Consider the following 57,671-nt stretch of genomic DNA (forward strand, 5'->3'; position numbering starts at 1 on the left):
GGCTGAAAAAATCAGAGAAGCGATCGAGATCTGATCAGGCCTACCAACTCTCCGCTACAATAAGAGCCAGACAATCTGTTTCCAGAAGGATTTGTTCCAGCCGCGAACGCTGCTCAAGTTTGGCAAACTTTCCTTTCAACGCGTGTAATGATCGCGCCGTATATTTCATTGTATCCTGTGTGAAGTGGCTCCCCTTTAAGGTAACCGAAAAGCTGTGTTCTTCTGCTTTCAGGGCCTGTGCATTTGCCGTCGCCCACGGCAGGTATAATTCTCTAACCTGAGAAACGATAAAAGGTTGTAACGTGGATTTGAGACGCTCCCATGGCTCCAGATCTCCCTCCGCTTTGGGGTCCAACATACGATTTATCCAGTCAAGAATGTTAGGGAATGCCGTCATTATTTTTAAAGTGGTCGGTTGCTGTGTACAGCCATACAGCTGGCAGAACAGGCCAAAATCTGCCAGCGTCGGATGCCCACCCAGAACAAATGCCCGGCCTTCTAAATGCTTTTCCAACAATAGAAGCGCCTCTTTCAGCGAGCCTTCGATCAGGTCTTTGTTCTGTTCTGATGATCCGACAAAACTTAACCGTGGCACCATCCTTTTTCGCAACTGATCCGCCAGCTTTTGCCGGTCTTCTTCCGTGGCATTCGGCGCAATATTATCAGCCAGTCCCTTTGAGACTGCAATCTGATCTTCATCCCGCCACCAGCGATAATGGAACATCGGTTTGTTGCCCCATTCATCTGCATATTCTTCAAGCATTGACGAAATAAACGCCATTTCAGGCGAGTCTGGAATAATCGGTTTGTCGGGATGTCTTTCTTCCAGTTTTTCAATAATTGGCGTACTGTCCTGCAACACTGTGCCATCGGGACATTGCACGAGCGGGATTAACGGCAGCTTTGCCAAAGCCTGAAATTCATCAAAATTATCCTGCGTTCGTGGCCGCCATTCATGATCAATGTTCTTATAGCGAAGATAGGATCTTACCTTCACTGAAAAAGGCGAATACTCGGATCCATAGATGATGTATTTATCCTGTTGCATTTGTTTTTCCTTTTTCTTTCAGGCATCCCCATTTTCCAATAGCTTATTAGAATAGTTTTCGGTCTGAAAGTGCAAATTTAATGCAGGATATCGGATTGTTTGATATAAACCGAAAACACCAATTAAAGGAGCCGCAAAGAATGCCAGTATCCGATTATTTTTCAGCGACCTACGCCCAAGCTCGCCAGGCATTTATCGATGCCTGTGAAGCGCGTGGACTTGAAGTCACAAGCCATCTGAATGACCAAGCGAAAGGTGCTGAAGGAGAGGATCTTTACATGGATGTTGCCCGGTTTGGTCGTCCGTCCGCTTCGAAAATATTGTTTTTAAGTTGCGCAACCCATGGCGGCGAAGGATTTTGTGGTTCGGGCATTCAAGTCGGCCTCCTGCAAGAAGGATTTTTTGCAGACCTTCCAGAGGACACCGCTGTTGTCCTGATACATGCCATCAATCCGTATGGGTTTTCACATGTCCGCCGCGTCAATGAACATAATATTGACCTGAACAGGAATTTTCGGGATTACTCCAAGCCCCTGCCGGATAATCAGGCCTACAAAGCCGTACATGATATGGTTCTCCCACTGGATTGGGATGGACCTGCGCGTGCAAATTCAGAAAAGGCTATTGAGGCCTATATTGCTGAAAACGATCTGTTTACTTATCAGTCTGCGGTTTCCGGCGGTCAGCATGTGAATGAACAAGGCATTTTCTATGGCGGAAAGGCGGCTGCCTGGAGCAATATTACCCTTCGTTCCGTGGTGAGCGATCACGCTAAAGGGTGTGAACATGTTGCTATCATTGATTTTCACACGGGCCTAGGACCAAATGGGTATGGTGAACTGATTTATATTGGCGACTCAAGTGGGATTGATCGGGCGAAGGCTTGGTATGATAACGAAATCACTTCCCCTGCGGATGGATCCTCAAGTTCGGCAATTGTCGAAGGAACCATCGACATAGGGTATGCGCAAAGCGCACCAGACGCTGTCCATACGTGTATTGCACTGGAATATGGCACGGTGCCTGTGCTGGATGTTTTGGATGCCCTTCGCGCGGATAACTGGCTTTATATCCACGGCGACATCAATTCTGATCTGGGTAAAAAAATCAAAAAACAGGTCCGTGACGCGTTTTATTGCGATAATGATGAGTGGAAAACCAAAATCTGGCAACGGGGTCATGAAACTGTTTCGAAGGCACTCAAAGGTCTGGCCAGCTCCTAGACTTGCATGCGGCCAACACCGCCGATCCAAATTTTCGACAAAAAAAGGGGCCGTTGGCCCCTTTTTTCATGCTTCATTTTTCAGATCATGTGCTTTCAACTTCAAGCCCTTTATGGGAAAGCTTATCCAGCTTCGGCATCAACGACAGCAGTTCCTGTGAATAAGGTGCCTGTGGGTTCTTAAAGAGAGCTTCGGTCTCTGCAATCTCCACAAGCTGTCCCGTCTTCATCACGCCAACACGATCACACATTTGGCGAATGACAGGCAAATCATGACTGATGAACAGCATCGTCAATCCCAGCTCTTCCTGAAGGTCTTTCAGCAGGTTAAGGATCTGGGCCTGAATAGACACGTCCAATGCAGATGTTGGCTCGTCACAGATTAAGAAACGCGGCCTGGTGGCCAGAGCCCGTGCAATTGAAATCCGTTGACGCTGACCACCTGAAAACTCATGCGGAAAACGTACGGCCGCCTGAGCCCCCAACCCGACATGGTCAAGCAAATCCATAACAATCTGCGCTACCTCCTGATTGGACGAGGCAAGCTTATGAAAACGGATTGGTTCGGCTACAATATCCAGAACCCGCATTCTGCCATTAAGCGAAGAAAAGGGGTCCTGAAAAATCATCTGCATCTGACGGCGATAATAATCTAGTTCTTTTTCCGACTTGATCTTTGTCAGGTCCGTTCCGCCGAACTCGATAGCGCCCGCCGCAGGCTTATATAAACCCGAAATCATGCGGGCAACGGTTGATTTACCACTACCGCTTTCGCCAACAAGTCCGAAAACCTCTCCTTGCTTGATGTCAAAAGACACACCGTCAACAGCATTGAAAGTTTGCCGGTTTTTCTTCAACATCGCCTGTTTGGTCACAAATGTCATGACCAGATCTTTCACCTCGACAAGTGATCCTGAAACAGCATCAAAGTCCCGTGTCTGACCCAACCAGTGAGTGGAAATGTCCAGCAGCTTTTTGCGATCTTCTTCTTTCTCAATGTAATCGACCATCGGGAAACGCTTAAGACGGATGTCTGGCCGCGGAACCGCACTGATCAGGCTTTTCGTGTAAGGATGATCTGGATCACCGAGGATCTTCTCGGTCGTTCCCTCTTCCACAAGGTTACCGCGATACATCACAGCAACCCTGTCTGTAATGTCTGCAATAACACCCATATCATGGGTAATGATCAGCATGCCAACCTGTTTTTCCTGACAAAGCTTGCGCATTAGTTCAAGAATTTGGGCCTGAATGGAAACGTCCAACGCAGTGGTCGGCTCGTCCGCAATAATGACTTCTGGTTCAGCGCATAGTGCCAAAGCAATCACAACGCGCTGACGCATCCCGCCCGAGAACTGATGCGGATAATGTTTGATCCGCTGTTCAGGATTGGGAATACCAACCTGACGCAACAAATCAACAGCCCGTTCTTTTGATTTTTCATTGCCCAGTTGCAAGTGAAGCTCAATGGTTTCCACCAATTGTTGCTCGACCGTCTGCAGCGGATCCAGCGACGTAAGGGGATCCTGAAAAATCATGCCAATACGGCGACCACGGATCTTACGCTTCGCTTCTTCCGACAGGTTGTTAATCTGTTCACCTTTAAGATAAACATTCCCGCCTGACATTCTGCCGGGTGCTTCCAGAAGGCCGATAACCGCGTTACCAATCGTTGACTTTCCGGCACCTGACTCACCTACGACACCAAGAACTTCGCCCGGACGGACAAGAAGACTGACGCCTTTAACAGCCTCAACAGTTCCCCGGCGACTTGGAAATTCGATGTGGAGGTCTTCAATGTTTAACAAATCCATTATACTGCCTCCTTAGCGCAATTTCGGGTTCAGGGCGTCACGAAGCCAGTCACCCAGCAAATTCACCGCCAAAACCAGAATAACCAATGCTGCCCCAGGGAAAATAGTAATCCACCATTCGCCAGAGAACAGATACTCATTCCCGATCCGGATCATCGTCCCCAAGGAAGGTGTCGTTGGCGGTACGCCTACGCCCAGAAATGAAAGTGTTGCTTCCGTAATAATCGCAACAGCCAGATGGATGGTTGCAATCACCATAACCGGCCCCATTACATTCGGTAAAATATGCCGCCGCAAGATCGTGCCAGGGCGAATACCAATGACACGGGCCGCCTGCACATATTCCTTGCCTTTTTCGACAAGGGTTGATCCACGGACCGTTCGGGCATATTGCACCCAGCCAGAAATCCCGATCGCAAAGACCAGAACATACACCGCAACATCCTCGTGCATCTCACTCGGCACAATGCCCCGTGCAACACCGTCAATCAACAGTGCAATCAGAATGGCAGGAAATGAAAGCTGGATATCAGCAATACGCATTATAAAAGCGTCCGTCCGTCCGCCGACATATCCACTTACCAAACCGGCTGTAATACCGATGATCATTGAGAAAACAACAGAGGCAAAGCCAACGAATAACGAAATCCGGGCACCATGCATGATTGTGGAAAGAATATCGCGCCCCTGATCGTCAGTACCTAGAAGAAACCGTGGATCTCCTTCATCGGACCATGACGGGGGAAGGCTGGAATCCATAATATCGATAACAGCAAGGTCAAATGGATCATGCGGCGCCAGAACGGGGGCAAAAGTTGCGCCCAGAATAATAACAAGCGTTACGATCGACGAACAGACAGCAACAGGGCTGGATTTAAAACTATGCCAGACATCGCTGTCCAGGAATCGCTCAAAGCGAGATTTTTCGACTGATTTTTCCATCACACTTACTCGTCGTCAGAACGCAGACGTGGGTCTACGGCATAATAAAGAACATCGACGATCATATTGATCAGAACGAAGAAGAAGGCAATCAACACCAGATAGGCTGCCATGATGGGAATATCCACATCTGCAATCGCCTGAATAAACAGAAGACCCATGCCAGGCCATTGAAACACGCTTTCTGTAATAATAGCGAACGCGATCAGTGAACCCAGCTGCAAACCAGTGATGGTAATAACGGGGACCAGTGTGTTTTTAAGCGCATGCTTGAAATTCACCAGACGATCCGGCAGTCCGCGTGCGCGGGCAAACTTCACAAAATCCGTCCGCAAAACTTCCAGCATTTCGGCCCGGACCAAACGCATAATCAATGTCATCTGGAAGAGGGCAAGCGTGATCGACGGCAAAATAAGTGATTTCAGTCCAGAGGCTGTCAGGAAACCGGTACTCCAGGTTGTGAATTCAATGACGTCACCGCGACCAAAGGTTGGCAGCCACCGAAAAATCACACCGAATACCAGGATCAAAAGAATACCAATAAGGAAGGGCGGTAAAGACACGCCAACCAAGGAAAGGGTCATAATAAACTTTGAAAGGATCCCGTTTCGCTTAAGCGCAGTATACACACCCATTGGAATACCAATCGCAAGGGCGAGAATAGCTGAAACGAATGCTAACTCCAGCGTTGCGGGCATACGGGCGAAAATCAGGTCACTTACAGGCACCTGATATTTGTAAGACCGACCAAAATCACCTTGAACTGCGTTCAAAATGAAATTGCCAAACTGAATAGGCACAGGGTCATTAAGACCGAGCCGTTCGCGAAGTTCGATACGCTCCTGTTCAGAAGTATCCTGACCCACCATATTATTGATTGGGTCACCGACAAACCGAAACATGGAAAAGGCGATGAGTGCCACTGTAAACATTACAATGACAGACTGCATCAATCGCTTAAAAAGGAATGAGACCATGGTTTCTAAAGATTAAATTTACAAATAAATAAAAGGGCCTGCAGAATTTTTGCAGGCCCTCAACGATGCCGTCTTAGTTGACGAGGACATAACGGAAGTCAAGTCCGTTATCAGCGCGCTGATTTACCATCACACGATCGCTTACACCCCAAGACAGAGGCTGCTGATGAAGAGGCAGGTAGCCGACTTCATCTTTAACGATCTGGAACGCTTCTTTGATCATGGCATTCCGTTTTGCCTGATCCGTTTCAGAACCAACTTTCACAGTTAGTTCGTCCACTTTTGCGTTACAGTAGTTACCAAGATTAAAGAGACCAGTTTTGGTTTCTTTATTCTGACAGGAAAGCAATGAAGACAGAACGTTTTCACTGTCCATTGTACCCGGAGTCCAACCCAGCAGGTAGAAGCTTGTATCGAAGCCACCTGTTGCCAGAACTTTACCAAAATACTTGGATTTTGGCTGAGCCAGAAGGTTCACTTTAACACCAACTTTTGCCAGCATGGAAACAGCCGCCTGACAAATTTTCTCGTCATTGACATAGCGGTTGTTTGGGCAATCCATTGTCACTTCAAAACCATCTGGGTAACCCGCTTCAGCGAGCAACGCTTTTGATTTCGCAGGATCATATGCATATGGTGTGTTCAGTTCTGGAACATGACCATTGATCTGTGGGGCAACCATCAGACCTGAAGGCGTCGCTGCACCGCGCATCACTTTTTTCTTGATCGCGTCAAGGTTCAATGCATGGGCAAATGCCTGGCGGACACGAATATCCTTGAACGGGTTTTTGCCTTTGATGTTTGAATACAGAAGCTCATCACGACCCTGATCCATACCCAGGAAGATTGTGCGTGCTTCTGGACCAGCAAGCGCTTTCACGCCTTTTGCTTCGTCAAGACGTTTCCAATCCTGTACTGGGATTGGGTAAACCAGATCCAACTCACCAGAAATCAGAGCAGCAACACGAGTAGCCGCTTCTTTAATTGGCGTGAACTCAACTTTAGTTACGTTGGAAGGAATATCCTGCCAGTAAGCTTCGTTGCGTTCAAATGTTGTTTTGATATCGGCTTTGTGGTCAACAACTTTGAAAGGACCTGTACCATTGGCATTCAGGTTTGCAAAATTGCTGGTGTTGTCTGCGGAAGCACTTGTTGCTTCCATCGCGTTATTGGCTTCGGCCCATTCTTTGTCCATGATCATGATATAAACCAGATCAGCAGTCAGAATTGGGTTTGGCGCAGGCGTTTCAATGATTACTGTATAATCATCAACGATCTCAATGTTTTTGATTTTAGACGCACGGACTTTCTGGTCAGAGCCTTCAGTCAGCGCACGTTTCCATGTGAAAACAACGTCCTGTGCAGTAAAATCGTTACCATTATGGAATTTTACGCCTTTGCGAAGGTTAAATTTCCATTTCGTTGGCTCGACTGTCTCCCATGACTCAGCCAATCCTGGCACAACGCCCAGATTGTCATCATATAGGACAAGGCCTTCATAGATGTTTGTCAGAGTGACAAGCAAAAATGTTTCGTTCAAAGATTGCGGGTCGAGCGAGCTCAGGTTCCCCTGAAATGCATATTTGAATGTTTCGGCTTTAGCAACTGGTGCAGCAAGCGCAATCGCTGCTGCAGCTGCCGCTGCCATTAATCCATGACGCAATTTCATAAAAAGTCTCCCTTTTGACTTTAGTTACATAATTTCTTACCCGGTTATGGGTATTCCTTGCCTTATTTCCCAAGATGTAAGGCAAGATTGATAGCGACAGTAAACAATACGAACCAGCCTGTCTATCCTGACAGGCAATCTTCGTTACTTCGCCAACTCGTCAATCAGCTTATGAATAAACTGTTCAGAGGCTTTTACCTGCGATAGTTCGATATATTCATTTGGCTGATGAGCGATGCCGATTGAACCCGGTCCACAAATCACAGTGGAGAATCCGGCTTCCTGAAATTGTCCGGCTTCAGCAGCATAAGAAACTGCCAAAGTATCATTTTTTCCAGTAATGGATTTACACAGCATCTCGGCTTCACCCTCTTTCTCAGGGGCCAAGGCTGGTGTGGAGGAAATGACCTCGGTGGAAATAGAACATTCCGGATCCACTGCTTTCATTGCAGGTAACAATTCGTTCTCACAATAAGTATTGAACCGGTCAATGAAATCCTGAGGATTGTCTTCCGAAACATAGCGAATATCCCAAACGAATTCACACTCACGGGAAATGATGTTCATTGCTGTTCCACCGTTCATCACACCAACATGCAATGTCGTATAACCCGGAGACGGCGCATAAGCGCTATTCTGATCCGCTTTTGCTTTATTTTCAGCCATCATGTCAGCAATAAAGCTGACAAGCCGCGCGCCTGTCATTACCGCACTCACGCCATCTTCGACAAGACTGGAATGCGCTTCTTTGCCAACGATTTTGGTTTTAAGGCCAACAATCCCTTTGTGGGCTGTCACAATATCCATCATGGTGGGCTCGCCAACAACCACAGCGCGTGGCTTCTTGTTCTGCTTCACAAATTCTTCAATCATGCGAGGCGACCCGAGACAGCCGATTTCTTCGTCATATGACAAAGCGAAGTGAATCGGCTTTTTAATTCCTTTTTCCAGCATTTCAGGCACCAAAGACAACGCTATTGCGGAAAAGCTTTTCATATCAGACGTGCCGCGCCCGTATAATTTTCCGTCCTTTTCGACAACTGTGAACGGATCTGTATCCCAAGGCTGGCCGTCGACAGGAACAACATCCGTGTGCCCGGATAAAACGATACCGCCCTCAACATCCGGCCCGACAGTCGCCAAAAGGTTGGCTTTAGTTCCATCATCATTAAAAATCTTCTGGGACTTAACGCCATATTCCGCCAGATAATCCGCGACATAATCTATGAGATCGAGGTTAGAATTGCGGGAAACCGTATCAAAGCTAATGAGCTTTTCAATCATCTCAATTGGCGTTACTTGGGTAGCCACAGGAGCTCTCCTTTAGAATGTTTGATATCAACTGAAGTTGGGAACTCTATACATGCCAGAGGGGCTGTAAAGACAAAATGACATTCTGATCTCGAAAATATGACATTAATTTGACATAATATAACGGCATTTTTTGTAGTTATTTCAGAACGAAAATTAAAATACCAAATACTATCAAAAGGATACCCGCCGCCTCTGTTTTATTTGTTTTTTCTTTAAAATAAAAATAGGAAATAATAAATGTGAACACCAACTCAATTTGACCAACGGCACGCACATAAGCTGCATTTTGCATGGCCATTGCCGTGAACCAGCCAACCGATCCGGCCATACCTGTAACCCCTACCCAAATTGCAACTTTCCAGGCTTTCATGACGGCCCGCAATTGCCCTTTTTCAAAGAAGACCAGATACACCGTCATGACAACCGTTTGAAACCCCAGAACACAGACCAGCGTCATCGCAGCGCTAATAAACGCATCCTCGCCGGACAATGCCAGGGCACCAGCCCGATAGGCCACCGCAGAGACACCGAAAAAACCACCTGACAAAAGGCCATATAAAGCGGGTTTACCCGTCCAGCCAAGCAAAACCTCCTTTGCTGTCAAATGGGCGCCCGACGCAGAGATCAGTATTATTCCAACAAAACTAATGGCGATTGCTATTACGGCTGCGGTGCTAAGTGCGTCGCCCAGCAGAACCAGTCCAAAAATAGCCGCTTGAACGGTTTCTGTTTTTGAATATGTCGTTCCAACAGCAAAATTCTTCAAGCTGAACAGGGCGACAAGCAAGGCGGTTGCAATGATCTGTGCCAAGCCGCCAATGATCACATATGCGACGAATTCTTCATTAACAGTTGGCAGCGTATATCCACTACCTTTTACAAGAAAAACAATATAAATAAGCGCAAAGGGAAAACCAAAAATAAAGCGGACATACGTTGCGCCGCCTGTACTCAATCGGTCTTTAAGATATTTCTGTAAGGCCGTCCGTATGTTTTGAAAAAACGCGGCACAAACCGTTATCAGTATCCAAGCTTCCATTTGCCCTCACTCACCATAGTTGAACAGGAAGTGAGAACTATTTTGGTGGCATCTGTCAAATGCCACCAATGCATACCCCCTATGCAGAGTTTCCAATGAGGGTGTCATGAGGCAGAATCAGTAATCGCATTCCACATCGCCAAGTTCGACATAGACGCTTTTCATTTCTGTAAAATGATCTAGCGCGGCAGCGCAGTTTTCCCGGCCAATGCCCGATTGTTTACTGCCACCAAATGGAACACCCACCGGTGTCAGATTATAGTTATTAATCCAGCAACTTCCGGCTTTCAACTTCCGCACAACCCGGTGCGCTAAAGACAGGTTTTGGGTAAAAACACCGGCAGCCAGACCAAATTCGGTTTCATTGGCCCGTGCGATTACTTCTTCTTCATCCCGGAACGATAGAACTGACATGACGGGACCAAAAATCTCTTCCCTGCAAATCCGCATATCGTCCTGGGTGGCTGAAAAAACTGCCGGCGAAATGAAGGCGCCGTCTTCGCAACCGGGAACAGTTACTTTTTCGCCGCCGGTGACCAGATACGCCCCTTCCTCGATACCCAATCGGATATATTCCATTACTTTCGCCGCATGTTCAGGATTGATCATTGCCCCCACCTGCGTTGATGGTTCGCGCGGATCACCGATCACCATGGCTTCGGTTCGAACCTTAAGCAATGCGATAAATTCTTCATAAACAGCCTCGTGAACAAACACACGGGTTCCGTTGGAACACACTTCGCCCTGACTGTAAAAGTTGGCATTCATAGCCGCTGACACGGCGTTGTAAAGCTGTGCATCATCAAAAATGATCAAGGGCGATTTGCCGCCCAGTTCCATCGTTACATGCTTTACCGTTCCGGCCGCATCTTCAAGCACTTTGCGTCCAGTGGGCACCGACCCAGTAAAGGAAACCTTGGCAATACCCGGATGGCAAGCCAAATGATGGCCCGTTTTCCCAAAGCCATGCACCACATTAAACACGCCATCGGGCAATCCTGCCTCAGAATAAATTTCGGCCAGTCGCATCGCGTTTGTCGGTGTCAGCTCGGATGGCTTGAAGATCATTGCATTGCCTGCGGCAAGCGCAGGAGCAGATTTCCAGGTCGCAATCTGTAAGGGATAATTCCACGCACCGATGCCGGCGCAAACGCCCAGTGGTTCGCGAATTGTATAAGCAAAAGCGCCTTCTCCCAGATCCAAATGCTCGCCTTTTATATCGGCGGCAAGACCGCCGAAATATTCCAGCGCATCGATGGCACTATCCACATCTGCATAAGGAGTTTCTGAAATTGGTTTTCCCGTATCCAGCACTTCCAGCATGGCAAGTTCATTGCGATTTTTGCGCATAATATCTGCGGCCCGCAGGAGCACCCGTCCCCGCTCGATACCGGGCATCCGGGACCAGGTTTCAAAGGCCGCATGGGCCGATGCAACTGCAATATCGACGTCCTGTTTACCGCCCCGATGTACCCGGGCAAGAACCTCACCCGTCGCAGGGTTGATATTTTCAAAAGTTTCTTCTGTCAGCGCTGAAACACCCTGACCGTTGATATAAAGCGGAATTTCCGCTGGGTTACCCATATCATTTCCTTTTTGGGTTGCCGTCATTTCAATTTGATTTGCCGTATATAAAACATGCTTGAACCAGTGGCACAAGTTTACCCAGAGAATTTATCCTAGTTGAGATTTGCCCAATATGCGGTCAGCGACCCAAAATTGACGCATTGCGCCATCAAAGAAGCGCATGTTTTATATTCAGACGGTGGGATACATCGCTGTGATCAGATTTGGTGTAACAGAGAACGCCATACCATCATACGAATAAACAGCGAGATTATCGTTGAGAACAGTTTCAAGACTGACTTTGCGACCCCAAAGTTCATATAGATGGCTCAAAGTCTTTTCTGCATAGGTTGCTTCGAGTTCCCGGCCATCAAACATATGCTGCAGCTTTAGCGTTCGCGCACCATCGCCATCGCAATCAACAATGGCAATATCGGGTATCGCGCCCAATCCAACACTTTTTACCAACAGATCCCGTACAGGCTTCCAATCCTCGTCAGTTGAAATCTTGGAAACCACCCAATCCGATCCTTCTGTCTTTGCCTCGAACAAATCAAGTTTCTCCATTGTCTGACGGTCCATAAACCGCCGGATGAAAGAGGTATCCCGATCAGTTTCCCGAATTTCGAACATCTTTTGGCGGACATCTGTTGCCTGCGGGTCATCAAAATGGTTACGCGCTTCTCCCAAAATAGTCTCTTCGATCCGGTCCCACAGCGTAAGACCTATATTATAAGGGTTTAGATCACCTGGAATGGGCCGAACGACTTGATTGTGACGGACCAGAAACTCCATATGAATTTCTGCTGGTAGGTCCAGACTATTCATAATCTCCCTGTGCCAGTAACAAGCCCAGCCTTCATTGATAATTTTTGTTTCCATTTGAGGCTGAAAATAAAGGGCCTCTTCATGAACAATTGTAAGCAGGTCTTTCTCCCATTCAGCAAGGCGTGAATTATTGTCCCGCACGAACAGCAAGATATTTTCCTCAGGCTCTAAGGGGTTTTTATGCAGAACAGCTTCGCTGGAGAAGGCGGCGGCCGTCGGGTCGTCTTTTTGTTCTGCAAGCGCTTTCTCGATTTGGTCCTCGGGCGTCCGCCGTTTGATGGCCTGATTGCGCCGGCATTGAAAGGAGAGCGCATGGGCGGCATCCAGAATACGCTCAACCGCCCCCTGCCCGATCGATGGATCTTCAACATATCCACGGATGCGATCTGCATGCGATTTAAACCGGGCAACAACCCGACTTGCCTCTGTATGACGAAATGTAAAATTATTTTTGAAAAAGTCATTATGCCCATAGACATGCGCCATCGTCAGAACCTGCAGGCATTCAGAATTATCCCGCATAAGTCCCGCGATGCATGGGTCGCTGTTTATGACCATTTCATAAGGGATGCCCTGAACGCCATAGTCATAGAGCGTCTTGGTTCTTTCAAATGATTTACCGAATGACCAGTGCGGGTAATGGGAGGGCATACCATGATAGGTCATCATGCCAAGCATCTGCATATGATCGCAGATTTCAAACTCCTGAGGATAGCAGTCCAATCCGAATTCCTCGACCTTTTCAGCTATTCTCTCTTCCCAATCCTGTAAATCCTTTAATGTATACTGACGTGACATCTTAAACCATCCAGCTTAGATATGGGGATTGAAGTCTGACTCGAAATCCTGCGCGCGCTCTCGATCACGAGACAGAAAGGCTTTGAATTTCGGCCAGACATCTGACTTCGCGGTAATGCCGATGGTGGTGAAATTCTCTTCTGTCAATTCATCAAAATGCTGCAGCATTGGTGTCCCCCATGCAATGCCTCCCACCGGCTTTATCTCACCATAGCCAAACAGGTTGCAGCAGGCGCACAGCTCTCTTGCCAAAGCCAGCGTTCGCGGAACATCTTCTTGAAAATTATCACCATCAGAACAATGAAAAGCGTATATATTCCACATAGATGGATCAAATCTATCATGTATGATATCAAGTGCTTTTCGATATCCGGATGAAATCATTGTTCCCCCGGATTCGCCCTTATGAAAAAAATCATCTTCACTGACTTCCTTTGCCTTTGTGTCATGCGCAATAAAGACCAGTTCGGTTTGGCGATATTTTAGGCGGACAAACTGATACAAAAGAAAAAAGAAGCTTCTGGCCAGATACTTTTTCATGACATTCATTGAACCGGATGTATCCATGAGGCAGATGACAACGGCATTGGATTCGTATCTGATATCGGGTTTATGTCGGTGAAACCGAAAATCTTTTGCGCTGAAAGGAAATCGTTTTTCCTCAGCTTCGTCGATTTCTGAGGGTTTCCCCTCCTGATCTGCATTCATCATCTTCTGATGGGCAAATCGGCGCCTTATCCTATTTTTTACTGTGCGTTTTTTGTCAAGATGAGCCCGAATTCCGACACGCTTCGTGCCACTTCGTTTGTGGGTATATTCACTTTCGATAGCACGGAGCGGTTTGCTTTCAAGATCCGGCAGTTCCAGATCCTCAAACATGATTTCAACCAATTCGTCCAGTGTGACATCGGTTTCGTAATAGTCTTCTCCTGGCTGGTCACCGGCTTCACCCTCCGCAGCGTCCCCTTCCTGTTGCACTTTACCAACCTTGTCGCCCGGCTCAGTTCCACCATTGCCTTGGGCCACACGCGGGTTATTCGGCCCATAAACAAACCGGTATTCCTTTATACCTTTGATCGGAATTTTTATAATATTGTCCCCATCACGCCCTATTATGGACTGTTCAGAGATAACATCTGCAATATTCTCCTTCAGCACATCACGTAGTTTTTCGCGATGCCTCTGCCGGTCGCCAGAAGACCGGTCAGATTGCAGGCTGTCCGTCGGAGAATATGGACGAAAAACGGCGCCCATCTTACCCTCCTTAATCTTTCCAAAGATGGTTGGATGCGTATTTCAGAACAACATTGGCCGAAAACTCGTTGTAGCCGCGCTCCAGCATATTCTCGACCAGCGCACTAAACTTCTCTTGCTGTTCTTCATCTCTGGTCCGCGCCTTGGTAATAATTCGGCTAATATCGCGAACCGATTCCATGAGTTTCTTCTCTATGGCTTCTTTCAAAGGCTCATAACTTTTGTAGTTTACCTTTTTACCCCGACGACCGACGGCCCAGAGATATGAAATAACCTCCTGACGGAACCCATCAACGGACGATCCAATGATGGCGATCTGCTCTTCTATGTTTTTAAGGAACCCTTCATCGGGCTGCATTTCCTCTTTGGAACTGTTTTCCTTCAACGTCGTCTTGTTCACATAGGCTTCTGCATGATCAAGATAGTTTTGGAAAAGAGTCTCAGCCTGTTCCTCATAGGCATACACAAACGCCTTGGTGATTTCTTTTTCGAGGATTTCAAGATAGGCCTTATTGATCGTATCCTGTAATAAATCCAGATAATGTTTTCTGACATCATCCGCAAATTCCATATCCTTGACCATACGGATCATAACTTCCCGTATGTGGATCGGCGTAATACCTTCAACTGTATCGGTTAAGGCTGTATCAATGGCTTTCATGATAAAACGCGGCGAAATTCCGCTCATGCCTTCGAACTTGGCATCTTCTTTCAACTCTTCAATGTCGATTTTCTTGGTCCGGCCTTTTTCAATGACTTCCTCGCCATTATACAAATGCATCTTTGTCACAAGGTCGCATTTTGGTGATTTTTCAAGACGACTGAGGATGGCAAACATCGCCGCAATCTTAAGAGTATGCGGGGCAATATGGGATTTAAAGCCAGACCGGCCCAACATTTTTTCGTAAATTTTCACCTCTTCATCAAGACGTAGATTGTAGGGAACCTTGACCGTCACGATCCGGTCCAATATGGCTTCGTTGGTGTGATCAGCCTTAAAGCGGCGCCATTCCGCTTCGTTGGAGTGGGCTAAAATCACACTATCAACATAGATCGTTCCGTGACGGCCGGGTGCCGGCACAAACTTTTCCTGTGTTGCGGTAATAATGGAATGAAGATATTCAGTTTCATTCTTGAAGACCTCGATAAACTCCACAATCCCGCGATTGCCCGCATTAAACGCACCGTTCAGATCCAGAACCCTAGGATCGCCCTCAGAATATTGGTCGAGTTTGGAAATATCTTCAGATCCAATTAGAACGGATGTGTCCTGATTATTAGGATCAACAGGTGGAACAACGGCGATACCCCGCCGATGCATGCGCGAGAACGTACTCGTTGTTACAGGAAAATTCTCATATTTGCCGTCAAATTCATGCTCCAGACGATATCGGCAAACCGGGCAAAGTTCACCCTCAATCTGTACTTCCAGCATTTCATTGAATTTATCCCGAAGCGGTCTAGGGATCAGATGCAACGGCTCTTCGCGGATCGGGCATCCGTCAATCACGTAAATCGGATCTGCATCCGTCAGGCGCTTTTTCAATAGTTCTGAAATTGAGCTTTTGCCTGCGCCGACGGGCCCCATCAGATACAGGACCTGACGGCTTTCCTCCCCTTTCATGGCTGCTGCATGGAAATAACGAACGATTTTCTCAAGTGGCTGCTCGACACCAAAAAATTCATCCTTGAAAAAATTATACATTTTTGGGGGATGATCTCCCCATAGTTTCAAACTGCGAGCACTGTCATCCAGTGCGGCGTCTTCAACCATCCCGGCATCAGAAATCACTTTGTACAAGTGCTTATGAGCGAGGGAATAAATTTCAGGGTTTTTACGGACGAGTTCCAAATATTCAAGAAAAGTTCCGTTCCAGTTTTTACTTTTTCGTGTCTCTTGGTCTTTTCGAATTATCTCCTTAAAATCATTTTTGGTTTTGTCCATCTATTTCACTCCAACTTGAAAATAGCCGGGCCTAGAGCATCATACTTAAAAGGGAAAAATTCATTCGGCCCTTATATTAAAGGTGGTTAATGTAATGGAAAAATCAAGAAAGGAGCGATCAGATAATTTAGCGTAAATGAAGCTTAACGTATTATTCTACAATCGTTATTTTCATAATACTGAAACAAATAAAAAAAGATTTTCCGCTTCGGAAGCGTTTTTTGCAGAAGCCGTAAAACCACAAAGAGCAGGCTGAAATTCCGCCTGCCCTCTGTATTCTACCGCCAGATTTTATGTGTTTCTTACAAGCTATCTCGCAACAGCTCAGCCGCATTTTCCAACTGTTCGTCTGTATGGGACGCGGATACCTGAAACCGCAACCGGGCTTCGCCCTCCGGTACAACAGGAAAACCAAAACCTGTTACAAAAACGCCTTTTTCCAACATTTTTCCTGCGACTTTGATGGCGGTTGCCGTCTGCCCTACGATAACCGGGACAACCGCACTTTCACCATCAAGCGGTGAAAGACCCAGTGCCTTAAGCCGTTCCCGAAACGATGCGGCCTTTTGCTGCAATAACGCGACCTTTTCAGGATGCTGATCGAGAAGCTCTAGCGATTTACAGCCCGCGGCTGCAACGCTCGCAGGTAAAGCATTTGAAAAGAGATGTGGGCGAGACTTCTGGATCAGGCTCTCAGTCACAGATTTTGGCCCTGCGACAAAACCGCCGGTTCCGGCACCCAATGCTTTCCCGAGAGTCCCGGTGAAGATATCAATTTTGTCCAGGACGCCAAAATGTTCCGCAACACCACGCCCAGTTTTTCCCAGCACTCCTAAACCATGGGAGTCGTCCAGTACGATCAAAGCATCAAACTCCTGCGCGAGCTCAACAATTTTATCCAGCTTGGCGATATCCCCTTCCATTGAGAACACCCCGTCCGTCACAATAATTCGCGACGGTGCATCTTTATGCTCAATAAGTTTTTGCTTTAGATCCGCAAGATCGCTGTGCTTGTAAACAGCTTTTACAACCCCCTTTGCTGTGGCGCGAATGCCATCAATCAGGCTTGCATGATTAAGTTCGTCTGACAGAATAACATCTCCGGGAACCGTAATCGCCGAAAACAATCCCGTATTAGCCGCCCAGCAGGACGAATAACTAAGGGACGCTTCGGTACCATGAAAATCAGCAATGGCTTTTTCCAATTGGCGGTGAATGTCCTGTGTCCCGCAAATAAATCTTACAGACGCGGTGCTGGCCCCATATTTATCAAGTGCATCCTTGGCGGCCTGAACCACCTCGGGGTTATTTGCCAACCCCAGATAATCGTTCGAGGATAGAAGAGTTACTTCCCCAAAATTTTCCAGCTCAATCTTTGAGCCAATGGCCCCTTTAATGAATTTGAGATGTTTATAGGTCCCGCTCTCTTCTTCCTTATGAAGGTTAGCTGATAACCTGTCGATTAACGCTTTGCTCATATTACGCCCCTTTAACCGTCCGTTTGAAGTCCAGAACGACTTTTCCACATGCCCCATCATCCATAAGCTGAAAACCTTTTTCATATTCATAGGCCGGCAAAACATGGGTGACGACTTTTTCAATCAAATCCGGATTTTTCAGCATAAAAGCTTCGACCTGAAACCAGGTTTCATACATTCTGCGCCCCGTTACCCCAATGAGACTGATCCCCTTCATTACAACCTTGCCTCCCAAATCCAGCTCCACCGGTCCGCCGGGTATTCCAAGTAGGGCAACCGTTGCGCCCGGTGCAGCAATATCCAACGCAGAATTCAAGGCGCGTCCATTCCCACTGACTTCCAAAACAACATCAGGACCCCGTCCTTCCGTAATATCCAATATCTTGGACGTACAATCCAGATCTCTGGGATTAACCACCAGATCAGGCTTCAAAGACGCTGCGATAGCGGCTCGGGCCTGATTAGGCTCCTGCACAGACACGGTTCGGGCGCCGTGGGCTTTTGCAATGGCGGCCGCAAACAGACCAATCGGACCGCCGCCAACAATCAGAACGTCCTTTGACGTGACTTTGGCGGTTGTCACCATATGCATTGCATTTCCGACAGGATCAAAAACAGCAGCATGTTTATTAGGGATCGCATCTGGCACTTTCCAAAGATTTGTCGCAGGAATTTCAACCTGTTCGGCAAAAGCACCCGGTCGATCGACGCCAATAATCTGGGTTTTTTCGCAAATATGGGCGTTTCCAGTACGGCAAAGCGCACATAAGCCACAAGCGATATGACATTCCGCTGAAACCCGTTCACCAAGAGAAAAACCGGTCACGTCATCGCCGATGGCACTGATAAGGCCAACGAATTCATGGCCAATGGTCATGGGCGTTCGAATGCGTCCGGAAGACCACTGATCCCATCGATAAATATGATAGTCCGTCCCGCAGATACCGGTTGCGATAACATCGACCATCACCATACCACGACCAGGTGCTGGTAAGGGTGGCTGGTCCGAAGACCAGATGCCGGGCTCCGGTTTGGCTTTTGATATCGCAAACATTTCATCTACTCTCTAGTAATTGGATAAAAATCCAGTATAATGGAATTACAGTTTGTACAATATAATGGATTTTTATCCTGTCAATAGGAATTATGGCTCAAAAAATGCTTACCCCCCCAGCCGTCGGCAAAACGATAAACCGGCTTCGCAAAGAGAAACAATTAACCCTCGACCAACTCGCCTCTCTCTGTGGTGTGTCGAAATCCATGTTATCTCAAATAGAGCGCAACGAGACTAATCCTACCCTCGCCATTGTTTGGCGTTTGGCGGAAGCATTAGACCAAACCATTGATGACTTGATCAGGGGGGAGGAAGGATCCGGCAGTCTTTCCATTGTGGCAGGATCTTCGGTTCCCGTTCTGCACGACCCTGACGGTCAGTATAGCCTGACAATCTTAAGCCCGGCCGACCTGGTAAACGATATTGAATGGTACGAACTGCGGCTGGCCCCATCGGGGACACTGGTTTCAGATCCCCATGCCCCGCGGACTATGGAGCATCTGACCGTTCTGGAAGGGGAAATTTCACTGACAACCGGCGAAGAAACTGGTCTTGTCAAGACGGGTGAAACAGCGCGCTACCGAGCGGACCGACCCCATGCGATCAAAAATGCCAGTGACAAGGAAACCCGCGCACTGCTTGTTATGATGATCGGGAAATAGAGCATTCTATTCTGGAAGGATCAGGATCGCTCTGAAATCATTGACATTCGTTCGGGTCGGCCCGGTGAAAATCAAATCGTTTAACGACTGAAAGAAACCATAGGCGTTATGCTGTTTCAGGTATTCGTCAGTCTTTAAACCCAAACGAGCCGCCCGCGCTATCGTATCCGGGCGGCAAATGGCCCCCGCGTTATCTTCCGTACCATCGATACCATCCGTGTCCGCCGCCAAAGCATAAACCGGATGTTCTGATCCAATAGCCTGACAAAAGGCCAGCAGAAACTCTGCGTTCCGACCACCACGTCCCAAGGGACCGATATCATTTGAAACCGTTACCGTTGTTTCGCCGCCGGACAAAATGACACAAGGCTTTTTAACCGGTTCATCATAATCGACAATTTGCCGGACGATCCCCGCCATAACAAGCGCAACATCCCGGGCCTCCCCTTCAATACTATCGCCCAAGATCAGAGGTTCAATACCGTGTTCCCGCGCCGCCTGTGCTGCCGCTTGCAAGGACACTTGCGGGGTCGCAATCATTTTCAGGGATTCCGGATCGAAAGCTGGGTGGGACGCTTCCGGGGGGGCCCCTTTTTCGGCTTCCAAAAATGCCCGAAGCGTTTGTGAAACAGATATCTGATATCCGTCAAGGATCCGCAGCGCCTCCGCACAGGATGTCGTATCGGGAACCGTTGGCCCAGATGCGATAACCGACGGGTCATCTTGCGGTACGTCCGAAATCATGTAGGTCATTACTTTTGCAGGCCAAGCCGCAACTGCAAGACGCCCACCTTTAATCGCGGACAGCTTTTTTCGGACCGTATTTATTTCTGATATCGTCGCCCCTGATTTGAGCAACGCCTTGTTTATCTTCTTCTTTTCGGCGAAATCAATTCCGTCGGAAGGCAGCGACAGAAGCGCTGAACCACCGCCAGAAATCAGGCAGATCAACAAATCATTTTCTGTCAGGGAATGAGCCAGAGCCAAAATCTCGCGCGCCGCGCTCTCTCCCTGCTCGTCAGGGACAGGATGCCCCGCTTCAATGACGCGAATTTTTTTCAGTGGCAAGCCATGCTCATACCGGGTCAAAGCAATACCAGAAACTTTGTCCGGCCACTGCTTTTCAACTTCCGCCGCCATGGAAGCGCCCGCTTTCCCCGCGGCGATAACCACAACTTTGCCTTTTGGTTTCTCTACAGGCGTTAGATCAATTTTTCCTGAAGGCAACGCTGCATCAACCGCTCTATCAAATAACGAGCGAAGAAAGAGGTCCGGATCAATCACTTTTGTCATATTTTGGCAATTCGTCGTTCAATTGGTAATAGTCCCCGGCAGAGCCCACAAATATATGACTCTCAGACCGCAAATGGGTTGGCTCCTGCAAACACCCTGCGGTGAAATTAATAGTATCAGAACCCTTTTCCTGCCAGAACATATTACTTCCGCATTCCGAACAAAAGCCTCGGCGTGCGAATTTTGACGACGCATACCATTTCAACGATGCATCAGAAACAAAGTGAAAACCGTCTAATTGGCATCGAGAATACCCAATGAAATTCCCATGCGCTGTACGGCATTGTTTGCAATGACAAAAAACAACATTGCGAACCGGCGTCTTTACCTCAAACGAAACGCCCCCGCACAGACATCCCCCGCGCGCTTTAATCATGACCGATCTTCCTCACCTATGACTGCTTGCTACCTTCAACGTCTACACGACAATCATTGTAGCAGGCACCAAAGGAAAGGTCAGCCTTGGACGTGGGCGCCAAAGCAGAAACAGTTTGATTATTCGGTGTGGTTTTGAACCAAGATCCCTTGGGTGAATAAATCACGCCTGGACGAACAGCATCTGTTATTTTTAGGGGCAAAAATACTTCACCCAAATCATTGAACACGCGCACAGTGCGCCCCGATGTCAAATTCCGGGCGGCGGCGTCTTCAGGATGCATTTCAACGAACGGAACGTCCGCATTCTGGTCAACACCGCCGAAAGTCGAGTTCGTCAACTTATTGGATGAAGGCGTTACAAGGCTGAGCGGATATGTCGTTTCCAGTGGGTTGTAAACCGGGACTGGTTGTCCAAACTGCTCTTCCAGTTGAGGAGATCTGAATTCAATTTTTCCAGAAGGTGTTTGCGGGAAAGTATTTTTAAAAACAATCACCTGCCCAACATCAGATTCCATCGACAACGCTTTTCCTACAGGAATTTCACTTGGCTTACATCCGCCAAGCCGAGGATCTTCAGGATCCAGCGCGTCGTCCATCAGCTGTTTATCTGACGCTTTAAAAAGATCGTCGGTAAATCCAAAACGCGCAGCAAGCCGCCTGAAAATTTCAGTGTTCGGGAGAGACTGGCCCACAGGCTTAATCGCAGCTTCTGCCCGTTGGACATAGGGTTGGCCATATGCACAAAAAATATCATCATGTTCAAAATGGGTCGCCGCAGGTAAAATAATATCCGCATATTGCATACTATCTGTCATCGCCACATCGCAACCAACGACAAAAATATCCTCGCGAGACAACCCTTTTTTCATGGCATTCTGATCCGGTGAAACAATCACGGGATTATGGTTGTAGATAAAAATCCCTTTCAGCGGAATGTCCAGATCATCCTCTGCCAGATGCCGTCCGATATCGATAATATTCAAGCTCCGTGTCCCCTCAGGAACAAGGTCGGGACGCACCAATTTAGAAGAAGTTTTAGGAAACAGATTTCCTGCACCGCCGATAACGCCACCACCAAGCAGACCAAACTTGTTACAGAAAGAGGGCAGCGCGTAAATCGCTCGGATGCTGTTCCCGCCGTTCTGGTTTCTCTCAATGCCATTGCCTACCGAAATCGCAGCAGGACTAGCATCTTTATAAAGCCTCGCCAGCAGTTTAATATCCTCTTCGGCCACCCCGCATAACGCACTTGCCTCATGCAGATCACGCTTGCGCGCCTCGGCCATAACATCTTCAAATCCCTGAACATGTTCTTCTATGAACCGGTGATCAAAGGCTCCCAGTTTTTCCAGCTCCAGCAACAGGGCAAACACAAGAATAATGTCCATACCCGGTTTGACGGGAAGATACAGATCCGCCTGCTCAGCAATCTTGATTTTCTTTGGATCGATAACAACCAGTTTCGCACCTTGCGCTTTTGCTTTCTTGATAAGCGGCGCCAAATGAAGATTGGAAAAAGTTACATTATTTCCCCAAACAATGATCAGCTTTGAATGCACGATTTGCTCAGGCTGCATAGACGCCATGGCACCAAATGTTCCCTTGAATGCAGAATTTTTTACGCCTCCGCAAAGCGGGCTTCTCATCAGCAGGCTTGCACCCAATTTGTGAAAGAAACGCAAGTCCATTGACCCACCGGCGAGCATACCGTGGGGCCCCGCATAATTTAGCGGAGTGATCGCCTGCGGGCCGTGCTCGTTAATAATACGCGAGAAACCTTCGAAAACCGCATCCAACGCCTGATCCCATGAAATTGGTTCAAACGCACCCGTACCTTTCGGTCCGGTCCGCCGCAACGGGGTCGTCAGCCGATTGCCCCCATGCACGAAATCAGGATATGAACTGGACACCTTGTTACAAATCACCCCATTAGTCAGGGGATTGGCTTTCGATCCCCGAACTTTCGCTATTTTACCGTCAGACACAGTCACCGTTAAACTACAGGTATCGGGACAGTCCAAGGGGCATACGCTCGCAACTTCAGCAGACATGGCTTCACTCCATCATAAATCTCAGGGTTTATAATGTCGCAAAACCAGTCCCTTCAAAAGAGCCATTAATTAAAGTCCAAAGGTACCAATTCTAGAAAAAGCGGTTCGCGCGATAGGGCCACAGGGGCAGGCTGTCCCGGTTCCCAAGCACGATGTCCCGAACCAACCTGCCCGTGGTCGGCCCCAGGGTCATTCCATAATGCTGATGCCCGAACGCGAAAGTCACGCGGTTACTTCTTGGGGACGGACCGATAACAGGCAAACTATCTGGGAGCGAAGGTCGGTATCCAAGCCAGACATCCTGTTCTTTGCCATCCAGCGACGGTAGCATTTTCTGGGCTAAGGGGACCAATTTCCGAATGCGCCGATAATCAGGGCCAGCCTCAAGTCCTGCAAACTCCACCTGACTTGTCATCCGAACACCCATTTCCATCGGGGCAAGAACGAACGATTTTTCGCCATAAACGATGGGCCGCTGGATCGTTGGACCGTCCGGGGTCTGGAACATCAGGTGATATCCGCGCTCTGTATCCAACGGAATATCCGCTCCAAATTGTCCAGCCAGATTTTTTGACCACGCACCCGTGCACAGAACGAGCCGATCCGCCTCAATTTTGTGGCTTTGGCCGGTTGCAACCAGTCCCTGTTCATTTTCAGTAATCTGCTGAATTTCCGAGATCACAATATTCCCGCCGATTTTGGTAAAGGCATCCGCAATCCCTTTGACCATTTTTTCAGGGTTGAGCAGAAAGCGGGCACTGCGTTGAAAAAGACCGTATTTGAAAATGCGATTTAGTCCAGGTTCCAGATCATACAGTTCGGATTGAGACAGAATTTCATAGTCAGTATCATGCGCATCCATAATAGCGCGGGCATCACGTGTGCCTTCAAATCCTTCGTCGCTGTCATAAACTTTCAACCAGCCCACTTCCTTCACCAGGTCAGAAAGTCCAGCAGCCTCGCTGATCCATTGCCAGTCTGCTGCGGCTGTCTCGCTTAACCGGCGTAAAGCGGCTGCATTATGTGCCACGCGTTCCATACGGCCTTCCGCCAAAAAACGGAACAACCAAGGCGCGATTTTATGAAGATAAGACCAGCGTAGAGTCAGCGGACCAGTTGTGTCCAGTAACATGGACGGCACAGATTTCCACAAACCTGGAAGTGAATTGGGCACGCTGCATTTATCAACGATAGCCCCGGCATTCCCATAAGACGTTCCTGCGCAGGGGCCCTTTCTATCAACCAACGTCACTTGCAGGCCTGCATTTTGCAGTAAATACGCGGTACTGACACCCACAATTCCCGCCCCAACAACGAGAACATCACATCTAGAAGAACCTGACACCTGCGCCTCCTAATAAAGCACTAAACAACATTCATAACTGCAACCGACCCATGGTCATTTTTTTCTTGGCCCACTCATTATTCAAGAGTAGCCTGTTCAATTATGCACCATAAACGAACCTTGGCGAGCTATACAAAGAATGATTTCGTAAAACGCCCTGTCGCGCTTCGGGTTTATGACCTCGTGGAAACGGGTATCGATTTTGAAGCCCATCATCACAAATGGGGACAGCTCGCCTATACAGCAAAAGGTGTTGCGCTTGTGCAGACCGAGCAAGGCAGATGGCTTGTACCACCAGGGCATGCTGTTTGGATCCCAGCAGAAAAAACACACAGTATTAACATCAATGCCGCTGCCAAGTTTTTTGTTCTTCATATAGACGCAGACAAAACAGAAAACATGCCGCCCGACTGCTGCGTTTTAGAGGTCTCCCCCTTACTCGCGTCTCTTATCTCTCACGCAGAGGGTTTCCCGGCGAAATATGAACCTGAAACTCCAGAAAGCAGGATTATGGCCGTCATTCTGGACCAAATGCAAAGCGCTAAAACAGCGCCGTTGCTTCTGCCCTTGCCCACGGATGACCGTTTAGTGAAACTTGTTTCCATTTTGATGAACGATCCAGCAGACACACGCGATTTGCAAGATCTGTCCAGGTCGATCGGAACCAGCGCCCGAAATCTGACCCGCCTCTTTAAAAAAGAGACCGGCATGACCTTTGGAAAATGGCGACAGCAACGCCGGATCATGGCCGCCATAGAACTGCTCGCGGAAGATAGAACAGTAACCGAAGTTGCACTGGACATGGGCTATGAAAGTGTCAGCGCGTTTATTTCCGTATTCAAGCAGATTATTGGCGTAACTCCTTCCCGGTATTTTAAAAATGTAACCAACGAATAGAGCCGAAAAATAAGAGAATAACAAAAGCAGGGAGATAAAAAAAATGTACGATTATATTGTCGTCGGAAGTGGATCAGGAGGATCCGTTGTCGCAAGCCGACTGTCAGAGGATCCATCAGCAAAAGTCTGTCTTTTGGAGGCCGGTGGTCCAGACAAAAGCATTTTAATTCACGCCCCCATCGGAACCGCGGTCATGCTGCCAAGAAAAATCAACAACTGGGCGTTTGAAACCGTACCGCAGCCTGGACTGAATAACCGAAAAGGATATCAGCCTCGAGGGAAAACGCTGGGGGGCTCCAGTTCTATTAATGCCATGCTCTATGTGCGGGGCCATCAATGGGATTATGATCATTGGGCCAGCCTCGGCAATGAAGGATGGTCCTATAAAGAGGTTCTTCCCTATTTTAAAAAGGCTGAGAATAATGAACGGGGTGAGGATGAGTACCACGGGATCGGCGGCCCTCTAAACGTTGCCAATTTAACCTCTCCCATGAAAATCGGGGATGTCTTCATGGATGCGGCAAAAGAGCTGCAACTCCCAATCAATCACGATTTTAACGGGAATACACAGGAAGGGGTCGGCCCCTATCAAACCACCCAGAAAAATGGAGAAAGATGGAGTGCTGCCAAAGGGTATCTGACCCCTATCCTAAACCGCCCTAATTTGGATGTTATCACCCATGCGACAGCGTCAAAAATTCTGTTTGAAGGAAAAAAAGCTGTGGGCATTCAATATCTTCAGGATGGTCAGGCTAAAGAAGTAAAAGCTGCAAAGGAAGTGATCCTGTGCGGCGGTGCTTTTGCAACGCCACAACTTCTGCTTCTATCTGGTGTCGGACCTGAAAAGGCCATTAAACCGTTCGGCATTGATATGGTTCACGAACTACCGGGGGTGGGAGAAAACCTACAGGATCATATCGACTATGTCAGTTCCTACCGATCCGATTCAGAAGATGTTCTTGGGATCAATCTGAAGGGTGTAACCAAAGTCATTAAAGCGATCTTCGAATGGCGTAAACAACGAACAGGCTTGATAACAACGCCGTTTGCCGAAATAGGGGCTTTTCTGAAAACCAGCCCGGAAAAAGAGATCCCCGACTATCAGCTACATATGGTTATCGGGATGCTGGATGATCATGCCCGCAAAACAAATCTAGGCGGTGGTTTCAGTTGTCACTGTTGTGTTTTACGTCCCAAGAGCCGGGGAACAGTCGGTCTCAATAATACCAATCCGCTTTCTGCGCCCCGTATTGACCCAAATTTTCTGGATCATGAAGACGATGTTAAAACACTGCTGGAGGGGGTTAAGGGCATGGAACGCATCCTGCACGCCCCTGCCTTTGATGCATATCGTGGGGAGCCTCTCTACCCTGTAGATCTCGACGATGATGAAGCCATTATTGAAGCAATACGAAATAAAGCGGATACGGTTTATCACCCGGTTGGTACCTGCAAGATGGGAACTGACGGCATGGCTGTCGTCGATGCGGAATTAAAAGTCCGTGGGCTTGACGGATTAAGGATTGCCGACGCGTCAATTATGCCAACCCTCATCGGCGGCAATACCAACGCACCGACCATCATGATCGGAGAAAAAGCGTCTGACATGATAAAAGCGGAGGCGGGCAAGGCAACAATAGCGGCCTGATACACGGACAACACAGAAGGCCAACAGACGGGCATTATTGCTCGTCTGTTGCCAATCGAACCTTGACCCGGGACAGGCAAGTCCTTCTAATAAGATTGAATTTTAGGCTCTTCAAGGCACGCAACGTATGTTCTTACAACTTTTTTCCGGAACTGTTTTAATCATTCTTTGTGTAATCAATCATGCCTTATGTCTTGAGCTGTTGCTGAGAAGAGTCAAAAGTCGCGGGCCGAGATGGGATCTGAAGTATCCGGTTTTTGGTCATGTTGTGATCATGATCGTCGTTGTATTGGGGTTGTTTATTGCCCATACAATCGAAGCCTGGATCTGGGCCGCCTTCTATCATCTGGTCGGCGAGACAACCTCCATGTCAGAAGCAGTTTATTTCTCCACCGTGACTTTCACAACGCTTGGTTATGGGGATGTTATTCTATCTGAAACCTGGCAATTAACGGCCTCATTGCAGGCCGTAAGCGGCATCCTTCTTTTTGGATGGAGCACGGCGTTTCTGGTGAATGTGAGAGGGTTCTTCTGGCGCAAACATGGCATGATGCAGCCACTGTCTCGCGACGATTAAAAAACCCTGCAAGAATTGCTCTTGCAGGGTTTGTATTTCGAAAGAAAAAAAATTAGCCGTCCACGCGATGAACAACCTGTTGAGGGAAAGGAATTGTAATACCCTCTTTGTCGAAACCTTCTTTAAATGCTTTTGTCAGATCAAACTTCAAAGGCCAGTAATCGCTCCCTTTACACCAGACGCGCACTGTAAAGTTTACAGATGAGTCCGCAAGCTCTGCCACAGCGATCATCGGCGCAGGATCTTTCATGCTCCGGGCGTCGGCAGCGATGATCGCATGCATGACACTCATCGCCTTATCCATATCGTCCTCATAAGCAATACCCATGATCAGATCGACGCGGCGTGTATCGTGGAAACTGAAGTTCTTGATCGCACTTCCCCAAACACTGGCGTTGGGCAGAATAATCTGAACATTGTCCGGTGTTGAAAGCTCTGTCACAAAAAGGCCGACAGCTTTTACCGTCCCACCATGGCCCGCGGCTTCAACATAATCGCCAACCCGTAACGGACGAAAGAACAGGAGCATCACGCCGCCAGCAACATTGGAAAGCGTACCCTGCAATGCCAAGCCAATCGCCAGACCTGCGGCACCCAAAACAGCGATCAAACTTGCTGTCTGAACACCAAACTGGGCCAGAACAAGCAGGATTGTCACGATTAGAATGGACATCCGAACTAAGCTGCACAGGAAATTAATGACAGTCGGGTCAACACCGCGCTTGGTCAACACGTTCAGAAGGGTTTTGGGTACCCTCTTTGACACGATGTTGCCAATGATCAGGATGACAATCGCACCCAGGACTTCCAATCCATACGTCGTGACAATTGCCAGGACGTCTTGCATGAGTTCTTCCAGGTTCAGATTTTCCATCATATTACCCCTCTCCCCTATCTTGTCGTAAATTATCTCTTCTCTTATATTCTTTCAGCGTCTCATTTGACTGTCTACGAGATTTTGAAAAAACTGATGTTCTAGTCTGCATAATTTTTGTCATAGTCCGCAGCAACTCCGTAATACGGGTCTTCCAACACAGATATTTCGACGAGATTACGCGCTTTATGAAGAAGTGCCTGACAGTCTTTGCTCAAATGGCGAAGATGCAGTTTCTTGCCCGCATTTGTGTATTTTTCAGCAAGCGAGTCAATGGACTGCAAACCTGAATGATCAACCACGCGTGAGTTTTTAAAATCGATGATAACGTCGTCTGGATCATTTTTCGGATCAAAAAGTTCCTGAAAACTGGCGACAGAACCAAAAAACAATGGCCCTTCCAGTTCATAGACTTTACTGCCCTCTTTATTGATGCTGGTTCGGACGTGTATCTTTTTTGCGCTTTCCCAAGCGTAAACCAAGGCAGACACGATAACACCGGCGACAACAGCAACAGCAAGATCACTGACCACTGTAATCGCGGACACCAAAACAAGAACGAAGGCGTCTGACAACGGGATTTTATTGATAATTCTGAAACTGGACCAGGCAAAAGTGCCGATCACAACCATGAACATAACACCGACCAGCGCGGCCAATGGAATTTGCTCAATCAATGGAGAGGCAAATAGGATAAAGCACAAGAGGAACAGCGCCGCAGAAATACCGGATAACCGTTTCCGTCCGCCTGACGTCACATTAATCATACTCTGACCGATCATCGCACAACCACCCATGCCACCGAAAAAGCCGGTTACTGTGTTGGCAACACCCTGGGCCACGCATTCCTTACTGGCACCGCCATGGGTTTCCGTAATCTCTGCAACCAAATTCAAAGTCAAAAGACTTTCAATCAGCCCAATTGCCGCCAGGATCAAAGAATATGGCAGAATGATCCAAAGTGTTTCCAATGTCAGCGGGATCATTGGAATGTGAAAATCTGGCAAGCCACCTGCAATCGAAGCCAGATCACCAACAGTACTCACATCAAGGTTCAAACCGATAACAAGAAAGGAAACCGCGCCAATGCCGATCAAAGGTGCCGGGATGGCCTTGGTCAGTTTAGGCATAAAGAATATGATCGCCATTGTAAGGGCAACGAGACCCAGCATTGTATATAGCGGTGTCCCGGATAACCACTCCAATGCACCGTCTTCGCCAACCACTTTGAATTGACCAAGCTGAGCAAGAAAAATAACAATCGCAAGGCCGTTCACAAAACCCAACATCACAGGATGCGGAACCATTCTGATAAACTTACCAAGGCGGAAGATGCCCGCAAGGATCTGAAGGATCCCCATCAGAACAACCGCACCAAACAGATATTCAACACCGTGCTGTGCGACAAGGCTTACCATAACAACTGCCAACGCGCCGGTTGCACCGGAAATCATACCCGGACGGCCACCGATCAAGGCTGTAATTAACCCTACAATAAAGGCAGCATACAAACCCACAAGTGGATGAACACCCGCAACAAAGGCGAATGCCACGGCTTCTGGAACCAAAGCCAGTGCCACAGTCAAACCTGACAAAAGTTCAGTTTTTGTGCGGCCAAAGATGGTTTCGCCGCCCCCTGCTTTTAATCCAGTCGTTTTCACGTCCACGTCGTTTACCTCGGCTGACACAATAAAAAAAGCGCACAGAAATATGTGCGCTGCAACATAAAGACCGATGTTCTATAGGAAAATGAGATTTTTAGCCAGTATTTTAATGAATATCAGACACGCGAAAATCACATAATGCCGACTGCGCCGCCCTCAAAACCAATAAAAAACCGCAAAAAACTGCCATTAGGAAGGATTAACGTGCTTTTTCTGCAAATTGGGTGAACCAAATGACCGCTTGACTTTACATCTAAAAACCATCATACGGCTGTTGCGCTTGGATAAGGCGCTTATTTCGAGGTTCTTATTTTAAGAGCCCGATCACATTATCAGGTTTAGTGAACAGTATTTCCGCGGCATCGTTCACGCCGCTGCTGGTTTGATTGTCCTTTTTCAAGACTGTCAGGGCCAGGTTGGGAAACACGGTTCCCGCCTTTTTGGCTTTAAAAATGCTTGGCTCTTGTCAGGCATCGTCTGTTAAAAGGACAGAATTGATGACAGTATTTTCGGATCTCAACTTAGTTGGGCCCCTTCTTCGTGCCGTGGAAAAACAGGGCTTCGACACACCAACCCCTATTCAAAGTTCAGCAATCCCTCACCTGCTTGACAAAAAAGACCTGATGGGCATTGCTCAGACAGGCGGCGGAAAGACAGCGGCCTTTGTATTGCCGTTACTGCAGAACCTGTCTCACGAACGCGTTCGCCCAAAGCCAAACAAACCTTCGGCCATTATTCTTGCGCCAACCCGCGAATTAGCCGGCCAGATTGCAAAAAGCATTCAGCTTTTCACACGTGGCATCAAATTATTCCATACAGTTGTCTATGGCGGAGCCCCATACGGCCCTCAATTACAACAGCTTAGCCGGGGCGTGGACATTCTTGTCGCAACACCAGGGCGCCTGATGGATCATATGAAGCGCGGGACAGTGCAACTGGACAATGTTCAGACCTTCATCCTGGATGAAGCTGACAGAATGCTGGATATGGGCTTTATTGATGACGTCACAGAAATTGCCGGGAAGCTTCCCGAAAATCATCAAACCGTCATGTTCTCGGCGACCATGAGCCCACAAATCAAACATTTGTCCAAAGAACTGCTTAATGATCCGGTTTATGTTGAAGCCCCACGCGAAACCGTCGTTGCCGGAACGATTGACCATTCTGTCTTGATGGTCAGCTATCAGCACAAAAAAGACCTGCTAATGCACCTTCTTGCCCAAGAAGGGAAAGAGCGGGTCATAGTTTTCGTTCGGACTAAAGCAACAACCGAAGCCCTGGCTGCTGATATTGAAGCTGAACTGGAAGGGGTTAAAGCCTCCGCCATCCACGGTGACATGCAGCAACGTGCCAGAGAGCGTACATTACGCGCATTTAAAAATGGGCGTTTCTCAATTTTGGTTGCAACAGATGTTGCAGCACGCGGTATCGATGTCAATGGCATTACCCATGTCATTAACTACGATTTACCGATGGAACCAGAGAATTACGTCCACCGCGTTGGCAGAACAGGTCGAGCCGGCGCGAAAGGAATTGCAATTTCATTGTGCGAACAGAGGGAAAGAAACCTCCTGCGCAATGTGGAGAAAGCTATTGAGCAACAAGTCAGAGTTGACAACGATCACCCCTTCCCGATGCCGGAACAAAAAAAGAAAAAGCATCGTCCAGGAGGATCTACCAAAAAAACGTTCGGAAAGGGGCCGAAAGCCTTCTCAAAGAACAAGGGTAAGCCAGGATTTAAGAATGCCAAACGGACCGGTGGAAAACCGAATGGAGCTCCTGGAAGAGCAGATGCTCGGCGTGCGAAACTTAAACGCGCCAGTTAAGCATTAATTTCAGAAGCGTTTATGAAATACCATTGACGCTTCTTTCCAACAAAGTCATCCTGACGTCGAGACGACAGGATGACTTTTTTTATGCCTCAATACCAAATCGAAAATTTAGATATCGCGGCGCTTTATCAATCTTACCCACAGAATGTGCGCCACCAGCTTTTGTCTATCAGGCATACAATTTTTGAACTTTCGGACAGCTCAGATGAGATCGGGGATATTCATGAAACTCTAAAATGGGGCTATCCAAGTTACGAAACAAAGCGACCTAAAACGGGGACGCCAATTCGCCTGCAATGGCTGCCAAAAAAATCACAATATGGTGTTTTTGTTCATTGCCAAACAGATCTTATCGCGCGCTTTCGACAAGACCATCCGGAACAGGAAGTTGATAAAAACCGGGGGATCCTGTTTTCTGAAAAGGCAGACTGTCCAAAGGAAACAATTCAAAATTTCCTGTATCAGGCACTGACCTATCACAAAAGCAAAGACAATCACTTGTCCCTTAAATAACCCAGATTTTGGCGGAGTATTGAACGGGCCTGCTGCACCCGTTTACGGGCATTGTCATTAGAAATATTAAGGGCTGCGGCAATATCATCATATTCCTCACCTTTGACCAGACGCATGACCAAAGGAACCTTCAGTTTTTCCGGCAACTCCTTAATCGCACCAACAAGACATCGTCCCAGTTCTGAATTTAACAATTCAGCCTCAGGTGTCAGTTCCACATTTTCAACAGTACTGGTATCGATTTCGACAATCTCTTTAATTTTATCACCCAGCCGCGACCTTCTTTTGTTGGCACGATGAATGTCGATACAGATATTATGTAAAAGCCGTGCGAACCAAGCCCTTTCGTTGGTAATCTGAGCCGCATTCTCCTTATATTTCTCAAATGCTCTCAATGTCGCGACACTAAGGGCATCCTCAGCGTCCGATGCACTGACATTCATCCAGATCAGACTAAGGCGCCTTAAATATTCACGGTGATTGTTCCAAGCCGTCCAGAAACAGGGGCCGTCTTCAATATTTGATCCTGCGTCCAACCCGGTTTCGATTTCCACAACCAAGGCAACCGCAGGCACCACAGCCCCCGGTAAGTTTATATTTTCGTCTTCAAACTTACCGAATTTTCGAACTGATGATTGAGAGTGGCTCTTGGAAGGATTGACTGAAGCAGATTGACCGAGATTACAGGACACAACAAGGATCTCCTCAACAAAATTATATCCTTAAAGTTGAATAACTTTCTTTAAAGATGCGTATAAGTTTCGTTTAGTAGACTTAAGTTGTGAAATGCACTTTTAAAGTGCTTTTTTATATTTAATTACCCTTATAAATTATTTTCAAATAAAATAAAGTAACTTACAGTTAAAAACAATAAATTTTACAAAATACCCGTGTATTTTTTCCATTGATTAAGTAAAAAATTCCAATAAGTATTTTTTATTTTGAGGCGTTTAAATAATGGTAGAGTCAAATTCATCAAACAATGATCTAAATAGAAACTTTTCTTCTATCAGGACTAATGAAGTTACAGAATCAGTTATTGCTCTAAACCAAATTGTATTAGGCAGTGCGGCACCAACGGCAATGGCCGGCATTCAGATTGCCATGGCCCACGCGAACGGGGTTGGTGCACAAAATCTGGTGGCCTGCCAGCAGCATCTTAACATTATGGGGGCAGCGGCGGTTGCCGCAGGAACAGGCACCATGCTGTGGGAAGGACTGACCCGCAACGTCGATAATATCACCATCAATGATCGCCTGAAATACTGGCAGGAACTTATGACAATTGCGACCGGCGCCGCGGCTCCTGCGGCAAAGGAAGACGCGGATAAAAACACAGGAACAGAGGAAGAAGCTTAACCGGGTTATCAAATCCTGAATAATTTTTCTTATTCCACTTAACGACTGGAAGTTAGTATTATGTCCGATGAAAACGATAAGAAGTCAAAAACAAAACCCATGCCTTTTTCCCTCGGAAACACAGAAGAATCCCCTTCTTTTGCGATGGGCCTTTTATATCAGTTTGCAGCGCACTCCTCTGGCCTTGCCTTGGAAAATGCGACAATCAACGCGAATGTGCTGAATAGTGTGAGCACCGCAAACGGGGCCGCACTTTCAGCGCTTAAAAACGCTGAAGCGGCTGTGTTAAGTTCTCAGAAAACCACAATTGGGGAATCCTATAACGCCCAAACGGCTGCCATCACACAGGCCCTGAATTCCCAGACGAATACCGCCGTCACAGGTTTGAACGCTGTCTCCAATGCAGGAGCGACAGCCCTTGCAGCGCAAACAAGCCAGGAAATCGCGGGCATTACAGCCGATGCCATCGCCGCAACGGCTGTTGCGATGGATAGCATCGTCAAGAAAATGGGGGGGTAAGGGTCCCTAAGTCAGGATGATCGGGGCACCTTTGGTAATGATCAATGTATGTTCATATTGTGCTGACGGTGCCCCATCGATTGTCAGAAGCGTCCAACCATCCTCGCCTTCCCGATACTCACCAACACCGGGGGTCAAAAAGGGCTCAATCGTGATAACCAGCCCTTCCTGAAGCGATTTTCTGGCACTGGCTTGAAACCGATTATGAACTTCCGGGGGTTCGTGAATATTGCGCCCCACACCATGCCCGACAAGACCGTCAATAATCTCGAACCCGCCATTTATTGCCGTTTGCTCGACCGCTCGGCCAATAGCATTAATTGGCTGGCCCGCTTTTGCAGCACCGATCCCCGCGTTCAGGGCCTTTTTGGTTGTGTCACACAATTTTTGCAGATGGGTATCAATTTTCCCGACAGCCATGGATCTACCAGAATCTGCCCAATATCCCTTTCTTTCTGCAGAAACGTCAATATTCACCAATTCCCCTTCTTGCAGAATTCGAGGTCCGGGAATGCCATGAGCCGCTTCATCAGCAACACTTATACAACTGTAACCGGGAAAATTATAGGCAAGCTTGGGGGCTGAACGCGCGCCATGAAGAGATAAAAGTTCTCCGACTTTTTGGTCAAGTTCCAGAGTACTGACACCAGGCCGAACCAGTGTTTCCATTTCATCCAGAATAATTCGAATTATTCTTCCGATTTCCTTCAGACCTTTAAAGTCCTGATCTGTCCGCGCAATCATTTTATTATTTGCCACATCTCTTTGTATGTCATTCAACGCATTGATATTTTTGAGAATTTTCTAAAATCATCGTAGCATCTGAATGCGATTTTTCGCATAAAAAAAAAGAAAATGCCTCATTTCTTTCACATTTTCTCAAAAATAACCGTCTTTCCGCTGTCGAATGAGAAACATTTCGCATTCAGTTTAATCTGAATAACAAAGGAAAACGGCATGGCGAAGGATACACCCGTAAACAGTCAAATTACCGATGCAGTGAGCCAAAGTAATCTGACTGTCCTAGGAACAGCTCCCGCACAATCTATGGCGACCGCATATCAGGTTCTTGCCCAATCGATTGGCGTGGCCATGCAAAATGCCGTTTCCAACCAGCAGAATATGAACACGATTGATTCTGCCATTGTTTCTCAGGGCATCAGCCTTTTGTTCAATCTGGACGGAGCGGCTGACGCCAGTTCTGTAAAGAATGTCATCGTCAGCAACTCCGATGATGAAGTTCTTTCTACCCTGCAGGCGCTTCTCAGTGAACTGAAGGCTGCCAAAACACCGCCATCGGAATAACCCGCGACAGGTTCATCCTGATTTTCAATTTTTAGTTTAAGGAGTTACGAGAATGCCCGGCGATACACCAGTAAACAGCCAAATCACGGATTCAATTACCCAAGCAAACGTTACCAACCTTGCCGAAGCCCCCGCGGTTTCCATGGCCAATACCTACCAGGTCTTTGGTCAGGTCGTTGGTGCCAGCATGCAAAACGCGGTAGCCAACCAGCAGGGCGCTGCAACCATTGACCTTGCGGTCACAACCCAGGGCACAAGCGTTCTTTATAACCTTGGTGCGTCCACTGCGGCGAAAGCAACCTCAGAGGTTCTGTCAGGTAACCCGGTTGCAGAATCAATCACGGCTCTACAGGCCGCCGCAGCTGGATTTTAAGGGTAGCAACCAAGTTTAGATTATTTATTTAAAGGAGTGCCAACATGGCGGAGAATACGTGGATGAACAGCCAAGTCACAGATGCGGTCACGCAGTCCAATGTTAAAGTTCTGGGTGATGCCCCAGCGGAATCAATGGGTATGCTTTATCAGATGCTTGCACAAAGCACGGGTATGTCCATGCAGAACATGGTCGCAAACCAGCAGCATAAGAACTCTATCGATTCTGCTGTTGTAACAGGTGCCGTAACGGTTCTGTACACTCTGGATACGGCAACAACCGGCAAGGCAACACAGGAAATCCTGAGTGGCAGCCCGGTTGCCGAATCCATGGCATCCCTGAAGGGTGTTATGGCAGCGTTCAACAAACCTAACCCGAACTCACCAGCTTTTGGTTCTTAGATCGGTCTCCAACGGAGGTGGCCGCATGGCCACCTCCCTCTGAATCTCACAAATCGGACGATAACGACGTCTCGTTACTGTAATTCGGAAATCAATCGTCAAGGATGGACTCAAGATGACAACAAAAACTAGTGATGGCTCTGTAAAATCGGTGAACAGCCAGATAACCGATGCTGTGACCCAATCCAACATGATTGCCACAGGTATGTCTGCGGCTCACTCTATGGGCACGTTGTATCAGACGATCGCACAATCGATTGGAACATCTGCCCAAAACGCGGTGTCAAACCAGCAAAACGCCAACAGCGTGAATCTAGCGGCCTTGTCGCGGAACATCCAGTTGATCCTGCAAAATGCGCAACCAAAAACAATCGTGCAGCCCATTATCGTTCAGGCTCCGCCTGTTGAAACCAAATCAGCGACAAAAAGCTGAACCACTCTTTAAGAGACGCGCTCTCCTTCAGTATCCGGCAACAGGAGTAAGGGAATGACAGAAGAAAATTATGTAAACAGCCAAGTTACAGATGCTATTTCCCAAACAAGTATGAAAGTTGTCGGCGAAGCCCCCGCTGAAGCAGTTGGAATGCTCTATCAGCAGATGGCACATAGTATCGGTCTGGCCTTACAAAATGTCATTGCACAGCAGCAACATAGTTATTCCATTCATAACGCCATTACGCTGGCTGCATCCCGTCAATTGTTGACAACAGACCCTATGGCTGCGGCAAAAGCGTCTCAGGATCTAATCTCTGGTAGCGCCGTGACGGACAATCTTGCTGCCCTGCAGGCCGTCGTGAGCGAAATGAGTAAATAAGCGCTGGGCGACGCATCTGAAACGATGCCGGTTTGGCTCTTGAATAGTAATTTGTAACCGCGGAAAACCTGGCTCATGGAACGAAAGCATCACTCCCTGACAGAAATTTACGAAATTCTTCAACAAATAGAGGATGGCTTGCCAATTGACGTGGCGGCAGAGCAATTTGGAATCTCGAAAGCCACGCTCTATCGCTGGAAAAAGAAAGCTTTGGCCTCTGATAACACGGAGTTAAAAAAGCTGGCCCGGATCACGGACGAAAATAACCGCCTGAAAAATCTTCTCGCCGATGCTGCGCTTGAAATCCATGCTCTTAAAGAAAAATTGCAACAGACGCTTTAAGGCAGCCTAAAAACATTGCCTTCTTTCAGACCCCCTCTATAAAGGGGGTATGTCGAGTAAACCTACCCAGATATTGCAATCCGTTTTTGGTTATCCAGAATTTCGTGGCCAGCAAGAAGCCGTAATCGAGCACGCCCTCGCCCGCCGGGATGCCCTGGTTTTAATGCCGACAGGGGGTGGTAAATCCCTGTGCTATCAAGTTCCAGCCTTATGTATGGACGGCGTAACGATTGTTATCTCTCCCCTTATTGCACTTATGCAAAATCAGGTGGAGGCCCTTAAACAATTGGGTGTCGCGGCGGCAGCATTGAACTCGTCTCATGCCACGCAAGAACAACGTGCTGTTCTGGATGCCCTGAAAAACGGCGAATTGAAACTCCTTTACATTGCGCCTGAAAGGCTTTTCGCCAATGGATTTCTAGACTTTCTGGCTGGTTTGAACATTGCCCTTTTTGCCATTGATGAGGCACATTGTGTTTCCCAGTGGGGTCACGATTTCAGACCGGAATATCTTAGGCTGTCCGTGTTGCATGACCGTTTTCCAAACGTCCCCAGACTTGCACTGACAGCGACCGCAGACAGCCCGACACAAAAAGACATCATCGAACGATTAAATCTGCACTACGGAACCGTTTACAAATCTGGTTTTGACCGGCCGAACATTCAGTACCACCTGATTGAAAAAAAGAACGGTTTCTCGCAATTGCTGGACTTCATTCAGAACAATCATCCAGACGATGCCGGGATCATATATTGCCTGTCACGCAAGAAAGTAGAGACGGTCGCCGCCAAACTGCAAGAAAAAGGCTTTAGGGCTCTTCCTTATCATGCGGGCCTCTCCAACGAAATACGGGCGAAAAACCAGGAACGCTTCATTAAAGAAGAAGGCGTCATCGTTGTCGCAACAATTGCCTTTGGTATGGGGATTGATAAGCCGGATGTCCGCTATGTTGCCCATCTTGATCTACCCAAAAATCTTGAAGCCTATTATCAGGAAACAGGGCGGGCAGGCAGGGATGGATTGGCTGCGACAGCTTGGCTTGCATTTGGTCATCAGGACATTATTAAAATTCAACAGCTGTTAGGCGGAAACTCAACGCCCGAACAACAGAAGATTGAGCAGCAAAAATTCTCCTCGCTTCTTTATTATTGTGAAACGCTGGACTGTCGTCGGCGGGTTCTGCTGGACTATTTCGGCGAAACGCTTGAGGAAGATTGCGGAAATTGCGACAACTGCCTATTGCCCCCGGAAATTCAGGATGGCACTGAAGCCGCCCAAATGGCGCTATCATGCATCTATCGAACCGGACAGATATTTGGAAGCGGCCATATCATTGATGTTTTAATGGGTGCAGATACTGACAAAATCAAACGGGCCAAGCATGACAGCCTGCCTGTATATGGCAAAGGAACCTTTTATACCCGTCCAGAATGGCAAACCCTAATTCGGCAATTGCTCTCTTTGGCCTATATTTCTGCGGACACAGAAGGATATGGCAGCCTCTCTCTCAATGAGAAATGCAGAGCCCTTCTAAAGGGACAGGAAGTGTTCTCGGTGCGGAAATTTAGCCGGAACCGTAAAAAACAGAAGGTGAAATCCGAAATTACGCTGTCAACCGACGCTGACACCGCCCTTTTTCATCGCCTCAAAGCCCTCAGGCTGGATCTTGCAAAAAGTCAGAATATCCCGCCCTACGTTATCTTTCATGATCGAACGCTGATTGAAATAACAACCAACAAGCCGGCAAACCTGACCGAATTTGGCGAACTTGCCGGGGTCGGCGCTGTAAAAAAAGAAAAATACGGGCCTGTTTTTCTGGAACTTCTAAACAGCGAATAAAAAAACGCTTCCCAAACAAGGGAAACGTTTTTTTTCAAAAGTCTAGCTGGAAACGATTAGCTGGCCAGTTTTGTCAAGGCTGTTTCCACAGTTTTCCGGCTGTTACTATTTTCACTTTCGATCGAAGACAATCCATCAAGAATAGAACTGATCGCTTCATTTTGCTGATCACTGATCGAGTTATTTGTAACCAGTGAATTTGCCGTCCGCCCAATATACTCGATCAACTCATCCATTGAGCTTACCGTTTCCTGCATTGTTTCCCGACCTTTTTCAACGGCACTCGTCCCACTATCCATTGACGCGATAATCACACCAATTTCTTCAGTTAAACGGTTTATCCGCTGGCGGATATCATCTGTCGCTTTTGCTGTTTGTGTTGAAAGGCTTTTCACTTCACCCGCTACGACGGCAAAGCCTTTGCCTGCTTCACCCGCACGCGCCGCTTCAATCGTCGCGTTCAGAGCCAGCAAGTTGGTTTGCGACGCAATGTCTTCGATTGACTGAACCATACCCGCAATTTGCTTGGATGCTTCTGAGAGCGCGCCAATGCTATCCGTGGCTCGACCAACTGCGGACGCGATTTCTTCCATATTCTGAGCGGTTTGATTAACGATCTGACGGCTGCGTGCAGCTGAGCCTTGCGCATCTTCAGCGCTTTTCTTGGCTTCGTTTCGGTTCTCGCGAACCTGTCCAATCGACGTACGCACCATTTCGACAGACTGTTGAATAGTACGGGTCTGCGCGGCAATACCCTCTGAATTGACAACAACATTCTTCAAATTGTTGACGGTATTCAGAAGCTCCCCCTTATTTGTATTTTCCCCTGATGTTTCATTTACTGTAAAATCGTTCACGATGATCCCCCACTCCGTGCGTGACGACCCGATGAATGCATAGCGAGGGCCGCCGTGTTATTTTGAGGGATCAACCTAAGTCGGAGTGGTTAACAATCCGTAACGATAGAGAATAACGAAATCAAAAATTCTCTTTAAGGTTTTGCCTGGTCGAGTGAATTTTTCATGCCGTTCAGAATATGGGAAAAAATCGTCAACAAGTTCTGCTTCAGATCTACTCTAAACGGGGCCAGTTCTGGGTGTTCCAATACTTTTGCAAGGACCGGAGACGGATCCGACATCTGCCCCAATCCAACGACAAGACAGTGCAGGGTAGACAAAACCTCAAGCCCCTGCCCTGGCGTCAAAAACGGTAGGGCCCGCTCAATCAGTTGGGCGGTTTGCTCTGATCTGGTTTTTAAATACATCTTGAAAGCAAAAGCTTCCTCATATGAAATGTTTTTTTCAAGCACCAAATGAAGCAGCGTTATGAGACGGAGCATCACCTGCCTGTCGTCAAGCGTCTCGAGGATCACCGACACAAAATGATCGATCGGCATGCCCGGTTGGTGTTCCGTCAATGACATGTCGACCCGATCCAGCCAGACAGTTATCTCTTCTGTCGACAATGCAAGAAATATTTCTTCTTTGGTTTTGAAGTAAAGATAGACCGTTCCCTTGGCTAATCCTGCCCGCTTGGCAATCGTCGCCATACTAACGTCGAAGAAACCCGCTTCCATAAACAAAGACCGGGCCGCGTGCAAAATCGCGTCCCGCCTTGCTTCCTTTTGGCGTTCGTTAGTCGCCCTTTTGACAGACATGTCACCCATACTCAATACCTTGAATTTTTCACGGCACTATCTCCTGAAATGCCAAGAAAATAAATAGATAATCACGATTACCCTGCGACGCTTGACAAAAGATAGCAGATATTATCATATTATGACCAGCGGTCATTTAAATTGATATTGGACAAACTATGCTAACTCTCTCAATCAATGGAACCCTTCAGAATGTGGATGTCGAGGCAGACACCCCCCTGTTATGGGTTATTCGGGACACAGTTAAACTTACTGGCACTAAATTTGGTTGTGGTGTCGCCGCCTGTGGCGCCTGCACCGTCCATATTGACGGAGAACCGGTACGCTCCTGCTCCTATCCGGTAAGTGCCGCTGTAGGATCCGAGATTACAACGATTGAAGGCATTTCTGACGGTACCGTCACAGCCGTTCAGCAAGCCTGGATTGACGAGCAGGTCCCACAATGCGGGTATTGTCAGTCAGGCATGATCATGGCGGTGACCGCTTTGCTAAACGACAACCCGGAGCCAAGTGACGAAGATATCGATGACGCAGTGACAAATGTATGCCGATGCGGCACCTATCCACGTATCCGAAAAGCTATTCATGCTGCGGCCAAACAACAGTCGGGATCATAAATCATGGCAAAATTGCTGACACGTAGGAAGTTTCTTATTGCTGGCGCTCTGGTCGGTGGCGGGATCGCAATCGGATATGGGCTGCGGGATGAAAAACCTGCAAATACCGCGCTAAAAGCAACGACAGGCCAAGGCGAATTTGCCCTGAACGCCTATGTAAAAATTGACAAAGAGGGTCAAATTACCATTGCAATACCGCAGGCTGAAATGGGCCAAGGCATCTTTACGGCCCTTGCAATGCTGGTCGCTGAAGAGTTGGAAGTATCGCTAGACCAAATCACGGCCGAACCCGCGCCAATTGATCCGGTTTACGCCAATGTCGTCGCGCTGATGGACAGCCTTCCCTTTTCAGATGCCCATCATAAGGGCGAAGCCACTATCGGTGCTTGGGGTATGAAAAATGTAGGTGAAATGCTTGGCTTGCAAGCGACTGGCGGCAGCACAAGTGTTCGAAATTCCTGGCTGCCCATGCAACAGGCTGGTGCGACTGCGCGCGAAATGCTCATCGCAGGTGCCGCCAGCAAGTGGGGCGTTTCAGCGAAAGAGTGCGAAGCAAAATCAGGAACCATTCGCCATGCCGCTTCTGGAAAATCAGCACCCTATGCAGACATTGTCGAATTTGCGGCAAAGCAGCCTCTGCCGTCGGATATCCCACTAAAAGACAAAGGCATTCGCCGGGTTATTGGCACCTCTCAAAAACGGTTGGACATTCCCGGGAAGGTAGATGGTAGCGCCCTTTTTGGCGTGGATATTGATCTTCCGGAAATGGCCTATAGCGCGGTGAAGCTTTCTCCCGTTTTTGGTGGAACCGTTGCATCATGGGACCCTGAAGCTGTAAAATCCATGCCTGGCTTCATCAAGGCTGTAAAATTTGAAACGGGCGTTGCAGTCATTGCAGACAGTTTCTGGCGCGCAAAAAAAGCGGTCGAAGCATTGCCTGTTGAATTTGACGACGGTGAACACCGGGCGCTTTCCACGCAAATGATCTTTGATGCGTATGAAAAAGGACTGAACAGTTCTGACGGGCGTTCTTACGCCGAAAGCGGCGATGTTCTTGCTGAAATCGGTTCGAATTCGAACGTTGTTTCCGCACGCTATAAAGCACCTTTTCTTGCACATGCCTGCATGGAGCCGATGAATTGCACGGCGCGGGTGGATGATAATTCTGTTGAAATATGGGCACCGAACCAATCCCCAACACTCGCCGCCTGGTTTGCAGAGAAAGTCGCTGATGTGCCCGCCGAAAATGTCAAAGTGAATTCAACATTTTTGGGGGGTGGTTTTGGACGCCGTATTGAAATTGATTATGTTGTTATGGCCGTTACGATTGCCAAAGAACTGCCCGGACGCCCGGTAAAACTCGTCTGGACCCGAGAAAACGACATCCAGCATGACATGTATCGCCCTGCCGCAATGGCTGACTTCAAAGCGACTCTGAATAATGGTGGAACCATCAATGGCTGGCATACCCGATTGGCAAGCCCTTCGGTTGCACGTTCCTTTACCGAAAGGCTTCTGCCATGGGCAGGGGCGGATATGCCTGACAACACAACAGCCGAAGGGGCCGCGGATATCGCCTATCAATTCCCGCATATGCTTGTCGAACATGTTCCGACCCAGATCCCTGTTCCCGTTGGATTCTGGCGAAGTGTTGGTCATTCCTATAATGGTTTTTTCACAGAAAGCTTTATGGATGAAATGGCCACTGCCGCCAAACAGGATCCCATCGATTTCCGTTTATCCCATCTTGGAAACCATCCAGATTATTCAAATGTCCTGAAAAAACTGAAACAGGTCAGTGGATGGCAAAAACCCCTTGGAGAAAACCGGGGGCGTGGTGTAGCCCTTCATGAATCGTTTGGTTCAATCGTCGGACAGGTTGTTGAAATAACCATGCTTGATGATCAGACAATCAAAATTGACAAGGTATATTGTGTTGTTGACTGCGGTGAAGTTGTTAATCCTGATACTGTCGTCGCTCAAATGGAAAGCGCTATTATTTTTGGCCTGACCGCCGCTTTATTCGGGGAGATTACCCTTAAAGATGGACGCGTCGAGCAGAGCAATTTTCCAGATTACGAAATGATGCAACTTGCTCAGTGTCCGGATATTGAAGTTCATCTGGCCGCCTCTGGTCGCCCATTAGGGGGGATCGGCGAGCCGGGGACACCGCCTATCGCGCCAGCCCTTACAAACGCGATTTTCAATGTTACGAAAACCAGAATACGGGAACTGCCTATCTCAAAATCAGGTTTTTCTGTCTAAATATTAAACCTTCACGTCAAACGGCTTACCGCTTGTTGACGTGAAGGGCTCTATGCAATGCTTCTGACAGCCTGATCTTGGTGAACGGCTTATATAGTATCTCTATACCATCGGGCAGTTTCTCTTTAGATGAGATTGCATTTCCGGTAAAACCTGACATCAAGACAGCCGGTAGATCAGGCCGGATTTCTTTTGCAGCTAAAATCAGCTCTAAACCGTTTAATCCGTTCGGCAGGATTACGTCAGAGAGAAGAAGATCAACCGATTGGGTTTTCAATATTTCGATGGCCGCACTGCTATCAGAACATTCCAGATGAGTATATCCGATAGAGCCAATCTGCTTTGAGACAAGGTTCAGCACATCGGGATTGTCTTCCACAATTAGGACCACCTCACCGTGCCCTTGGTGCAAAAGCTGCTCTTTAGCATCCTTTTTGTTCTGTTTACCCATTTTAACACGCGGAAGATAAAGTTGGATTGAGGTTCCTTTTCCAACTTCACTATAGACAGTAATGTGGCCGCCTGACTGTTTTACAAATCCAAAAACCATACTTAATCCAAGACCACTTCCCTTCCCGACCTCTTTGGTGGTGAAGAAAGGCTCCAGGATTTTTTCCTTGATGTCTTCAGCAATCCCTTCACCTGTGTCACTCACGACGACACAGACATACTCACCCGCCTTAAGCTCCGGTATATTATCAGTGTATTCTTCATCTAAAGATGTTGTGAAACATTCGATTAGCAATTCGCCGCCATTTGGCATCGCGTCCCGCGCATTCACAGCAAGATTTAGAAGAGCATTTTCGAGTTCGGCAGGATCGATCAGAACGTTGCAGTCATTTCTCAAATTTGTTTTCACGTTCACCAGCTCACCAAGTGCCCGCTCTAACAAACTACGCATTTCAAGAATGACGGATCCGGCTTCAACGACGACCGGGTTCAATGTTTGTTGTCGCGAATAAGCCAGAAGCTGATGGGTCAGCAAGGCGCCGCGTTCGGCTCCTTTAATCGCATCCGCCAAATTCTGTGCAAAACCGCCCTCTAAAAGCTTGGCTTCTTCAATCAGTTCAAGATTACCCAGAACAACAGACAATAAATTATTGAAATCATGAGCAACACCGCCTGTTAATTGCCCAACAATTTCAAGCTTTTGCGACTGCCGCAGCTGATCCTGAATTTTATCCGCTTCCTTCTGAGCCTCTACTTCACTAGTGATATCTCTAGAAGTTCCGCGATAACCGATAAAGGTTCCGTCTTGATCGTATCTGGGTTTTCCGCTGGCTGACCAGTATTTAATATTCCCGTTTGGATCAATCCGGCGGAACACATAGTTTCGGAAGGGCATTTGCCTGGCCAAAGTCTGTCGATGATCATTCCAATCACTATACTCTTGATCAACACCCTGTATTTCCCAGCGTTTTTTTCCAACGATATTATTCAGATCCATATTCTGACCGGAATTGGCCTCTCTGGACACATAGACATATCTGTTTTCCGCATCCGTTTCCCATACAGAATCCGACGACACAGATACGAAATCCTGAAACCGCTTTTCACTTTCTTGAAACGCGGTAATGACATTTGCCAAATTCTGCCCGACGATATTAAAGTCCTTAATTGGGGATTGTAGCAATTGCGGTTTACTTTCCTGTCGTTCAGCCCGGCGTGCATAAACAACAAGATCCCCGATTGGCTTCAAAAAAAGCTTTCTTGCCAACATAGCGATCACAATCGATAACGCCAATATGACAATGACCGCGACCCCAACCGAGATCAGGTAGAATTGATCAACACTTGCCTCGTCAGAAATCTCGTATCCGTGAAGAATATGAAATTGAGAATCTGATATTTTCTCTGTAAGTATCTGCGATCCAAAAAGATAATGGACGTCTGGACCATGCTCAGTTAAATCGACACCGCTTTGCGTTATGTGTCTTCCGATATCGCCAGGCAGTTCACCTGAATGCGTTAAGATGTTACCGCGAAACACAACCGCGGAAAAATCTGAACCGACCTGTCTCCTTATGGATTGAATAATTTCCTGATCACTATTTATAAAAAAGCCACCGACCAAATGCCCGGCAACCCGTCCCGTAAGGTTATCTAAAACTTCACGCTTGAAATATACGAGAACGATCGGATCGGAGCCACTGGCCACTTGCGACACCCAGGCCCATCTTCGTTCGTCCCCGCGCCTGTTTTCTATTTTCGAAATTATTTCTTCGATCGGAAATAATTCATTATAAAATGATACTTGGACTTTATTGTCAGATGACAGTAACGCGAGAAATCCTAAATCTGTTTCTTTTTGCCCATAAAAGACACCGCGAAGATACGGCACTATGGCATTCTGATCGGCACGATCTCGGCTTCCTTGAAAGATCGCATCCTCAGCTGTTAAATTGACAATATTCTGAACACCCGTTATTTGAGCATCGAAGACAAGGTCACTCACAACCTTCCCGAGATTTTTCTGATACTCCCGTTTCTGGTCCAAAAGAATGAGAGAACTTTGATACGTAAAACCAAGAACCCCGAGCGTCAGGGCAAGCATAATCAGGAAAAGCCCCACCGCCATTATAAAGGACAGCCGGTATTCCCGTTTTGGAATTTTTTTAGTTTGAGTATCTAAAGGCACGTTTTTTCAGTTCCATAATCTGTTCTTTTGATATGCCTTTTTCAACGAGAATAATATCTCCTGAGAAAACAAGCGGGATCGTTTCACTTTTACCAATTTGATCCAGATAGACAGCCTCCGCCATTGCGACACCATTATCATCATTCATCCGCATGACCGTGAAATCCAGATCACCTCGATTAATGGCCTCAAGCTCGCTATCTCCCCCACCCCATCCATTGGTCATAACCTGACCAAGCTTGTTCCTCTCTTTCAACCCGTCAATTACCCCAAGGGCAATGTCTGTGGAACTACTGAAGATAAAATCGATTTCCGGATTATTATCCAAAATATCCAATGTCGCTCTTTGCGCCTTCAATCGATCAAAACCTACATAATATGAATCCGCAAGGACCATCCGGCTATGTTGCTGCATTTCCAATAGAAATGTTCCGCCCCTCATGTCGTTTACATATCCGCGCGGCCCGAAAAGAATAGCATAGGTTGCCTGGAAATTGGTTCTGCGCAAATATTCCTGCGCCAGAATTTCCGTTCCTGACGCATGATCAAACCCAACATATTGAAACGGCTGTTGATCGCTGAAAGATTTAAGCGGTGTTGTAATATTCTGTAAAATAAGTTTTGTCTTGTTTTGCGATAAGACACTTCTGATCAGCTTTTTATGGCGTGATGCATTTAATGTAAAAACAAGATAATCGACTTCGTTCGTTAAGAACTTCCCCAATTGCTGGGCCTGTTCTGCTATCGCCGTGTCTGGTGATGTGAATTGTGAGATAATTTCTACATTAGAAAACAATTCATCCAATCGGGCCTTCATGGAAAGGACACTTCGGCGCCAATAATCAGATGCTTGAAGCCCAGGATAAATAACACCAATTCTCAGCGGCTTGGTGATTTTTTTGTGAGGGGCTGCATGCTGCCGAACGCGTTCAATAAACGCTGAACTTTTCTTTTTCTCAGAGGGATAAAGCGTCTGATATTCTTCGACGGTCCAATAGTCTGCAAATCGGGTATCTGCATAGGTGGCTTGAGAGAAAGAAAGACAAATCACCACGGATAAAACCATAGACAACGTGACTTTATTCAGTAAATACATTTATGTATCCTTCTTCACCACCCAGACATACTATACAAAATAATCGAAAAAATGTCCGTTTTTATAAAAATATAATTAAATGGTATAAACTTCGTTTACAGATGCAGTAATGATACTTTGAAAAATCTCGTTTTTCAGGCATATTTACTAAAAACGACCTCTCTCACCTTCTGTTTGTATAAAAACAGATTCTGCTAAGAAGAATTCCCTATGAACGGCCCACTTGACGGTATCCTTGTTGTTTCTCTCGAACAGGCTGTCGCAGCCCCCTATCTCTCTTCGCGTTTAGCCGATGCCGGCGCACGCGTTATAAAAATTGAACGCCCAGAGGGTGATTTTGCAAGACGCTACGATAACGTTGTTAACGGTGAAAGCGCGTATTTTGTCTGGTTGAACCGCGGTAAAGAATCCATCCAATTGGACATAAAAAATGAAGCCGACCTTGCGTTACTGAAACGGATGATCGTCAAAGCAGATGTTTTTATTCAAAATCTGGCACCGGGCGTTGTCAATCGCTTTGGACTAAACAGCGAGGCCTTACGCTCCTCCAACAAACGCCTGATTACGGTGGATATTTCAGGCTATGGAGACGAGGGCCCGTTTGCTGACATGAAAGCGTATGACATGCTGGTCCAATCAGAAACCGGCCTTGCGGAAGTTACAGGTTCCCCTCAGGAGCCAGGACGGGTCGGTGTTTCTGTCTGTGATATTGCTGCGGGAATGCATGGATTGGTGGGCGTGCTTCAAGCCCTGTATGAACGAACGATTACCGGCGAAGGCAAGTCGATAAAATCCACCTTGTTCGCGGGAATGGCGGATTGGATGACGGTCCCTCTTTTACATCAGGAATATGGAAAAAAAGCACCCGGCAGAGGGGGCCTTAGTCACCCTTCAATAGCCCCATACGAAGCCTTTGAAACCGGCGATGGCGGAAAAGTCGTCATCTCGATCCAAAATCAGACCGAATGGCATAATTTATGTGAAAAGGTCCTGCGAAACCCGGAATTGGCGGATGATCCCAGATTTCATAACAATATTGAACGGGTAGCGAACCGCAAACCACTGCATGCTGAAATCCATGCCATTTTCCAAACCATGGATCGGCCCGAAGCCGTCAAAAGACTGAAAGAAGCAAGAATTGCCTTTGGCTCTCTGAACACCGTTGCTGATTTGAGTACCCACCCGCAATTAGAGCGGACAACCGTGCAATCGCCATCGGGCCCCGTCAATCTGGTCTCTTCTCCCGTAAAGTTTGCAGGTGAAACAGATCAGTTTTCAGAAATCCCTGCCCTTGGCCAACATAACGATACCTTGCGCAACGAATTCGCAGACAAATGATCAATAACCGCCACGCTATTTTGCAAGAAAAGTATGGGACCTCCTACAAATGGCTGGCCGGGTTTGCCGTTGTCATCGGGTTGCTGACAACGATTTTCTCTTCAACCATGATCACAGTGGCGCTCACGGACATCATGTCAGCCTTTGACATCACGCAGGGTTCCGTACAATGGATGGCAACAGGCTTCTTATGCGCGTCCAGTGTCGCGATGTTGACCACCTCATGGTTCATGCGCACACTCGGTGCCCGCTTAACCTTCATGATTGCATCCAGCCTTTTCATCGTTGGCAGTTTTATGGGTTGGCTCTCCCCAAATTTTGAAACCCTTGTTGCCGCCCGCATCCTTCAAGGTGCTGGCGCCGGTATTATCCAGCCACTTTCCATGGCATTGGTTTTTATCCTCTTCCCACCAGATGTAAGAGGCCGTGCAATGGGTTGGTTTGGCATGGGCGTCGTCCTTGGGCCAGCGCTTGGTCCGTTAATCGGAGGGATTGTCACGGATGCTCTGGATTGGCATACAACCTTTCTTGTTGCGTTGCCTCTCTCCATTTTATCGGTCATCCTGGGTTTTATATTCCTGCCTGACCGCTCAAAAAAGGAAGATGTGGGTCAGTTTAACTTTGTCAGCTTCTTTCTGATTATGCTCGGCGTAGGCGGTCTGCTGTCGGGACTATCCAACAGTCAGTTTCACAGCTTTTCTCATGTGACTGTTTTTCCAAACCTTTGCGTTTCCCTGATCGCCTTTATTCTCTTTTTCAGGCGTGAACTCAGCAGCAGCCAACCGCTTGTCCAACTGGACTTGTTTAAAAGCCTGATTGTTGTGAGCACTGCAATGATTGGTGCTTTTACCAGCGCCGGCCTATTTTCCAGTGTCTATGCTCTGCCGTTATTTGCACGGTCTGTCCAACGCATGAACGCAACAGATGCCGGGCTTGTCCTGTTTCCAGCTGGTGTTGCTCTTGTCATTATTTTTCCAATTGTTGGACGGCTTGTCGACAAACTTCCAGCCTATAAACTGATTGTCGTTGGACAGATTGTTTTCATCATATCAATGATCATCCTGAGTTTCTCAACCCGTGACACCGGCTATCTCGCGCTTGCTGGCTGGTCGTTGGTAAGTCGAGTTGCTTTAGGAGCAATCATGCCCACCAACAGTACTTTTTCGCTCTCCAGTGTGCCGCCAAGTCATGTTACGCAGGCCTCCAGTGCTTTTAACTTCATCCGAATGCTCGGCGGTACTTTAGGGGTCAATCTGACCGCCTTGCTGATCACCAACAGAATGGCCCAGCACACCATGGAGTTAAAAGAAATGGGCCGAGATGTTCTGGCTGATGACTCTCAGATTCAGATTATGACATTGACGTTTCAAGACAGTTTTCTGTTTACTGGATTGGTTTTCTGCCTTGCGATCATTCCCACCCTGTATATCGCCTATCACACAAGAAAAGTAGGCGAATAAAAAACCCTGCCATTGCTGACAGGGTTTTATTTGAAATCTCAGTCAAAAATCAACTGAAGGATTTTCCTTCTTTAACCAGCCGCTCCAACAACGCTGCCGGCTTGAAATAATCACCGAATTTTTCTTGATAGGCGACAAGGCTGTTATAGACAGTTTCCAATCCAACCGCTTCGGCATAGCGCATAGGGCCACCGCGATAAACAGGCCATCCGTAACCATATACCCAGATCACATCAATATCGCTTGCACGGGTCGCAATTCCTTCTTCAAGGATTTTCGCCCCTTCATTGATCATTGGATAGATGCACCGTTCAAGAATTTCCTGATCCGAAATTTTCCGGCGCTCAATGCCTGCATCGGCAGACGCTTTAAGGATAATTTCTTCGACCACAGGATCTGGCGTTGGTGTCCGACTACCCTCTTTATACAGGTAATAGCCCGAACCAGTTTTTTGGCCAAACCGTCCCAACTCGCAGATTGCATCAGCGATCGGGCTGGTTTCGCCTTTACCTTGACGAATTCGCCATCCCACATCATTTCCTGCCAAATCGGACATGGCAAATGGTCCCATTGGCATACCAAAGTCAAACAGGACCCGATCCACATCCTGAGGGAGTGCCCCTTCCATGATGAGTTGGGTTGCCTGCTCGCTACGGCGGTGCAGAATACGGTTTCCGACAAACCCTTCACAGACACCAACCATGGCAGGAACTTTACCGATCCGTTTTGCCAACGCCATACATGTTGCCATAACCGATTTACTGGTTTTCGTCGTCCGCACTTCTTCAAGTAGCTTCATAACATTGGCAGGGCTGAAGAAATGTAAGCCGATCACATATTCAGGACGTTTGGTCACATCTCCAATTTCTTCAACATCCAGTGTCGATGTGTTGGTCGCCAAAATGGCACCGTCTTTACAGATGCCGTCCAGTTTTGCGAACAGTTCTTTTTTAACGTCCATATTCTCGAAGATTGCCTCGATGACGATATCGACATCTTTAACGTCTTCAAGTTCTGTCGTCGGGTTCAGCAAAGACATACATTTGTCCATTGCTTCCTGAGACATCCGCCCCTTGGAAACAGTTGCCGCATAGTTCTTTTCAATCAGTGCGACACCTTTGTCCAAGGCCTCCTGCGTTGTTTCAACAATCGTAACAGGAATACCTGCCTGCAGAAAGTTCATTGCGATTCCGCCGCCCATGGTTCCTGCGCCAATGATCCCAACTTTGTTGATATCAATCAGCGGGGTGTCCTTTGGCACGTCTGGAATTTTTGCAGCCTGACGTTCAGCAAAGAAGAAATAGCGCTGACTGATAGACTGCTCCCCCTCCATCAACTCGATGAACAACTCGCGTTCGCGTTTAAGACCTTCAGGGAAAGGAAGCTCCGCGGATGCCTGAACCGCTTTAATGCAATTCTCTGGCGCTTCAAAATTCCGCGCTTTACGGGCGATTGACTTGCGGAAGTCGTCAAAGATACCCGGATTGTCTTTTGCTGCCTGCAGCTTTTCGTCACGATCACTGATCTTGATTAGCGGACGTCCTTCTGAGACTACTTTTTCGGCAAAGGCAATGGCTGTTGATTTCAAATCACCATCCGCAATCTCGTCAACAAGACCGACTTCCAATGCTTTGTCTGCTTTAATCGGGTCCCCCGATGTAATCATTTCCAATGCCATTGGAATGCCAACCACCCTTGGGAGGCGCTGGGTACCACCGGCCCCTGGTAGAATACCCAGTTTTACCTCAGGAAGGCCAACCTGTGCTTTTGGTGAAGCCACTCTGTAATGGCAGCCAAGTGCTGTTTCCAGTCCCCCGCCAAGAGCCGTCCCGTGAATTGCAGCAACAACAGGTTTGTTGGACATCTCAATTGAACCGATGACGTGATGCAGGCTTGGCTCTTGTGGTGGCTTGCCAAATTCGGTGATGTCAGCGCCCGCAATAAAGGTGCGGCCATCACACACAATCACGATGGAACTAACACTGTCGTCCTTATTGGCAGCCTCAATCCCGCCTTGTATGCCGGCTCGCACACCGACACTTAATGCATTTACGGGTGGGTTGTTGATTGTAATAACACCAACATTTCCTTCTGCGTGATAATTTACCTTATCTGTAATCGCAGTCATTTTTTCTTATTCCTTTCTTCGTCTCTCGACTGAAACGGTTTTTATTTTCGTGTGGGATCTTCTGAAACCTGAACAAGCAGTTTACCAAAGTTTGCCCCTTTCAACAGACCGATGAAAGCTTCTGGAGCATTTTCGATACCTTTCACGATATCTTCCCGATATTTCACTTGACCAGAGCTCACCCAGCCGCCCATCTCGCGCAGGAATTCCGGTAACTTGTGATAATGATCCGAAATAATGAACCCCCGCAATGTCATCCGCTTAACTAGCATCTGGCCCATGAAAGCCGGCAGCATATCAGGGCCTTCAGGATGACCGGTCATGTTATAATTGGCGATCCGTCCACACAGTGGAATACGGGCAAAGTCATTGAGCAACGGCAGAACTGTTTCAAAAACCATACCGCCTACATTTTCATAATAAATGTCGATGCCGTCCGGGCAGGCTTCTTTTAGCTTATCTGCAAAGTCAGCGTCTTTGTAATTGAGGCAGATATCAAAGCCCAGTTCCTGTTCCACATAATCACATTTTTCTTTGGAACCTGCGATCCCGACAGCGCGGCACCCTTTGATTTTTGCAATCTGTCCAACCACACTGCCAACAGCGCCCGAAGCGGCCGCAACAACAACGGTTTCCCCTTCTTTTGGCTGACCAATGTCTAACAAGCCGAAATAGGCTGTCAAACTTGGCATTCCAAGGACACCAACTGCGGTTGAAATGGGCGCAAGCGAAGGATCCAGTTTCATGATACCGGTACCATCTGACACGCTATAGGCCTGCCATTTGGTCATGCCCATAACATAGTCGCCTTCTTTAAACCCACTATTGTTGGATTTTGTAACCACAGCAACGCCGCTGCCCAGCATGACCTCTCCCAGCTCAGCACGGGCAGAATAACTTTTTCCTGCATCCATTCTGCCGCGCATGTACGGGTCAAGTGACATATAAATGGTTTTCATCAAAAACTCGCCCTCTCCCGGTTCGGGGATAGGGGTCTCAGCCAACTCGAAATTCTCGGGAGTGGGTTCTCCAACGGGGCGGGATTTCAGTAACCATTGCTTGTTCATTTCAGACATTTTTTTTCCTATTTATTTAAATGAAAGGACCCCGGGGGTTGGGGTATCCTGATAAAGCTGTTTTACAATCTGAGATCGATTTTCCAAAACAGCTGACTGGTTAATATATTGCTTGTCTGTGATCTCGTTACGATCAACGCTAAGGGGCGTTCCAAGAACGGCGACAGCCCCTACAAATCGGCTTTTTGCTGAATTTTTACTATTATAAACACGAACCTTCTGAGCGATCTCTTCTATCAGATCGTCGTTTAGAATGAGCGGCGCACTCTCATCCGTGGGATGTCCAAGGGACTGCGCGCGTGCCATAACACCTTCCGACGGAACCACGAGTATAGACAGATATTCCTTATCATGACCAGCAAGGACAATATCACGGGCGAGTGGGTCTAACGCATCGATCAAAGACAGACGGAGTGAACCCGTTTCAACCCAAGTTCCGTTTGCAAGTTTGAAGTCTTCAGATACCCGGCCGCTAAAAACCAGCCCCTGCTCCAGATTTTCCGGATCTTCAAACTTAACCGCATCCCCAATGATATAAAAGCCTTCTTCGTCAAAATACTGATCTGTCAAATCTGGCCGTTTATAATACTCGGTGTGGACATGTGGCCCTTTGATGCGAATTTCAAATTTGTCAGAAACCGGCACCAGTTTTATTTCTACGCCAGAATACGGAACGCCAATAAGCCCGACCTTGTCAGTTTCCCAGAACACGGCCGTTCCTGTTCCCGTTGTTTCTGTCGATCCCCAGCCTGTGCCAAATGGCATTCTCATACCGATATGCCGAACGGACAGAACCTGCATGCGTTCAAACAATTCCTGCGATAGAGCCGCGCCTCCATAGCTGCAAATCCTGACCTGTTCCAAAAAGGTTTTTGCAAAGTCTTCATCTTGCTCCATGGCATCAAGAAGAAAACTAAAAGCTGTTGGAACACTACTAAACCGTGTCGGCTTGACCCGTTTCAAATTCTCAATCGTTCTTTGAAACAGGCCCGGTATCGGCTTACCATCATCCAGATACATGGTTCCAACCTGTCGCATGATGCCAAAAAAATTGACATTTCCACCATATGTATGATGCCAAGGCAACCAATCGAGAACAATTGTCGGATTGTTCACCGGGTCTTTTGGCTCTGAAATCAATTCATGCATTTTTTGGGAGGAGCAGATCATCAGATGTGTATTGGGGACCGCTTTTGGCATTCCCGTCGATCCGGATGTGAACAATATCTTGGCAAGAGTCTGCTCATTCACACGGCTAAATGCCTTCTGAACAGCCTCTTCGTTCACCGCAATAAAAAGCGCTTCAAAATCGACGGCCCCGTCAGGGACATCTTCAACGGTTACAATATCCAGACCATCCGTCCGGATCGCATCGATCGCCCCTTTAAAAACGGAGCCATGTTCTGCAAAGACCATCTTTGGTTCCGTCAGTTCGACGGCGTATCGTAACTTGGAATAATCCCCGGTCATCAGAGAAAACGACGGAGATACTGGTATAATCGGAACCCCAATCTGCAAAGCCCCCATTGATAAAAGAGCGTGTGCAAAACTATTTCCCGACAGGATCATAATGGGTGTTGTCGTGTCATATCCATTTTCAATGAGCCAACTGCTGATCTGATCAGCCTTTATTTTTGCCTCGCCATAGGTCAGACGGGGCCAATCTTCCGCTTCACTGCATTTGACCAGAAAATCACGATCCGGAAACTCTTCTGCTGCCTGCACCCAGAAAGCAGCTGCATTTTTTTTATAGTCGCCAATTGCAATATTGCTTTTTATCCTATAAGAGCCGTCCGTTGACTTAATTACGGAAATGTCTGGCAAAGGTCGATCAAGTTTCCTGAAAGGGATTGAATGAGTCATTCCGGACGTTTTCTCCATTATTTTTTTATTCAGTTTTTTTTAGCAGACTGTTAATCTGACGGATATTGACAAATTGTCACCAGAATTTCCAGCGTCAGCCGCAAAAAAATAATAATGCGAAGGAAAGCGAACGATGACGGATACAGCAGACAGTCCAATAACGACTGATCGTGCCAGTAAACGCAAGGCAGAAAAACGGGAGCGGCTACTGGCTGCGGCACGCAAATTGTTCATCCAGAGGGGCTACCATGAAACGCGTCCGCAAGACATTGCGCGTGAGGCGGATGTAGCGCATGGAACCTTCTACAGCCACTTCAACGACAAGCGGGAAATCTTCCTCGCTTTCGCGAGTGAAGCGCAGGAAGACCTCCATGTCTATGTTCAGGACCGAATTCCTGAGGTCAACAATTTTGAAGAATATTTACAATACGCGCTTACCGCCATTCAGGAATTTGCCGAACAAAATCCGGGTCTGCTCAGATCTGCGCTCGTTGACACTAAGGTTTTTGATCCAACAGATTCCACCAGTAAAGTTGTCCGCAGTAAATTTGCCGCCGGATTTATTAATGTGCTGGCAAAGGCAAAAGAAAATAACGAGCTTTACGATGATGTTGATCCAGAATTGATGGGACACGCGATGATTGGGCTGATTCAGTCCTCCGCCCCGCAATCCTATCGGATGGGAAAAAGCCGCGAAGAGTTTGTCCGCTTAATGGCCTGTCTCCTTGCTCGTGGCATGATCAAGAACCCGAAAAATCTGGACTAATCCCAAGGTTTTTTCTTTCCCCTACCCGTCTTGGAAGACGGACTTTGCGTGTGCGGGACGGCCCCTCCCGACCGTCCGGTTGAACCGGGTGCGCCAGAGCGTTTGGCCGTGGAAGATATTGGACCTTGCCTAAAAATATGAGCGGCCATTTCACGCAGTTTACGCACCCTGTTTGCCGTGGCAGGATGGGTTGAGAATAAGCTGTCCGCCCCTTTTCCATGCAAAGGATTGATAATAAACAGGCTGGCTGAGGCAGGATTCTGTTCGGCCACGCGGTTTTCCACCCGGGCCGCCCCATTTTCCAGCTTTAGGAGCGCAGACGCCAACCATTCAGGATTACCGCAAATTTCTCCTCCGGCCTTATCGGCTGAATATTCGCGGGTTCGGCTTATCGCCATCTGCACCAGCATGGCGGCAAAAGGCGCAATGATCATCAAGGCCAGTGTCCCGATAATTCCCATATTATTGTTTCGGTTCCCACCAAAAAACAGGGCGAAATTTGCCAACATGCTGATCGCACCGGCAATCGTTGCCGTAATTGTCATGATCAAAGTATCGCGGTTTTTAATATGGGCCAGTTCATGCGCCATAACACCGGCTAATTCCTCTTTAGTCATTATTTTCAGAAGGCCCGAGGTCGCCGCTACTGCCGCATTTTGGGGATTTCTGCCCGTTGCAAAAGCGTTTGGCTGCGGATTATCCATGATGTAAACCCGCGGCATTGGCAAATCAGCCCGTTTGGCAAGCTGCGCGACAAGGCCCACAAATTCTGGAGCGGTGTTACGATCAACTTCCTTTGCCCCATACATCCGCAAAACCATCTTGTCGGAATTCCAGTAAGCAAAACCGTTCATTCCGATTGCGATCATCAATGCAATTATCATACCCTGTTCGCCGCCGATCATAAAACCGACGCCCAAAAACAAGGCTGTAATCACCGCGATTAACATTCCTGTTTTGACGAAATTCATGTGCTAATCCATTCCCAAAACAAACATTTTCATTTTTTGTATATGTTACTTTGTCGGCTTGCATTCAATAAAGCGACGGGGAAACCAGTCTAAAAAATCGTGCGGCGACACATATCCGTCCGAATACAGACCTTCGGAAAGCGACGTTTCTTTAGAGGTGC

50 protein-coding genes are annotated in these 57,671 nt (G+C 47.6%); 21 read left to right on the forward strand and 29 right to left on the reverse strand.

Going from position 1 to position 57,671, the window contains the following annotated elements:
• Positions 1 to 40: 40 nt before the first annotated feature.
• Entirely contained in the window at positions 41 to 1,048 is a 1,008-nt protein-coding gene (locus ACJAYR_RS05415; protein ID WP_415235652.1) for a glutathione S-transferase family protein, read from the reverse strand.
• Between the two features lie 140 nt (positions 1,049 to 1,188).
• Between ACJAYR_RS05415 and ACJAYR_RS05420 the strand changes: the two genes are divergently transcribed.
• The gene (locus tag ACJAYR_RS05420) at positions 1,189 to 2,271 is read left to right on the forward strand and encodes a M14 family metallopeptidase (protein WP_415235653.1); all 1,083 of its coding nucleotides are present in this window, start codon (positions 1,189 to 1,191) and stop codon (positions 2,269 to 2,271) included.
• A gap of 85 nt (positions 2,272 to 2,356) precedes the next feature.
• On the opposite strand, the gene ACJAYR_RS05425 is transcribed toward ACJAYR_RS05420, so the two are convergent.
• The 12 genes from ACJAYR_RS05425 to tdh form a co-directional block, all read right to left on the reverse strand.
• Entirely contained in the window at positions 2,357 to 4,084 is a 1,728-nt protein-coding gene (locus tag ACJAYR_RS05425; protein WP_415235654.1) for an ABC transporter ATP-binding protein, read from the reverse strand.
• A gap of 12 nt (positions 4,085 to 4,096) precedes the next feature.
• Entirely contained in the window at positions 4,097 to 5,026 is a 930-nt protein-coding gene (locus ACJAYR_RS05430; RefSeq protein WP_415235655.1) for an ABC transporter permease, read from the reverse strand.
• A 5-nt stretch (positions 5,027 to 5,031) separates the two neighbouring features.
• The gene (locus tag ACJAYR_RS05435; RefSeq protein ID WP_169545915.1) at positions 5,032 to 6,003 is read right to left on the reverse strand and encodes an ABC transporter permease; all 972 of its coding nucleotides are present in this window, start codon (positions 6,001 to 6,003) and stop codon (positions 5,032 to 5,034) included.
• Between the two features lie 73 nt (positions 6,004 to 6,076).
• Complete coding sequence (locus tag ACJAYR_RS05440) at positions 6,077 to 7,672, reverse strand: ABC transporter substrate-binding protein (protein WP_415235656.1); 1,596 nt, start codon at positions 7,670 to 7,672, stop codon at positions 6,077 to 6,079.
• A 144-nt stretch (positions 7,673 to 7,816) separates the two neighbouring features.
• Positions 7,817 to 8,983 carry an acetylornithine deacetylase gene (gene argE / locus ACJAYR_RS05445; RefSeq protein WP_415235657.1) on the reverse strand — a complete coding sequence of 389 codons (1,167 nt, stop codon included), beginning with the start codon at positions 8,981 to 8,983 and terminating at the stop codon, positions 7,817 to 7,819.
• A 139-nt stretch (positions 8,984 to 9,122) separates the two neighbouring features.
• Positions 9,123 to 10,025 (reverse strand): EamA family transporter, encoded by a 903-nt coding sequence (locus tag ACJAYR_RS05450; RefSeq protein WP_415235658.1) that lies wholly within the window; start codon positions 10,023 to 10,025, stop codon positions 9,123 to 9,125.
• 117 nt (positions 10,026 to 10,142) lie between these two features.
• Complete coding sequence (gene betB, locus ACJAYR_RS05455; protein WP_415235659.1) at positions 10,143 to 11,609, reverse strand: betaine-aldehyde dehydrogenase; 1,467 nt, start codon at positions 11,607 to 11,609, stop codon at positions 10,143 to 10,145.
• A 174-nt stretch (positions 11,610 to 11,783) separates the two neighbouring features.
• A complete protein-coding gene (locus ACJAYR_RS05460; RefSeq protein WP_415235660.1) occupies positions 11,784 to 13,217 on the reverse strand; it encodes a SpoVR family protein in 1,434 nt (477 codons plus the stop codon).
• A gap of 15 nt (positions 13,218 to 13,232) precedes the next feature.
• A complete protein-coding gene (locus ACJAYR_RS05465) occupies positions 13,233 to 14,471 on the reverse strand; it encodes a YeaH/YhbH family protein (protein WP_415235661.1) in 1,239 nt (412 codons plus the stop codon).
• A 10-nt stretch (positions 14,472 to 14,481) separates the two neighbouring features.
• Positions 14,482 to 16,416, reverse strand: coding sequence for a serine protein kinase (locus ACJAYR_RS05470; protein WP_415235662.1), 1,935 nt, complete (start codon positions 16,414 to 16,416; stop codon positions 14,482 to 14,484).
• Positions 16,417 to 16,718: 302 nt separating this feature from the next.
• Positions 16,719 to 17,894 (reverse strand): glycine C-acetyltransferase, encoded by a 1,176-nt coding sequence (locus ACJAYR_RS05475; RefSeq protein ID WP_415235663.1) that lies wholly within the window; start codon positions 17,892 to 17,894, stop codon positions 16,719 to 16,721.
• Between the two features lies 1 nt (position 17,895).
• Positions 17,896 to 18,948 carry an L-threonine 3-dehydrogenase gene (gene tdh / locus ACJAYR_RS05480; RefSeq protein WP_415235664.1) on the reverse strand — a complete coding sequence of 351 codons (1,053 nt, stop codon included), beginning with the start codon at positions 18,946 to 18,948 and terminating at the stop codon, positions 17,896 to 17,898.
• A 104-nt stretch (positions 18,949 to 19,052) separates the two neighbouring features.
• Between tdh and ACJAYR_RS05485 the strand changes: the two genes are divergently transcribed.
• On the forward strand, positions 19,053 to 19,610 hold the full coding sequence (locus ACJAYR_RS05485; RefSeq protein ID WP_415235665.1) for a helix-turn-helix domain-containing protein: 558 nt from the start codon (positions 19,053 to 19,055) through the stop codon (positions 19,608 to 19,610).
• A gap of 6 nt (positions 19,611 to 19,616) precedes the next feature.
• Here the strand turns inward: ACJAYR_RS05485 and ACJAYR_RS05490 are convergent, their stop codons facing one another.
• The 4 genes from ACJAYR_RS05490 to ACJAYR_RS05505 form a co-directional block, all read right to left on the reverse strand.
• Positions 19,617 to 20,903, reverse strand: a complete 1,287-nt coding sequence (locus ACJAYR_RS05490; protein ID WP_415235666.1) for a glycerate kinase type-2 family protein — start codon at positions 20,901 to 20,903, stop codon at positions 19,617 to 19,619.
• The gene (locus ACJAYR_RS05495) at positions 20,887 to 21,279 is read right to left on the reverse strand and encodes a GFA family protein (protein ID WP_415235667.1); all 393 of its coding nucleotides are present in this window, start codon (positions 21,277 to 21,279) and stop codon (positions 20,887 to 20,889) included. The genes ACJAYR_RS05490 and ACJAYR_RS05495 overlap by 17 nt, the downstream gene beginning before the upstream one ends.
• 16 nt (positions 21,280 to 21,295) lie before the next feature.
• Positions 21,296 to 23,332, reverse strand: coding sequence for a molybdopterin-dependent oxidoreductase (locus ACJAYR_RS05500; protein ID WP_415235668.1), 2,037 nt, complete (start codon positions 23,330 to 23,332; stop codon positions 21,296 to 21,298).
• A gap of 91 nt (positions 23,333 to 23,423) precedes the next feature.
• The gene (locus tag ACJAYR_RS05505) at positions 23,424 to 24,677 is read right to left on the reverse strand and encodes an NAD(P)/FAD-dependent oxidoreductase (RefSeq protein WP_415235669.1); all 1,254 of its coding nucleotides are present in this window, start codon (positions 24,675 to 24,677) and stop codon (positions 23,424 to 23,426) included.
• A 102-nt stretch (positions 24,678 to 24,779) separates the two neighbouring features.
• On the opposite strand from ACJAYR_RS05505, the gene ACJAYR_RS05510 reads away from it, so the two are divergent.
• The 3 genes from ACJAYR_RS05510 to ACJAYR_RS05520 all read left to right on the forward strand — a co-directional run bounded on the left by ACJAYR_RS05510 (position 24,780) and on the right by ACJAYR_RS05520 (position 27,799).
• The gene (locus tag ACJAYR_RS05510; protein WP_415235670.1) at positions 24,780 to 25,574 is read left to right on the forward strand and encodes an AraC family transcriptional regulator; all 795 of its coding nucleotides are present in this window, start codon (positions 24,780 to 24,782) and stop codon (positions 25,572 to 25,574) included.
• 43 nt (positions 25,575 to 25,617) lie between these two features.
• Positions 25,618 to 27,222 (forward strand): GMC family oxidoreductase, encoded by a 1,605-nt coding sequence (locus tag ACJAYR_RS05515; RefSeq protein ID WP_415235671.1) that lies wholly within the window; start codon positions 25,618 to 25,620, stop codon positions 27,220 to 27,222.
• Positions 27,223 to 27,349: 127 nt separating this feature from the next.
• Complete coding sequence (locus ACJAYR_RS05520; protein ID WP_415235672.1) at positions 27,350 to 27,799, forward strand: potassium channel family protein; 450 nt, start codon at positions 27,350 to 27,352, stop codon at positions 27,797 to 27,799.
• A gap of 52 nt (positions 27,800 to 27,851) precedes the next feature.
• On the opposite strand, the gene ACJAYR_RS05525 is transcribed toward ACJAYR_RS05520, so the two are convergent.
• On the reverse strand, positions 27,852 to 28,676 hold the full coding sequence (locus ACJAYR_RS05525) for a mechanosensitive ion channel family protein (protein ID WP_415235673.1): 825 nt from the start codon (positions 28,674 to 28,676) through the stop codon (positions 27,852 to 27,854).
• Between the two features lie 98 nt (positions 28,677 to 28,774).
• Positions 28,775 to 30,334: a SulP family inorganic anion transporter gene (locus tag ACJAYR_RS05530; protein ID WP_415235750.1), complete on the reverse strand. Its 1,560-nt coding sequence runs from the start codon at positions 30,332 to 30,334 to the stop codon at positions 28,775 to 28,777.
• Positions 30,335 to 30,834: 500 nt separating this feature from the next.
• Here ACJAYR_RS05530 and ACJAYR_RS05535 point away from each other — a divergent pair, with 500 nt between their 5' ends.
• Together ACJAYR_RS05535 and ACJAYR_RS05540 are read left to right on the forward strand one after the other, a co-directional pair.
• Positions 30,835 to 32,163 (forward strand): DEAD/DEAH box helicase, encoded by a 1,329-nt coding sequence (locus ACJAYR_RS05535; RefSeq protein WP_415235674.1) that lies wholly within the window; start codon positions 30,835 to 30,837, stop codon positions 32,161 to 32,163.
• A 90-nt stretch (positions 32,164 to 32,253) separates the two neighbouring features.
• Positions 32,254 to 32,682 (forward strand): DUF1801 domain-containing protein, encoded by a 429-nt coding sequence (locus ACJAYR_RS05540; RefSeq protein ID WP_415235675.1) that lies wholly within the window; start codon positions 32,254 to 32,256, stop codon positions 32,680 to 32,682.
• Here ACJAYR_RS05540 and ACJAYR_RS05545 read toward each other — a convergent pair.
• Positions 32,664 to 33,374, reverse strand: a complete 711-nt coding sequence (locus ACJAYR_RS05545; RefSeq protein WP_415235676.1) for an RNA polymerase sigma factor — start codon at positions 33,372 to 33,374, stop codon at positions 32,664 to 32,666. The two genes, ACJAYR_RS05540 and ACJAYR_RS05545, sit on opposite strands and share 19 nt — an antisense overlap.
• 265 nt (positions 33,375 to 33,639) lie before the next feature.
• Between ACJAYR_RS05545 and ACJAYR_RS05550 the strand changes: the two genes are divergently transcribed.
• Both ACJAYR_RS05550 and ACJAYR_RS05555 read left to right on the forward strand, forming a co-directional pair.
• Positions 33,640 to 34,041: a RebB family R body protein gene (locus ACJAYR_RS05550; protein ID WP_415235677.1), complete on the forward strand. Its 402-nt coding sequence runs from the start codon at positions 33,640 to 33,642 to the stop codon at positions 34,039 to 34,041.
• A gap of 60 nt (positions 34,042 to 34,101) precedes the next feature.
• A complete protein-coding gene (locus tag ACJAYR_RS05555; protein ID WP_415235678.1) occupies positions 34,102 to 34,560 on the forward strand; it encodes a RebB family R body protein in 459 nt (152 codons plus the stop codon).
• A gap of 6 nt (positions 34,561 to 34,566) precedes the next feature.
• Here ACJAYR_RS05555 and map read toward each other — a convergent pair whose 3' ends face one another.
• On the reverse strand, positions 34,567 to 35,304 hold the full coding sequence (gene map, locus ACJAYR_RS05560) for a type I methionyl aminopeptidase (protein WP_415235679.1): 738 nt from the start codon (positions 35,302 to 35,304) through the stop codon (positions 34,567 to 34,569).
• 213 nt (positions 35,305 to 35,517) lie between these two features.
• On the opposite strand from map, the gene ACJAYR_RS05565 reads away from it, so the two are divergent.
• The 7 genes from ACJAYR_RS05565 to recQ all read left to right on the forward strand — a co-directional run bounded on the left by ACJAYR_RS05565 (position 35,518) and on the right by recQ (position 39,635).
• Positions 35,518 to 35,865, forward strand: a complete 348-nt coding sequence (locus ACJAYR_RS05565) for a RebB family R body protein (protein WP_415235680.1) — start codon at positions 35,518 to 35,520, stop codon at positions 35,863 to 35,865.
• A 52-nt stretch (positions 35,866 to 35,917) separates the two neighbouring features.
• A complete protein-coding gene (locus ACJAYR_RS05570; RefSeq protein WP_169545938.1) occupies positions 35,918 to 36,238 on the forward strand; it encodes a RebB family R body protein in 321 nt (106 codons plus the stop codon).
• Positions 36,239 to 36,282: 44 nt separating this feature from the next.
• Positions 36,283 to 36,639, forward strand: coding sequence for a RebB family R body protein (locus tag ACJAYR_RS05575; RefSeq protein WP_169545939.1), 357 nt, complete (start codon positions 36,283 to 36,285; stop codon positions 36,637 to 36,639).
• Positions 36,640 to 36,754: 115 nt separating this feature from the next.
• Entirely contained in the window at positions 36,755 to 37,072 is a 318-nt protein-coding gene (locus ACJAYR_RS05580) for a RebB family R body protein (RefSeq protein ID WP_415235681.1), read from the forward strand.
• A 54-nt stretch (positions 37,073 to 37,126) separates the two neighbouring features.
• Positions 37,127 to 37,453 carry a RebB family R body protein gene (locus tag ACJAYR_RS05585; RefSeq protein ID WP_169545941.1) on the forward strand — a complete coding sequence of 109 codons (327 nt, stop codon included), beginning with the start codon at positions 37,127 to 37,129 and terminating at the stop codon, positions 37,451 to 37,453.
• 75 nt (positions 37,454 to 37,528) lie between these two features.
• Entirely contained in the window at positions 37,529 to 37,795 is a 267-nt protein-coding gene (locus tag ACJAYR_RS05590; protein WP_169545942.1) for a transposase, read from the forward strand.
• A 49-nt stretch (positions 37,796 to 37,844) separates the two neighbouring features.
• Positions 37,845 to 39,635: a DNA helicase RecQ gene (gene recQ, locus ACJAYR_RS05595; protein WP_415235682.1), complete on the forward strand. Its 1,791-nt coding sequence runs from the start codon at positions 37,845 to 37,847 to the stop codon at positions 39,633 to 39,635.
• 56 nt (positions 39,636 to 39,691) lie between these two features.
• On the opposite strand, the gene ACJAYR_RS05600 is transcribed toward recQ, so the two are convergent.
• The gene (locus ACJAYR_RS05600) at positions 39,692 to 40,492 is read right to left on the reverse strand and encodes a methyl-accepting chemotaxis protein (protein ID WP_415235683.1); all 801 of its coding nucleotides are present in this window, start codon (positions 40,490 to 40,492) and stop codon (positions 39,692 to 39,694) included.
• 134 nt (positions 40,493 to 40,626) lie between these two features.
• Positions 40,627 to 41,301: a TetR/AcrR family transcriptional regulator gene (locus ACJAYR_RS05605; protein ID WP_415235684.1), complete on the reverse strand. Its 675-nt coding sequence runs from the start codon at positions 41,299 to 41,301 to the stop codon at positions 40,627 to 40,629.
• Positions 41,302 to 41,450: 149 nt separating this feature from the next.
• On the opposite strand from ACJAYR_RS05605, the gene ACJAYR_RS05610 reads away from it, so the two are divergent.
• Both ACJAYR_RS05610 and ACJAYR_RS05615 read left to right on the forward strand, forming a co-directional pair.
• Positions 41,451 to 41,909: a (2Fe-2S)-binding protein gene (locus ACJAYR_RS05610; protein ID WP_415235685.1), complete on the forward strand. Its 459-nt coding sequence runs from the start codon at positions 41,451 to 41,453 to the stop codon at positions 41,907 to 41,909.
• 3 nt (positions 41,910 to 41,912) lie between these two features.
• The gene (locus ACJAYR_RS05615) at positions 41,913 to 44,174 is read left to right on the forward strand and encodes a molybdopterin cofactor-binding domain-containing protein (protein ID WP_415235686.1); all 2,262 of its coding nucleotides are present in this window, start codon (positions 41,913 to 41,915) and stop codon (positions 44,172 to 44,174) included.
• A 25-nt stretch (positions 44,175 to 44,199) separates the two neighbouring features.
• Here ACJAYR_RS05615 and ACJAYR_RS05620 read toward each other — a convergent pair whose 3' ends face one another.
• Complete coding sequence (locus ACJAYR_RS05620) at positions 44,200 to 46,812, reverse strand: ATP-binding protein (protein ID WP_415235687.1); 2,613 nt, start codon at positions 46,810 to 46,812, stop codon at positions 44,200 to 44,202.
• A complete protein-coding gene (locus tag ACJAYR_RS05625; protein ID WP_415235688.1) occupies positions 46,790 to 47,908 on the reverse strand; it encodes a substrate-binding domain-containing protein in 1,119 nt (372 codons plus the stop codon). The genes ACJAYR_RS05620 and ACJAYR_RS05625 overlap by 23 nt, the downstream gene beginning before the upstream one ends.
• A gap of 210 nt (positions 47,909 to 48,118) precedes the next feature.
• Here ACJAYR_RS05625 and ACJAYR_RS05630 point away from each other — a divergent pair, with 210 nt between their 5' ends.
• A complete protein-coding gene (locus ACJAYR_RS05630) occupies positions 48,119 to 49,246 on the forward strand; it encodes a CaiB/BaiF CoA transferase family protein (RefSeq protein ID WP_415235689.1) in 1,128 nt (375 codons plus the stop codon).
• A complete protein-coding gene (locus ACJAYR_RS05635) occupies positions 49,243 to 50,706 on the forward strand; it encodes a DHA2 family efflux MFS transporter permease subunit (RefSeq protein ID WP_415235690.1) in 1,464 nt (487 codons plus the stop codon). The genes ACJAYR_RS05630 and ACJAYR_RS05635 overlap by 4 nt, the downstream gene beginning before the upstream one ends.
• A 49-nt stretch (positions 50,707 to 50,755) precedes the next feature.
• On the opposite strand, the gene ACJAYR_RS05640 is transcribed toward ACJAYR_RS05635, so the two are convergent.
• The 3 genes from ACJAYR_RS05640 to ACJAYR_RS05650 are packed head-to-tail and all read right to left on the reverse strand — an operon-like array spanning position 50,756 to position 55,773.
• The gene (locus tag ACJAYR_RS05640; protein WP_415235691.1) at positions 50,756 to 52,834 is read right to left on the reverse strand and encodes a 3-hydroxyacyl-CoA dehydrogenase NAD-binding domain-containing protein; all 2,079 of its coding nucleotides are present in this window, start codon (positions 52,832 to 52,834) and stop codon (positions 50,756 to 50,758) included.
• Positions 52,835 to 52,875: 41 nt separating this feature from the next.
• The gene (locus tag ACJAYR_RS05645) at positions 52,876 to 53,910 is read right to left on the reverse strand and encodes an NADP-dependent oxidoreductase (protein WP_415235692.1); all 1,035 of its coding nucleotides are present in this window, start codon (positions 53,908 to 53,910) and stop codon (positions 52,876 to 52,878) included.
• A 12-nt stretch (positions 53,911 to 53,922) separates the two neighbouring features.
• Positions 53,923 to 55,773: an AMP-binding protein gene (locus tag ACJAYR_RS05650; RefSeq protein WP_415235693.1), complete on the reverse strand. Its 1,851-nt coding sequence runs from the start codon at positions 55,771 to 55,773 to the stop codon at positions 53,923 to 53,925.
• A gap of 133 nt (positions 55,774 to 55,906) precedes the next feature.
• Between ACJAYR_RS05650 and ACJAYR_RS05655 the strand changes: the two genes are divergently transcribed.
• Positions 55,907 to 56,539 (forward strand): TetR/AcrR family transcriptional regulator, encoded by a 633-nt coding sequence (locus tag ACJAYR_RS05655; RefSeq protein ID WP_415235694.1) that lies wholly within the window; start codon positions 55,907 to 55,909, stop codon positions 56,537 to 56,539.
• Here the strand turns inward: ACJAYR_RS05655 and htpX are convergent.
• Positions 56,536 to 57,510, reverse strand: a complete 975-nt coding sequence (gene htpX / locus ACJAYR_RS05660) for a zinc metalloprotease HtpX (RefSeq protein ID WP_415235695.1) — start codon at positions 57,508 to 57,510, stop codon at positions 56,536 to 56,538. The genes ACJAYR_RS05655 and htpX overlap by 4 nt on opposite strands.
• Between the last annotated feature and the right edge of the window lie 161 nt (positions 57,511 to 57,671).

It is taken from the genome of Sneathiella sp. (genome assembly GCF_047631475.1).
In the GTDB taxonomy this organism is placed as follows: Bacteria; Pseudomonadota; Alphaproteobacteria; order Sneathiellales; family Sneathiellaceae; genus Sneathiella.

Bases quoted from the DNA above. Each gene is read 5' to 3' on its own strand.
- ACJAYR_RS05415 (WP_415235652.1), bottom strand. From the start codon at position 1,048: ATGCAACAGGATAAATACATCATCTATGGATCCGAGTATTCGCCTTTT.
- ACJAYR_RS05420 (WP_415235653.1), top strand. From the start codon at position 1,189: ATGCCAGTATCCGATTATTTTTCAGCGACCTACGCCCAAGCTCGCCAG.
- ACJAYR_RS05425 (WP_415235654.1), bottom strand. From the start codon at position 4,084: ATGGATTTGTTAAACATTGAAGACCTCCACATCGAATTTCCAAGTCGC.
- ACJAYR_RS05430 (WP_415235655.1), bottom strand. From the start codon at position 5,026: ATGGAAAAATCAGTCGAAAAATCTCGCTTTGAGCGATTCCTGGACAGC.
- ACJAYR_RS05435 (WP_169545915.1), bottom strand. From the start codon at position 6,003: ATGGTCTCATTCCTTTTTAAGCGATTGATGCAGTCTGTCATTGTAATG.
- ACJAYR_RS05440 (WP_415235656.1), bottom strand. From the start codon at position 7,672: ATGAAATTGCGTCATGGATTAATGGCAGCGGCAGCTGCAGCAGCGATT.
- ACJAYR_RS05450 (WP_415235658.1), bottom strand. From the start codon at position 10,025: ATGGAAGCTTGGATACTGATAACGGTTTGTGCCGCGTTTTTTCAAAAC.
- betB (WP_415235659.1), bottom strand. From the start codon at position 11,609: ATGGGTAACCCAGCGGAAATTCCGCTTTATATCAACGGTCAGGGTGTT.
- ACJAYR_RS05460 (WP_415235660.1), bottom strand. From the start codon at position 13,217: ATGTCACGTCAGTATACATTAAAGGATTTACAGGATTGGGAAGAGAGA.
- ACJAYR_RS05465 (WP_415235661.1), bottom strand. From the start codon at position 14,471: ATGGGCGCCGTTTTTCGTCCATATTCTCCGACGGACAGCCTGCAATCT.
- ACJAYR_RS05470 (WP_415235662.1), bottom strand. From the start codon at position 16,416: ATGGACAAAACCAAAAATGATTTTAAGGAGATAATTCGAAAAGACCAA.
- ACJAYR_RS05475 (WP_415235663.1), bottom strand. From the start codon at position 17,894: ATGAGCAAAGCGTTAATCGACAGGTTATCAGCTAACCTTCATAAGGAA.
- tdh (WP_415235664.1), bottom strand. From the start codon at position 18,948: ATGTTTGCGATATCAAAAGCCAAACCGGAGCCCGGCATCTGGTCTTCG.
- ACJAYR_RS05485 (WP_415235665.1), top strand. From the start codon at position 19,053: ATGCTTACCCCCCCAGCCGTCGGCAAAACGATAAACCGGCTTCGCAAA.
- ACJAYR_RS05490 (WP_415235666.1), bottom strand. From the start codon at position 20,903: ATGACAAAAGTGATTGATCCGGACCTCTTTCTTCGCTCGTTATTTGAT.
- ACJAYR_RS05495 (WP_415235667.1), bottom strand. From the start codon at position 21,279: ATGATTAAAGCGCGCGGGGGATGTCTGTGCGGGGGCGTTTCGTTTGAG.
- ACJAYR_RS05500 (WP_415235668.1), bottom strand. From the start codon at position 23,332: ATGTCTGCTGAAGTTGCGAGCGTATGCCCCTTGGACTGTCCCGATACC.
- ACJAYR_RS05510 (WP_415235670.1), top strand. From the start codon at position 24,780: ATGCACCATAAACGAACCTTGGCGAGCTATACAAAGAATGATTTCGTA.
- ACJAYR_RS05515 (WP_415235671.1), top strand. From the start codon at position 25,618: ATGTACGATTATATTGTCGTCGGAAGTGGATCAGGAGGATCCGTTGTC.
- ACJAYR_RS05520 (WP_415235672.1), top strand. From the start codon at position 27,350: ATGTTCTTACAACTTTTTTCCGGAACTGTTTTAATCATTCTTTGTGTA.
- ACJAYR_RS05525 (WP_415235673.1), bottom strand. From the start codon at position 28,676: ATGATGGAAAATCTGAACCTGGAAGAACTCATGCAAGACGTCCTGGCA.
- ACJAYR_RS05535 (WP_415235674.1), top strand. From the start codon at position 30,835: ATGACAGTATTTTCGGATCTCAACTTAGTTGGGCCCCTTCTTCGTGCC.
- ACJAYR_RS05540 (WP_415235675.1), top strand. From the start codon at position 32,254: ATGCCTCAATACCAAATCGAAAATTTAGATATCGCGGCGCTTTATCAA.
- ACJAYR_RS05550 (WP_415235677.1), top strand. From the start codon at position 33,640: ATGGTAGAGTCAAATTCATCAAACAATGATCTAAATAGAAACTTTTCT.
- ACJAYR_RS05555 (WP_415235678.1), top strand. From the start codon at position 34,102: ATGTCCGATGAAAACGATAAGAAGTCAAAAACAAAACCCATGCCTTTT.
- map (WP_415235679.1), bottom strand. From the start codon at position 35,304: ATGATTGCGCGGACAGATCAGGACTTTAAAGGTCTGAAGGAAATCGGA.
- ACJAYR_RS05565 (WP_415235680.1), top strand. From the start codon at position 35,518: ATGGCGAAGGATACACCCGTAAACAGTCAAATTACCGATGCAGTGAGC.
- ACJAYR_RS05570 (WP_169545938.1), top strand. From the start codon at position 35,918: ATGCCCGGCGATACACCAGTAAACAGCCAAATCACGGATTCAATTACC.
- ACJAYR_RS05575 (WP_169545939.1), top strand. From the start codon at position 36,283: ATGGCGGAGAATACGTGGATGAACAGCCAAGTCACAGATGCGGTCACG.
- ACJAYR_RS05580 (WP_415235681.1), top strand. From the start codon at position 36,755: ATGACAACAAAAACTAGTGATGGCTCTGTAAAATCGGTGAACAGCCAG.
- ACJAYR_RS05585 (WP_169545941.1), top strand. From the start codon at position 37,127: ATGACAGAAGAAAATTATGTAAACAGCCAAGTTACAGATGCTATTTCC.
- ACJAYR_RS05590 (WP_169545942.1), top strand. From the start codon at position 37,529: ATGGAACGAAAGCATCACTCCCTGACAGAAATTTACGAAATTCTTCAA.
- recQ (WP_415235682.1), top strand. From the start codon at position 37,845: ATGTCGAGTAAACCTACCCAGATATTGCAATCCGTTTTTGGTTATCCA.
- ACJAYR_RS05605 (WP_415235684.1), bottom strand. From the start codon at position 41,301: ATGGGTGACATGTCTGTCAAAAGGGCGACTAACGAACGCCAAAAGGAA.
- ACJAYR_RS05610 (WP_415235685.1), top strand. From the start codon at position 41,451: ATGCTAACTCTCTCAATCAATGGAACCCTTCAGAATGTGGATGTCGAG.
- ACJAYR_RS05615 (WP_415235686.1), top strand. From the start codon at position 41,913: ATGGCAAAATTGCTGACACGTAGGAAGTTTCTTATTGCTGGCGCTCTG.
- ACJAYR_RS05625 (WP_415235688.1), bottom strand. From the start codon at position 47,908: ATGTATTTACTGAATAAAGTCACGTTGTCTATGGTTTTATCCGTGGTG.
- ACJAYR_RS05630 (WP_415235689.1), top strand. From the start codon at position 48,119: ATGAACGGCCCACTTGACGGTATCCTTGTTGTTTCTCTCGAACAGGCT.
- ACJAYR_RS05635 (WP_415235690.1), top strand. From the start codon at position 49,243: ATGATCAATAACCGCCACGCTATTTTGCAAGAAAAGTATGGGACCTCC.
- ACJAYR_RS05640 (WP_415235691.1), bottom strand. From the start codon at position 52,834: ATGACTGCGATTACAGATAAGGTAAATTATCACGCAGAAGGAAATGTT.
- ACJAYR_RS05645 (WP_415235692.1), bottom strand. From the start codon at position 53,910: ATGTCTGAAATGAACAAGCAATGGTTACTGAAATCCCGCCCCGTTGGA.
- ACJAYR_RS05650 (WP_415235693.1), bottom strand. From the start codon at position 55,773: ATGACTCATTCAATCCCTTTCAGGAAACTTGATCGACCTTTGCCAGAC.
- ACJAYR_RS05655 (WP_415235694.1), top strand. From the start codon at position 55,907: ATGACGGATACAGCAGACAGTCCAATAACGACTGATCGTGCCAGTAAA.
- htpX (WP_415235695.1), bottom strand. From the start codon at position 57,510: ATGAATTTCGTCAAAACAGGAATGTTAATCGCGGTGATTACAGCCTTG.